Annotated in this window: 57 protein-coding genes and 1 tRNA gene (1 of these 58 cut by a window edge); 35 read left to right on the top strand and 23 right to left on the bottom strand. The window is 66.4% G+C overall.

The window, feature by feature from the left end:
• Positions 1-506 (top strand): L-threonylcarbamoyladenylate synthase (locus tag B2Y21_RS03455; protein ID WP_292056978.1); only part of this gene is annotated, 506 nt, incomplete at its 5' end.
• Here B2Y21_RS03455 and B2Y21_RS03460 read toward each other — a convergent pair.
• The 4 genes from B2Y21_RS03460 to B2Y21_RS03475 all read right to left on the bottom strand — a co-directional run bounded on the left by B2Y21_RS03460 (position 503) and on the right by B2Y21_RS03475 (position 4707).
• Positions 503-1531, bottom strand: a complete 1029-nt coding sequence (locus B2Y21_RS03460) for a patatin-like phospholipase family protein (protein ID WP_292056980.1) — start codon at positions 1529-1531, stop codon at positions 503-505. The genes B2Y21_RS03455 and B2Y21_RS03460 overlap by 4 nt on opposite strands.
• Positions 1532-1571: 40 nt before the next feature.
• Complete coding sequence (locus tag B2Y21_RS03465; RefSeq protein WP_292056982.1) at positions 1572-2369, bottom strand: 3-hydroxybutyrate dehydrogenase; 798 nt, start codon at positions 2367-2369, stop codon at positions 1572-1574.
• A gap of 65 nt (positions 2370-2434) precedes the next feature.
• The gene (gene yaaA / locus B2Y21_RS03470; RefSeq protein ID WP_292056984.1) at positions 2435-3208 is read right to left on the bottom strand and encodes a peroxide stress protein YaaA; all 774 of its coding nucleotides are present in this window, start codon (positions 3206-3208) and stop codon (positions 2435-2437) included.
• Between the two features lie 95 nt (positions 3209-3303).
• On the bottom strand, positions 3304-4707 hold the full coding sequence (locus B2Y21_RS03475; RefSeq protein ID WP_292056986.1) for an FAD-binding oxidoreductase: 1404 nt from the start codon (positions 4705-4707) through the stop codon (positions 3304-3306).
• Between the two features lie 77 nt (positions 4708-4784).
• Here B2Y21_RS03475 and B2Y21_RS03480 point away from each other — a divergent pair, with 77 nt between their 5' ends.
• On the top strand, positions 4785-5204 hold the full coding sequence (locus tag B2Y21_RS03480) for an NUDIX hydrolase (RefSeq protein WP_292056988.1): 420 nt from the start codon (positions 4785-4787) through the stop codon (positions 5202-5204).
• A 5-nt stretch (positions 5205-5209) separates the two neighbouring features.
• Here B2Y21_RS03480 and B2Y21_RS03485 read toward each other — a convergent pair whose 3' ends face one another.
• Complete coding sequence (locus B2Y21_RS03485) at positions 5210-6700, bottom strand: aldehyde dehydrogenase family protein (RefSeq protein ID WP_292056990.1); 1491 nt, start codon at positions 6698-6700, stop codon at positions 5210-5212.
• A gap of 322 nt (positions 6701-7022) precedes the next feature.
• Between B2Y21_RS03485 and B2Y21_RS03490 the strand changes: the two genes are divergently transcribed.
• Both B2Y21_RS03490 and B2Y21_RS03495 read left to right on the top strand, forming a co-directional pair.
• Entirely contained in the window at positions 7023-7991 is a 969-nt protein-coding gene (locus B2Y21_RS03490; protein WP_313045405.1) for an SPFH domain-containing protein, read from the top strand.
• 3 nt (positions 7992-7994) lie between these two features.
• The gene (locus B2Y21_RS03495; RefSeq protein WP_200167587.1) at positions 7995-8453 is read left to right on the top strand and encodes an NfeD family protein; all 459 of its coding nucleotides are present in this window, start codon (positions 7995-7997) and stop codon (positions 8451-8453) included.
• Here B2Y21_RS03495 and rnhA read toward each other — a convergent pair.
• Positions 8450-8902 (bottom strand): ribonuclease HI, encoded by a 453-nt coding sequence (gene rnhA, locus B2Y21_RS03500; protein WP_087139397.1) that lies wholly within the window; start codon positions 8900-8902, stop codon positions 8450-8452. The genes B2Y21_RS03495 and rnhA overlap by 4 nt on opposite strands.
• Before the next feature lie 113 nt (positions 8903-9015).
• Between rnhA and B2Y21_RS03505 the strand changes: the two genes are divergently transcribed.
• The 4 genes from B2Y21_RS03505 to B2Y21_RS03520 are packed head-to-tail and all read left to right on the top strand — an operon-like array spanning position 9016 to position 11436.
• Complete coding sequence (locus B2Y21_RS03505; RefSeq protein WP_003164813.1) at positions 9016-9231, top strand: twin-arginine translocase TatA/TatE family subunit; 216 nt, start codon at positions 9016-9018, stop codon at positions 9229-9231.
• Between the two features lie 23 nt (positions 9232-9254).
• Positions 9255-9851 (top strand): Sec-independent protein translocase protein TatB, encoded by a 597-nt coding sequence (gene tatB / locus B2Y21_RS03510; RefSeq protein ID WP_292056999.1) that lies wholly within the window; start codon positions 9255-9257, stop codon positions 9849-9851.
• Positions 9848-10735, top strand: a complete 888-nt coding sequence (tatC, locus tag B2Y21_RS03515) for a twin-arginine translocase subunit TatC (protein ID WP_125901258.1) — start codon at positions 9848-9850, stop codon at positions 10733-10735. The genes tatB and tatC overlap by 4 nt, the downstream gene beginning before the upstream one ends.
• Before the next feature lie 53 nt (positions 10736-10788).
• A complete protein-coding gene (locus B2Y21_RS03520) occupies positions 10789-11436 on the top strand; it encodes a CatB-related O-acetyltransferase (protein ID WP_292057003.1) in 648 nt (215 codons plus the stop codon).
• A 59-nt stretch (positions 11437-11495) separates the two neighbouring features.
• Here B2Y21_RS03520 and glnA read toward each other — a convergent pair whose 3' ends face one another.
• On the bottom strand, positions 11496-12905 hold the full coding sequence (gene glnA, locus B2Y21_RS03525; protein ID WP_292057006.1) for a type I glutamate--ammonia ligase: 1410 nt from the start codon (positions 12903-12905) through the stop codon (positions 11496-11498).
• A 59-nt stretch (positions 12906-12964) separates the two neighbouring features.
• Entirely contained in the window at positions 12965-13303 is a 339-nt protein-coding gene (locus tag B2Y21_RS03530; protein ID WP_046653933.1) for a P-II family nitrogen regulator, read from the bottom strand.
• Positions 13304-13421: 118 nt separating this feature from the next.
• Here B2Y21_RS03530 and B2Y21_RS03535 point away from each other — a divergent pair, with 118 nt between their 5' ends.
• Positions 13422-14249, top strand: coding sequence for an NAD(P)H-hydrate dehydratase (locus tag B2Y21_RS03535; RefSeq protein WP_313045402.1), 828 nt, complete (start codon positions 13422-13424; stop codon positions 14247-14249).
• A gap of 6 nt (positions 14250-14255) precedes the next feature.
• Here B2Y21_RS03535 and B2Y21_RS03540 read toward each other — a convergent pair.
• Together B2Y21_RS03540 and B2Y21_RS03545 are read right to left on the bottom strand one after the other, a co-directional pair.
• Positions 14256-14340, bottom strand: a tRNA-Leu gene (locus B2Y21_RS03540).
• Between the two features lie 141 nt (positions 14341-14481).
• Positions 14482-16140 (bottom strand): amino acid permease, encoded by a 1659-nt coding sequence (locus tag B2Y21_RS03545; protein WP_292057010.1) that lies wholly within the window; start codon positions 16138-16140, stop codon positions 14482-14484.
• A gap of 157 nt (positions 16141-16297) precedes the next feature.
• Here B2Y21_RS03545 and hrpB point away from each other — a divergent pair, with 157 nt between their 5' ends.
• The gene (hrpB, locus tag B2Y21_RS03550) at positions 16298-18733 is read left to right on the top strand and encodes an ATP-dependent helicase HrpB (protein ID WP_292057013.1); all 2436 of its coding nucleotides are present in this window, start codon (positions 16298-16300) and stop codon (positions 18731-18733) included.
• A 66-nt stretch (positions 18734-18799) separates the two neighbouring features.
• Positions 18800-20089, top strand: a complete 1290-nt coding sequence (locus tag B2Y21_RS03555; RefSeq protein WP_292057016.1) for an MFS transporter — start codon at positions 18800-18802, stop codon at positions 20087-20089.
• On the opposite strand, the gene B2Y21_RS03560 is transcribed toward B2Y21_RS03555, so the two are convergent.
• The gene (locus tag B2Y21_RS03560) at positions 20086-20634 is read right to left on the bottom strand and encodes a cytochrome b (RefSeq protein WP_292057017.1); all 549 of its coding nucleotides are present in this window, start codon (positions 20632-20634) and stop codon (positions 20086-20088) included. The genes B2Y21_RS03555 and B2Y21_RS03560 overlap by 4 nt on opposite strands.
• Before the next feature lie 61 nt (positions 20635-20695).
• On the opposite strand from B2Y21_RS03560, the gene B2Y21_RS03565 reads away from it, so the two are divergent.
• A complete protein-coding gene (locus B2Y21_RS03565) occupies positions 20696-21343 on the top strand; it encodes a hypothetical protein (protein ID WP_292057019.1) in 648 nt (215 codons plus the stop codon).
• On the opposite strand, the gene B2Y21_RS03570 is transcribed toward B2Y21_RS03565, so the two are convergent.
• From B2Y21_RS03570 to B2Y21_RS03580, 3 genes are read right to left on the bottom strand one after another with little or no spacing between them, the layout of a single operon-like run.
• Complete coding sequence (locus B2Y21_RS03570; RefSeq protein WP_292057020.1) at positions 21331-22143, bottom strand: TrmH family RNA methyltransferase; 813 nt, start codon at positions 22141-22143, stop codon at positions 21331-21333. The two genes, B2Y21_RS03565 and B2Y21_RS03570, sit on opposite strands and share 13 nt — an antisense overlap.
• Entirely contained in the window at positions 22143-23039 is an 897-nt protein-coding gene (locus B2Y21_RS03575) for a class I SAM-dependent methyltransferase (protein ID WP_292057023.1), read from the bottom strand. Before B2Y21_RS03575 ends, B2Y21_RS03570 begins: the two co-directional genes overlap by 1 nt.
• A gap of 16 nt (positions 23040-23055) precedes the next feature.
• Positions 23056-24465, bottom strand: coding sequence for a glycosyltransferase family 2 protein (locus tag B2Y21_RS03580; RefSeq protein ID WP_292057024.1), 1410 nt, complete (start codon positions 24463-24465; stop codon positions 23056-23058).
• A 136-nt stretch (positions 24466-24601) separates the two neighbouring features.
• Between B2Y21_RS03580 and B2Y21_RS03585 the strand changes: the two genes are divergently transcribed.
• From B2Y21_RS03585 to B2Y21_RS03600, 4 genes are read left to right on the top strand one after another with little or no spacing between them, the layout of a single operon-like run.
• Entirely contained in the window at positions 24602-25234 is a 633-nt protein-coding gene (locus B2Y21_RS03585; protein ID WP_292057025.1) for a TetR/AcrR family transcriptional regulator, read from the top strand.
• Positions 25231-26025 carry an ABC transporter substrate-binding protein gene (locus B2Y21_RS03590; protein WP_292057027.1) on the top strand — a complete coding sequence of 265 codons (795 nt, stop codon included), beginning with the start codon at positions 25231-25233 and terminating at the stop codon, positions 26023-26025. The genes B2Y21_RS03585 and B2Y21_RS03590 overlap by 4 nt, the downstream gene beginning before the upstream one ends.
• A complete protein-coding gene (locus tag B2Y21_RS03595; protein WP_292057029.1) occupies positions 26022-27011 on the top strand; it encodes a FecCD family ABC transporter permease in 990 nt (329 codons plus the stop codon). Before B2Y21_RS03590 ends, B2Y21_RS03595 begins: the two co-directional genes overlap by 4 nt.
• Positions 27008-27775 (top strand): ABC transporter ATP-binding protein, encoded by a 768-nt coding sequence (locus B2Y21_RS03600; RefSeq protein WP_292057032.1) that lies wholly within the window; start codon positions 27008-27010, stop codon positions 27773-27775. The genes B2Y21_RS03595 and B2Y21_RS03600 overlap by 4 nt, the downstream gene beginning before the upstream one ends.
• Here the strand turns inward: B2Y21_RS03600 and B2Y21_RS03605 are convergent.
• On the bottom strand, positions 27766-29796 hold the full coding sequence (locus B2Y21_RS03605) for a lytic transglycosylase domain-containing protein (protein WP_292057035.1): 2031 nt from the start codon (positions 29794-29796) through the stop codon (positions 27766-27768). The genes B2Y21_RS03600 and B2Y21_RS03605 overlap by 10 nt on opposite strands.
• Before the next feature lie 115 nt (positions 29797-29911).
• Between B2Y21_RS03605 and dapA the strand changes: the two genes are divergently transcribed.
• The 4 genes from dapA to prfB all read left to right on the top strand — a co-directional run bounded on the left by dapA (position 29912) and on the right by prfB (position 34946).
• Positions 29912-30796: a 4-hydroxy-tetrahydrodipicolinate synthase gene (gene dapA / locus B2Y21_RS03610; protein WP_292057038.1), complete on the top strand. Its 885-nt coding sequence runs from the start codon at positions 29912-29914 to the stop codon at positions 30794-30796.
• Positions 30796-31266, top strand: a complete 471-nt coding sequence (gene smpB, locus B2Y21_RS03615; protein WP_003164831.1) for an SsrA-binding protein SmpB — start codon at positions 30796-30798, stop codon at positions 31264-31266. Before dapA ends, smpB begins: the two co-directional genes overlap by 1 nt.
• 101 nt (positions 31267-31367) lie before the next feature.
• The gene (locus tag B2Y21_RS03620) at positions 31368-33758 is read left to right on the top strand and encodes a penicillin-binding protein 1A (protein ID WP_292057110.1); all 2391 of its coding nucleotides are present in this window, start codon (positions 31368-31370) and stop codon (positions 33756-33758) included.
• A gap of 74 nt (positions 33759-33832) precedes the next feature.
• Positions 33833-34946, top strand: a protein-coding gene (prfB, locus tag B2Y21_RS03625) for a peptide chain release factor 2 (RefSeq protein WP_292057044.1) whose coding sequence is annotated in 2 segments (ribosomal slippage) — positions 33833-33901 and positions 33903-34946 — 1113 coding nt in all. Because the reading frame shifts where the segments join, the coding sequence is not laid out codon by codon here.
• A gap of 76 nt (positions 34947-35022) precedes the next feature.
• Here the strand turns inward: prfB and B2Y21_RS03630 are convergent.
• The 3 genes from B2Y21_RS03630 to tyrS all read right to left on the bottom strand — a co-directional run bounded on the left by B2Y21_RS03630 (position 35023) and on the right by tyrS (position 37484).
• Positions 35023-35589, bottom strand: a complete 567-nt coding sequence (locus B2Y21_RS03630; protein WP_292057046.1) for a bactofilin family protein — start codon at positions 35587-35589, stop codon at positions 35023-35025.
• A gap of 133 nt (positions 35590-35722) precedes the next feature.
• A complete protein-coding gene (locus B2Y21_RS03635; protein ID WP_292057048.1) occupies positions 35723-36190 on the bottom strand; it encodes a peroxiredoxin in 468 nt (155 codons plus the stop codon).
• 13 nt (positions 36191-36203) lie between these two features.
• Positions 36204-37484 (bottom strand): tyrosine--tRNA ligase, encoded by a 1281-nt coding sequence (gene tyrS, locus B2Y21_RS03640; protein WP_292057050.1) that lies wholly within the window; start codon positions 37482-37484, stop codon positions 36204-36206.
• Positions 37485-37663: 179 nt separating this feature from the next.
• On the opposite strand from tyrS, the gene B2Y21_RS03645 reads away from it, so the two are divergent.
• From B2Y21_RS03645 to B2Y21_RS03655, 3 genes are all read left to right on the top strand, one after another.
• A complete protein-coding gene (locus B2Y21_RS03645) occupies positions 37664-38803 on the top strand; it encodes an anhydro-N-acetylmuramic acid kinase (RefSeq protein ID WP_292057052.1) in 1140 nt (379 codons plus the stop codon).
• Positions 38803-39759 (top strand): DMT family transporter, encoded by a 957-nt coding sequence (locus B2Y21_RS03650; RefSeq protein WP_292057055.1) that lies wholly within the window; start codon positions 38803-38805, stop codon positions 39757-39759. Before B2Y21_RS03645 ends, B2Y21_RS03650 begins: the two co-directional genes overlap by 1 nt.
• 111 nt (positions 39760-39870) lie before the next feature.
• Positions 39871-40851, top strand: a complete 981-nt coding sequence (locus tag B2Y21_RS03655; RefSeq protein WP_292057059.1) for a TerC family protein — start codon at positions 39871-39873, stop codon at positions 40849-40851.
• An 11-nt stretch (positions 40852-40862) separates the two neighbouring features.
• On the opposite strand, the gene B2Y21_RS03660 is transcribed toward B2Y21_RS03655, so the two are convergent.
• The gene (locus tag B2Y21_RS03660; protein ID WP_292057062.1) at positions 40863-41513 is read right to left on the bottom strand and encodes an alpha/beta hydrolase; all 651 of its coding nucleotides are present in this window, start codon (positions 41511-41513) and stop codon (positions 40863-40865) included.
• Between the two features lie 161 nt (positions 41514-41674).
• Here B2Y21_RS03660 and B2Y21_RS03665 point away from each other — a divergent pair, with 161 nt between their 5' ends.
• From B2Y21_RS03665 to B2Y21_RS03720, 12 genes are all read left to right on the top strand, one after another.
• Positions 41675-42145, top strand: coding sequence for an Rrf2 family transcriptional regulator (locus B2Y21_RS03665; RefSeq protein ID WP_292057067.1), 471 nt, complete (start codon positions 41675-41677; stop codon positions 42143-42145).
• Positions 42142-43278 (top strand): cysteine desulfurase family protein, encoded by a 1137-nt coding sequence (locus tag B2Y21_RS03670; protein WP_292057071.1) that lies wholly within the window; start codon positions 42142-42144, stop codon positions 43276-43278. The genes B2Y21_RS03665 and B2Y21_RS03670 overlap by 4 nt, the downstream gene beginning before the upstream one ends.
• 3 nt (positions 43279-43281) lie before the next feature.
• Positions 43282-44748: a Fe-S cluster assembly protein SufB gene (gene sufB / locus B2Y21_RS03675; RefSeq protein WP_128115869.1), complete on the top strand. Its 1467-nt coding sequence runs from the start codon at positions 43282-43284 to the stop codon at positions 44746-44748.
• A gap of 21 nt (positions 44749-44769) precedes the next feature.
• Entirely contained in the window at positions 44770-45519 is a 750-nt protein-coding gene (gene sufC, locus B2Y21_RS03680; RefSeq protein ID WP_292057074.1) for a Fe-S cluster assembly ATPase SufC, read from the top strand.
• The gene (gene sufD, locus B2Y21_RS03685; protein ID WP_292057077.1) at positions 45516-46538 is read left to right on the top strand and encodes a Fe-S cluster assembly protein SufD; all 1023 of its coding nucleotides are present in this window, start codon (positions 45516-45518) and stop codon (positions 46536-46538) included. The genes sufC and sufD overlap by 4 nt, the downstream gene beginning before the upstream one ends.
• Positions 46517-47770, top strand: coding sequence for an aminotransferase class V-fold PLP-dependent enzyme (locus B2Y21_RS03690; RefSeq protein WP_292057079.1), 1254 nt, complete (start codon positions 46517-46519; stop codon positions 47768-47770). Before sufD ends, B2Y21_RS03690 begins: the two co-directional genes overlap by 22 nt.
• A 5-nt stretch (positions 47771-47775) precedes the next feature.
• Positions 47776-48174: an SUF system Fe-S cluster assembly protein gene (locus B2Y21_RS03695; RefSeq protein WP_088411695.1), complete on the top strand. Its 399-nt coding sequence runs from the start codon at positions 47776-47778 to the stop codon at positions 48172-48174.
• 10 nt (positions 48175-48184) lie between these two features.
• The gene (locus B2Y21_RS03700) at positions 48185-48586 is read left to right on the top strand and encodes a HesB/IscA family protein (protein WP_040345340.1); all 402 of its coding nucleotides are present in this window, start codon (positions 48185-48187) and stop codon (positions 48584-48586) included.
• 1 nt (position 48587) lies between these two features.
• Positions 48588-49577 carry a methionine ABC transporter ATP-binding protein gene (locus B2Y21_RS03705; protein WP_292057085.1) on the top strand — a complete coding sequence of 330 codons (990 nt, stop codon included), beginning with the start codon at positions 48588-48590 and terminating at the stop codon, positions 49575-49577.
• The gene (locus B2Y21_RS03710; RefSeq protein WP_292057087.1) at positions 49577-50233 is read left to right on the top strand and encodes a methionine ABC transporter permease; all 657 of its coding nucleotides are present in this window, start codon (positions 49577-49579) and stop codon (positions 50231-50233) included. The genes B2Y21_RS03705 and B2Y21_RS03710 overlap by 1 nt, the downstream gene beginning before the upstream one ends.
• A 21-nt stretch (positions 50234-50254) precedes the next feature.
• On the top strand, positions 50255-51064 hold the full coding sequence (locus B2Y21_RS03715) for a MetQ/NlpA family ABC transporter substrate-binding protein (RefSeq protein ID WP_292057089.1): 810 nt from the start codon (positions 50255-50257) through the stop codon (positions 51062-51064).
• A 73-nt stretch (positions 51065-51137) separates the two neighbouring features.
• A complete protein-coding gene (locus B2Y21_RS03720; protein WP_134580926.1) occupies positions 51138-51350 on the top strand; it encodes a hypothetical protein in 213 nt (70 codons plus the stop codon).
• Positions 51351-51355: 5 nt separating this feature from the next.
• Here B2Y21_RS03720 and B2Y21_RS03725 read toward each other — a convergent pair whose 3' ends face one another.
• The 4 genes from B2Y21_RS03725 to dsbD form a co-directional block, all read right to left on the bottom strand.
• Positions 51356-52147 carry a lysophospholipid acyltransferase family protein gene (locus B2Y21_RS03725; protein WP_292057092.1) on the bottom strand — a complete coding sequence of 264 codons (792 nt, stop codon included), beginning with the start codon at positions 52145-52147 and terminating at the stop codon, positions 51356-51358.
• A 56-nt stretch (positions 52148-52203) separates the two neighbouring features.
• Entirely contained in the window at positions 52204-52884 is a 681-nt protein-coding gene (locus B2Y21_RS03730) for a DsbA family protein (RefSeq protein WP_292057094.1), read from the bottom strand.
• A 100-nt stretch (positions 52885-52984) separates the two neighbouring features.
• On the bottom strand, positions 52985-53809 hold the full coding sequence (locus B2Y21_RS03735; RefSeq protein ID WP_292057096.1) for a TlpA disulfide reductase family protein: 825 nt from the start codon (positions 53807-53809) through the stop codon (positions 52985-52987).
• Positions 53806-54811 carry the 3' portion of a protein-disulfide reductase DsbD gene (dsbD, locus tag B2Y21_RS03740; protein ID WP_292057098.1) on the bottom strand. Its footprint extends 947 nt past the window's final position, so the window shows 1006 of its 1953 coding nt (coding positions 948-1953); its start codon lies beyond the right edge, outside the window; it ends in the stop codon at positions 53806-53808. Before dsbD ends, B2Y21_RS03735 begins: the two co-directional genes overlap by 4 nt.

Raw genomic sequence — 54811 nt, forward strand, 5'->3', positions numbered from 1 at the left:
GGCGGCCCAGCCCGACGACCTTCGCCGACGCTATGGAAGAGACGGGTCACGCCGTTGGCGCGGCGGTCGATGGCGGTCCCTGCGCCGTGGGAGTCGAGAGCACCGTCGTCTCGGTGCTGGACGGTCAGATCGCCTTGCTGCGTCCCGGCTCCGTCACCCGCGAAGAGATCGAAGCTGTGGCCGGGCCGCTGGCCGAAGGCGGGCAGGGGCATCGCTCGCCCGGCCGCATGGCCCTGCACTATGCGCCCGATGCGCCGGTGCGGATTGAGGCGGACGAGGCGAAGGACGATGAAATCCTGCTGGGCTTCGGCGCGGGCGTCGGCGATCCGCGCTGGAGCCTCAGCCCGAGCAGCGACCTGCGTGAGGCGGCGGCCAATCTGTTTCGACTGCTGCGGGAGGCGGACCGCACCAAGCCTTCTGGGATCGCGGTGTCGCCCATTCCGGCCAAGGGGCTGGGCGAGGCGATCAACGACCGCCTGCGCCGCGCGGCCGGGTTCGTGGGCTAGAGAAACCGCGCCTTCACGTCCACGCTGGACGCCTTGCCAACCTTGGGCAGGCAGCTTTCAAGCCATGCCTCGGCCGCTGTCCGGCCGTGCTGCTTCAGCTTGTTCAGATAGGTCCACTCGGTGTCGAACTTGGAGTGCAGAGACTCCTCGCCCAGCCATTCGTCGGCCTCGATGACGTGGATGCGAATGCCGCGCCGACGGTCTTCGCCGGGCTTCAGCTTGCCCTCGGCGATCAGGTCCTGAACGAAGGCGACGGCCCGTAGCTCAGCGACCAGAGGGGCGTTGAAGACAATCTCGTTCAGCCGGTCGTTGATGTCGCCCGCCTCGCGCGGCGCTTCGTCACGCTGGAACGGGTTGAGCGGCAGCAGCAGGATATCGTCCGGCGTGTCCGTATAGAACAGCGGCCACAGCGCCGGATTGGCCAGATAGCCGCCGTCCCAATAGGNNGGCTCGCCCTCGATCTCGACCGCCTGAAACAGCTGGGGCAGACAGGCTGAGGCCAGCAGCACCTCGGGCGCCATTTCGTCTGACTTGAAGATGCGCGAACGGCCTGCGCGAACGGCTGTCGTCGAGACGAACATGCGGATGGAGGAGGCGCGCAGGGCCTCGAAATCCACCGCCGTCTCCAACACCCGGCGTAGCGGGTTCAGGTTGAACGGGTTGAAGGAATAGGGGCTCATCGACAGGGCCAGGGTCTGCCCCGCCTGCCACATCGGCGTGCCCTTCAGCCAGTCGGGCGTCAGGGCCTTGGACCAGACCGAACTGTCGCCGAAGACGTTGCGCCCGCCGGACTGGTTCACCTCGCGCCACAGGTGGTCGAGGGCTTCACGCCCGCCCTCGGCGCCTCCACGCTCCAGGCCGGTGATCAGGGCGGCGGCGTTCATCGCTCCGGCCGAGGCGGCGGTGACGGCGCGCACGTCCAGAGCATCGGCCTCAAGCAGCCTGTCCAGCACGCCCCATTGAAAGGCGCCGTGGGCTCCGCCGCCCTGTAGGGCCAGACAGACGGGTTTGCGCTTTGCCGCCATCAAACTCTCCGTCTTTCGGCCCCTGCGGCCAAGGTGAAACCTATTGAGCCGTCCAGCCGCCGTCGACGGAGAAGTGGGCGCCGTTGGCCGAGGCGCCGAGATCCGACGCCAGATAGAGGAAGATGCCCGCCAGTTCGTCGGTCGTGACGAAGCGCTTGGTCGGTTGCGAGCCGAGAATGATGTTCTTCATCACGTCTTCCTCGCTCATGTTTCGGGTGCGCGCCTGATCCTGAATCTGCTTGGCGACGATCGGCGTCTCGACGAAGCCGGGGCAGATGGCGTTGCAGGTGATGTTGTCCTGCGCCAGTTCCAGCGCCACCGTCTTGGTGAAGCCGATCACGCCGTGCTTGGCCGCGACATAGGCCGACTTGAACGGGCTGGCGACCAGGCCGTGGGCCGAGGCGATGTTGATGATCCGGCCGCGGCCCTGCGCCTTCATGATCGGGATCGCCGCCTTGGTGGCGTAGAAGGTCGAGGACAGGTTGATGGCGATGATCTTCTCCCACGCATCGGCGGGGAAGTTCTCGACCGCTTCGACGTGCTGGATGCCGGCGTTGTTGACCAGGATGTCCAGACGGCCCAGCTCGCGCTGCGCCGTGGCGATCATGTCCTCGATCTGATCCGGCTGGGTCATGTCGGCCGGGTGATAGAGGACGCGCACCCCGGTTTCAGCGGCCAGATCGGCGCGCGTCTTCTCGATGGCGTCGGCGTCGCCCAGACCGTTCAGCACCACATCGCCGCCGCACAGGGCGACCGCCCGCGCAAACGCCAGTCCAATGCCCGAGGTCGAGCCGGTGACGACCGCGACGCGGCCCTTGAGATCGTTCATCGCGAACATGACAGAAAGAACCCGTGGCTGATGATGCTGCAATGCAACCTAACCGCAGTCGTTCAATCTGGCGATCAGGATTTTCCTTCCCTGATGAATATCCAGTCCGTGTCCGTCGATAGGCTCTTGTCGAAGCGGTAGCCGTCGCGATCGAAGGCCTTCAGGTCTTCGACCTTTTCTAGCCTGTTCTCGATGGCGTAGCGGGCCATGCCGCCGCGCGCCTTCTTGGCGTAGAAGGAGATGATGCGGGCCTCGCCGTCCTTCTTCTCCTTGAAGTGCGGGGTCACGACCGGCAGCTTCAGCGCCCGCGCATCGACCGCGCCGAAATATTCGTGGCTGGCCAGGTTCACCAAGGTTTGTTCGGACAGCTTGTCGGCGTCTTCGTTCAGGCGCAGCGAGATGCGCTCGCCCCAGAAATCATAGAGGGTGGCGCCGCGCTTGGTCTTCAACCGGATGCCCATCTCCAGCCGATAGGGCTGAATCGCATCCAGCGGCCGCAGCAGGCCGTAGAAGCCCGAGAGAATACGCAGGTGGTCCTGAGCCCAAGTCAGGTCGTCGGTCGATAGGGTACGGGCCGACAGCCCTTCATAGACGTCGCCGGCGAAGGCGAAGACAGCCTGCAGCGCGCCCTCCGGCGTTTCGTTGTCGAAGGCCTGAAAGCGTTGATAGTTCAGCTCGGCCAGGGCGTCGGAAATGGACATTAGGCGGCGCAAATCTGCGCGGCTGAGTTCGCGCGTCACCTTGGCCAATTCGGCGGTTTCATCGGCGCATCGCCGTGGCGTCACGGGGGCGTCGGTGGCGGGCGGGTTGAAGTCCAGCTTTTTGGCCGGGGACAGGACGATCAGCAAGACGATCGACTCCCTATGCGTCTCAAGAGCGGGCCTCATAGGCCGCTTCGATGACGTTTTGAACCGCCTGAAACGTCACATACGGTCGCCTGTGCTCAGAAGAGGACCGCCGGATTCATGATCCTCTGCGGGTCTATGGCCTGGCGGATCGCCTGCATGGTCGCGATTTCCAAGGGGGTTTTATAGCGCCGCGCCTCGTCTGTTTTCAGCCGCCCCAGACCGTGTTCAGCCGAAATCGAGCCGTCGTAACGGGCCACAACGTCGTGGACGACTTCGGACCCCTCCATCCAGCGCGCGATGAAGGCGGGCACGTCTTCGCCCACGCCGGGGATCACATCATAGTGAAGATTGCCGTCGCCGACGTGGCCGAAGACCGACACCCGGCAGCCGGGATGGAATTTTTCAACCGCCGCCGTCGCCTCGTCGATGAAATCCGCGATTCGCGAGACGGGAACCGAGACGTCGTGCTTCCAGCCGCCGCCTTCGGGCTTGAGGGCTGCCGAATGCTCTTCGCGCAGGCGCCAGAATTCAGCCTTCTGGGCGTCGTTCTGGGCGATGGCGGCGTCGACGATCAGGCCTTCCTCGAAGGCGGCGGTCAGCAGACGCTCCATCGCAGCCTCGGCGCCGTCCGGCTCGCCCGATGCCAGCTCGATCAGCACATACCAGGGCGGCGTGGATTCCAGCGGTTCGCGCGTGTCGGGGATGTTCTTCAGCACCAGGCTCATGCCCAGCCGCTTCATCAGTTCGAACGCCTCGACCCCGCCGCCGGTCTCGGCCTTGGCGCGGGCCAGCAGCACGACGGCGTCATGATGGCTCTCCAGACCGACGATGGCCGTGGCGCGGCTGCGCATGATGGGGAAGAGCTTCAGCGTCGCCGCCGTGATGACGCCCAGAGTGCCCTCGGCGCCGATGAACATCTGCTTCAGGTCATAGCCGGTGTTGTCCTTGCGCAGCCGCTTCAGGCCGTTGAACACCTGACCGTCCGGCATGACCGCCTCGATGCCCAGCACCAGATCGCGCATCATGCCGTAGCGCAGGACAGCGGTGCCGCCGGCGTTGGTCGAAATCACCCCGCCGATGGTGGCCGATCCCTCGGCCGCGAGGCTGAGGGGGAAGAAGCGGTCCTTTTCCTTGGCCAGTTCCTGGGCCTCCAGCAGGGTCACGCCCGCCTCGACCGTCATGGCGTCGTCCAGCGGCGTCACGTCGCGTACGGTCCGCAGCTTGCGCGTGGACAGCAGAACCTCGCCATAGGGGATTTGGCCGCCGACCAGGCCTGTGCCGCCGCCCTGCGTCACCACGGCTGTGCCGTGTCGGGCGCAGATCTCGACGGCGCGGGCGACTTCCTCGGTCGTGCGCGGTTGCAGCAGCAGCGGCGTCTCGCCGGTCCAGCGGCCGCGCCATTCGGTCAGCCACGGCGCCATCTCGGCGGCGTCTTGCGTCCAGGCGCCGGGCAGGGCGGCCTTGAGTTCAGTGAGGGATTCTGGCGTCGGGAGGGTCATATCGGCCTTGTGGCAAAAGGCGCGCCGTGGTGGAAGCGCAAAACCTTGCCTTCTGGCGGTCAATTCAAGGGCAAAACATGATTCCGACGCCGGCCGTGGGCGTAGTGTGCCTGAAAGGCGACGAAGTGCTGCTGATCCGGCGCGGCACGCCGCCGCGTGTGGGCGAATGGAGCCTGCCCGGCGGGCGTCTGGAGCCGGGCGAACGCCTGGCCGACGCCGCCCTGCGCGAACTGCGTGAGGAGACGGGCGTCGAGGCCGAGTTGATCGGCTTGATCGACGTGGTGGACGGGCTTTTTCCCGAGGCGGGGCGGCACTATGTCCTGATCGACTATGCTGCGGTCTGGACGTCGGGCGAGCCGGTGGCGGGCGACGACGCCGTTGAGGCCGTGTTTCATCGGCTGGACAGCCTGGCGCCTCTGGGCATGTGGAGCGAAACCGTTCGCATCATCCGCGAGGCCGTCGAGGCGCGCCGAGCGAAGGCCGACGCGCCTCTCTGAGCGATCTAGAAGGGGTAGGGGCCCTTGGCGTGGCGGATGGTGACCCAGTGGTCGCGGGTCAGTTCGTGCATGATCCATTCGCCGCCGAAACGGCCCAGGCCGCTGTTCTTCTCGCCGCCGAAGGGGCCGGTACGAGTATCATCGACGCTGTGGTCGTTGACGTGCGTCATGCCGGCCTCAACGCGCAGGGCGAAGCGTACGCCGCGCTCTACATCGCGCGTGAAGACGGCGGACGACAGGCCGAACTCGGTCGCGTTGGCGACGCGCAGGGCTTCCTCCTCGTCCTGGACGCGGATGATTGGGGCGATCGGGCCGAAGATCTCCTCCTGGGCCAGGGCCATGTCGTTGGTCACGCCGACGAAGACGTGCGGCGGCAGGACTTGTCCCTCGGGCGCGCCGCCCAGAAGCTGACTGGCGCCCGCGGCCTTGGCCGCCTCGATCCGCGCCAGATGGCCGCGCATTTGCCGCTCGTTGATGATCGGACCGATGGCGACGCTAGGATCGTTGGGATCCCCGTATTTCAGGGTCTTCACATGGGCGGTGAAGCGATCGACGAACTCGTCGTGGATGCGGGCGTCGACGATGATCCGGTTGGAGCTCATGCAGATCTGCCCCTGGTGCAGGAAGCGGCCGACGACAGCTGAGCGCACCGCATGGTCCAGGTCCGCGTCGTCCAGCACCACCAGGGGAGCGTTTCCGCCCATTTCCAGCGCGACTCGCTTCAGTTGCGGCGCCTGCATGGCCAGGGCGCCGATGTGGCGGCCCACGCGCGTCGAGCCGGTGAAGGAGATCAGGCGCGGCACGGCGTGGTTGGTGAAGGCGTCGCCGATCTCGCTGATCGGGCCGATGACGATGTTCAGCAGGCCCGCCGGAAGGCCGGCTTCTTCAAGGATCTTGGCGATCAGCAGTCCGCCGGTGATCGGCGTGTCCTCGGCTGGTTTCACCACCACCGCATTGCCCAGCGCCAGGGCCGGTGCGATGGAGCGATGCGACAGATACATGGGGAAGTTCCAGGGGCTGATGACCCCGATCACCCCCAGCGCCTGGCGATAGGCGCGGCTCTCCTTGCCCGGCTCGTCGAGCGGCAGCAGCTTGCCCTCGGCGCGGTAGGGGAAGGAGGCGGCCTCCAGGGTGACGGCGTGAACGAACTGCCATTCCAGTTCAGCCTTGCCGCGCGTGCTGCCCGCCTCGCGCGTCAACCAGCCGAGGATTTCCTCGCGCCGGGCTTCCATGATGGCGGCGGCGCGGATCATGACCCCGGCGCGCTCTGCCGGCAGGCGGGTTTCCCAGTCCTTTTGAGCCTTGGCGGCGGCCCTATAGGCCTCGTCGAGATCCTGACCGTTCGCCATCACCGTCTCGGCCAGCACCGCGCCGGAGTAGGGATCTGTGTCGGTCTGAATTTCGCCTTGCCGCCCGTGACGCCAGGCGCCGTCGATGTATTGCCCGTCCCATCCCTGGTAGGCGGCGGGGGCGGTCCTTGCGGCTTCAGCAGTCATGTCGCTCTCCGACGGGCGCACGGGCCCGGTGTTCAGGAAGGCGCCGAGGGTCGCTCCGGAGAGGGCCTCATGGCGTTGGTTTCACCTCTGCGGCAACGCAACGCCGCCGATCGATGTTCCTGCGTGAACCTTGCCTTGTGGGAAGCTCCAGTGGTCAATTTGTCCGCCGGTCGTCGTGTCGGTTCAATCGGCTCGCCGCGTCATCACGCCTCGGCGATTTGGCCCATGAAAGAACCGGATTCGGTGGCGTGAGGCTCGTCCGGCGGTTAAGCTGCCGATCAAACTGGAGGGCCTTATGAGTTTTTCGCTGATTTTCTTTGTGATGTTCGCAGTCTTTGCGATCATCTTCCTGTTCAGCGTGATCAAGATCGTGCCGCAAGGTCGTGAATTCACGGTGGAACGGTTCGGCAAGTACACCAAGACCCTGACTCCAGGCATCCACATCTTGACCCCGTTCGTCGAGCGCGTGGGCCATCGCATGAACATGATGGAGCAGGTGCTGGACGTCCCGACCCAGGAGGTCATCACCAAGGACAACGCCATGGTGAAGGTCGACGGCATCGTCTTCATTCAGGTGATGGACGCCGCTCGTGCCGCCTATCGCGTCGATAACCTGCCTTACGCCATCGCCCAGTTGTGCATGACCAACCTGCGGACCGTGGTCGGCTCAATGGAACTGGACGAGGTGCTGTCGCAGCGCGACGCCATCAACACGCGCCTGCTGCACGTCATCGACGCCGCGACTGAGCCGTGGGGCATCAAGGCCAACCGTATCGAGATCAAGGATCTGACGCCGCCGGTGGACATCACCAACGCCATGGCCCGTCAGATGAAGGCCGAGCGCGAGCGCCGCGCCGTCATCACCGAGGCGGACGGCGAGAAGCAGGCCGCCATCGCCCGCGCCGAGGGCGCCAAGCAGGCGGCGATTCTGGAAGCTGAAGGCCGCAAGGAAGCCGCCTTCCGCGACGCCGAGGCCCGCGAGCGCGAAGCCGAGGCCGAGGCCAAGGCCACCGCCATGGTGTCGGAGGCCATCGCTCGCGGCGACGTCAACGCCATCAACTACTTTGTGGCCCAGAAGTATGTGGAGGCTTTCGCCGAGCTGGCCCGCAGCCCGCAGCAGAAGACGGTCATCGTGCCGTCGGAAATGGGCGCCCTGGTTGGCACCATCGCCGGGGTCGGCGAACTGGTCGGCCTGGCCAAGGAACAGCAACAGGGCCGCACGGACGCGCGTCAGGCCGCGCCGCGCGCCGCGCCGCGACGTTCGGGCGGCTCTGTGCCGACGACGGAGTAAGCCATGGACTGGTTCGTCTCCCTCTACGCCGCCCAGCCGTTCTGGCTTTGGCTGGCGGTTGGCGTGGTGCTGCTGGGGATAGAGGCGGCGGCCTCGACCGAATGGCTGCTGTGGCCGGCGGTGTCGGCGGGGCTGACGGCTCTGCTGTCCGCCCTGGCGCCGCAACTGGGCCTGCCGGTCGAGATCGGCGTCTTCGCGGCGCTGACGGTGGCCTCGACCATTCTGTCGCGTCGCCTGATCAAGCGGGTGAACCCTGAGGATCAGCCCGACATCAATGATCGCGACATTCGTCTGGTCGGCGAGCGGGCGCGTGTGGTCGAAGCCTTTGTCGGCGGGCGCGGCCGGGTTTTCGTGTCGGGATCGGAATGGCCCGCCGAAATCGAGGGCGCGTCGCCGCTGGCGGGCGAGAGCGTCGTCATCGAATCGGTGTCGGGCCCCTTGCTGAAGGTGCGGGCGCTCTAGCGTCCGCGCATCTCCGCCACGCCACGATTGGCCAGGCCGTCGGCGCGTTCGTTCAGGGCGTGGCCGGCGTGACCTTTCACCCAGTGCCATTTGACCTCGTGGCGGTTGCGGGCCTCGTCCAGGCGCCGCCACAGGTCTTCATTCTTGACCGGCTTCTTGTCTGCGGTCTTCCAGCCGCGCGCCTTCCAACCGCGCATCCATTCCGTCACGCCCTGCATGACGTATTTGCTGTCGGTGTGCAGATCGACGCGGCAAGGGCGTTTCAGCGCCTCCAGCGCCATGATCGCGGCCATCATTTCCATGCGGTTGTTGGTCGTCAGGGGCTCGCCGCCCCAGAGTTCCTTCTCGTGACCTCCGCCGGTTTGCAGGATCGCCCCCCAGCCGCCGGGGCCGGGATTGCCCTTGCAGGCGCCGTCGGTGTGGATGATGACGTGATCGTTGAGACTCATGGCCGCGATGCGTACAGCGTCCCTTGGCGCGTCGCCATCACTCAGCCTATATGACGCACAACAATCAGTCGGTGGGGCCGCGTCTCGGTGAGTCCCCTTGAGGAGGTATCGCCATGGGCTCCATGAGCATCTGGCATTGGGCCATCGTCGTCGTCGTCGTGCTGGTCCTGTTCGGCGGCCGCGGCAAGCTGTCCGGCATCATGGGCGACGCCGCCAAGGGCATTCGCGCCTTCAAGGACGGCCTGAAGGACGACACGGGCGCCAAGGACAAGGAAGCTCCGGGCGCCTTGCCGCGCACGGACGCCGAAAAAGAAGAACTGAACCGCTGATCCTCGCCGGAAGACGCTGAATCATGGGTGGTCTTGGCCCCGGAATCGGCGGGTTCGAAATCCTTGTCATCGGTCTGGTGGCCCTGCTTGTCGTAGGGCCCAAGGACTTGCCTATGCTCATGCGCAAGGTCGGCCAGTTCGTCGGCAAGGCGCGCGGCATGGCCAATGAGTTCCGCGCCAGCTTCGACGAGATGGCGCGCCAGTCCGAGTTGGACGACCTCCGCAAGGAGGTCGAGGCGTTGCGGTCGGGGCAGGGGATGTACGCCCTGGGCGCGGATGCGGACGAGGCCTTCAAGGACATCCGCAAGGAGCTGGAGGCGCCGATTGAGGCGCCGGCCTCCACGGCGCCTGTTGAGCCCGCGCCTGAAGCGCTTGCTCAGACTGTGGCCACGGGCGTTGACGAATGGCCGGATATGGCGCCGGCCGTCGCCGTTGCGCCTGAACCTGAGACGAAACCAGCCGCCAAGCCGCGAGCCAGGAAGGCGAGCGCCGCTTCTTCTGCCGATGGGGCGCTGAAGCCCAAGGCGCGCAAGCCGGCCGCAAAACCTGCTGCGAAGTCTGCGACGAAAGCCGACGCCTCTCGCCCCAAGGTCGCGCGCACCAAGAAGGTTGATCTATGAGCCGCGCTGATCACGATGAAGCCGAGATCGAGGCTTCGCGCGCGCCACTGATGGATCACCTGATCGAGCTGCGTTCGCGGCTGATGATCTGCGTGGTCGCCTTCATCATCGCCTTCATCGGCTGTTTCGCCTTTTCCGAGACCCTCTATCTGTTCCTGGTGAAACCCTATGTGGTCTCCGCCGCCTTCCACCAGACGGTGGGGGCCCACGGCCATGTGTCGCCGTTCAGCCTGATCCTGGGCACCGCCGGGTTGATCCCCGTGCCGGACGTGGACCACAACAGCGTGAAGCTGATCTACACCGCGCCGCTGGAGATTCTGTTCACCAAGATGAAGCTGGCGGGCTTGGGCGCTGTCATCGTGGCCTTCCCGGTGCTGGCCTGGCAGCTGTACCGCTTCGTCGCGCCGGGCCTGTATCGCAACGAGAAGGGCGCCTTCCTGCCGTTCCTGATCGCGGCGCCGGTGCTGTTCCTGCTGGGCGCGGCGCTGGTCTACTACGTCATGCTGCCGTTCGTGATGTGGTTCTCCCTGAGCCAGCAGATCATCGGCGAGGGCGTGGCGGCCGAACTGCTGCCCAAGGTGTCGGACTATCTGAACCTGGTGACGGCCCTGATCCTGGCCTTCGGCCTGTGCTTCCAGTTGCCGGTCGTGATGACCCTGCTGGGGCTGGCGGGCCTGATCAACAGTCAGATGATGGCCAAGGGCCGTCGTTACGCCATCGTCGCCGTGGTCGTGGTCGCCGCCGTGGTGACGCCGCCCGATCCGATCAGCCAGCTGATGCTGGCCGTGCCGATGGTCCTGCTCTACGAGGTCTCCATCTGGTGCGTCCGCATCATCGAACTGCGCCGCAAGAAGGCCGATACGGCCGACGGGCTGGCGGCTTGATCAATGGGGCAGTGAGGCGATCCGGACGCTGACAAGCATCTTGAGGTCGCTTCATGTCCCGTACCGCCCCGGACCGGCACTGGTCCAAGGTTGAACTGCTCCACGAGACGGTCGCCAATCCGAACATCCACATCAAGGGCCGGCGCAGCTATTACAGCAACGCCTGGACGGGCTCGTTCGAGGAAAGCGTGGTTCGCTACCTCTATGGCGATCCCTACAGCCTGAAGGCATGGAAGCCGCAGTGGCCGATCGACCAGTTGCACATCGGCGACTGCGTCTGCATCGGCGCCGAGGCCGTGATCCTGCTGGGGGGCAACCACACCCATCGCACGGACTGGTTCAGCCTCTATCCCTTCGCTGAGGTCATCCTGGACGCCTATCAGGGCAAGGGCGACACCGTGATCAAGGACGGGGCCTGGATCGGCATGCGCGCCATGATCATGCCGGGCGTCACGATCGGCGAGGGAGCCGTGGTCGCTTCCGGGGCCATCGTCACCAAGGATGTGGCGCCCTACGCCATCGTGGCGGGCAATCCGGCGGTTCCGATCCGCAAGCGGTTCTCTGACGCCGTGATCGAGGCTCTGCTGGCGCTCGACGTCTATGGTTGGCCTGAGAAGAAGTTCGAGGCCTTGCGTCCGCTTCTATGCGCTGACGATATCGAGGCCTTGGCGGCGGCGTCCGTTCGTTACGATCAGGCGTAAATGAAAAAGCCCCGGACGGCGAACCGTCCGGGGCTTTCCGTATCCAGCTGATCCGGGGATCAGCAGCTATAATACATGTCGAACTCGACCGGGTGCGGGTGCAGTTGCAGCCGGGCGACTTCTTCCTGCTTCAGCGTGATGTAGGCGTCGATGAAGTCGTCATCCATGACGCCGCCCTTCTTGAGGAAGGCGCGGTCGGCGTCCAGCGCCTCAAGGGCCTCCTTCAGCGAACCGGCGACTTCCGGGATCGAGTGACGCTCTTCCGGCGGCAGGTCGTACAGGTTCTTATCGGCGGCCGCGCCCGGATCGATGCGGTTTTCGATGCCGTCCAGGCCCGCCATCAGCAGAGCCACGAACGTCAGATAGGGGTTGCCCATCGGATCAGGGAAGCGGGCTTCCAGGCGCTTGGCCTTGGGCGAGGTGACGTGCGGGATGCGGATCGAGGCTGAGCGGTTGCTGGCCGAATAGGCCAGCTTCACCGGCGCCTCATAGCCCGGCACCAGACGCTTGTAGGAGTTGGTGGTCGAGTTGGCGAAGGCGTTGATGGCCTTGGCGTGCTTGATGACGCCGCCGATGTACCACAGGCATTCCTGCGACAAGCCCGCGTACTGATCGCCGGCGAACTGGGGCTTGCCGTCTTTCCAGATCGACATGTGGACGTGCATGCCCGAGCCGTTGTCGCCGAACATCGGCTTGGCCATGAAGGTCGCCGACTTGCCATAGGCGTGGGCCACGTTGTGGATCACGTACTTATACAGCTGCATCCGGTCGGCCATGGTCAGCAGGTCGCTGAACTTCAGGCCCAGCTCGTGCTGCGCCGGGGCGACCTCGTGGTGGTGCTTCTCGGGATCAAGGCCGAGATCCCGCATAACCGCCAGCATCTCGCCGCGCAGATCCTGGCCGGAATCGACCGGGTTGACCGGGAAGTAGCCGCCCTTGGTCGACGGACGGTGACCCAGGTTGCCCTCGGCGTATTCGGCGCCCGTGTTGGCCGGCAGTTCGCTGGAGTCGAAGCTGTAGCGGGTGTCGTGCGGCGCGGTGTTCCAGCGCACGTCGTCGAAGACGAAGAACTCGGCTTCCGGGCCGAAGAAGACGGTGTCGCCCACGCCCGACGACTGGACATAGGCCAGGGCCTTCTTAGCCATAGAGCGGCTGTCGCGGTTGTAGGGCTCGGCCGTGTCCGGGTTCAGCACGTCGCAGAACATGAACAGGGTGGTCTGCTGGTAGAAGGGGTCGATGAAGGCGCTCGACAGGTCCGGCTTCAGCAGCATGTCGGACTCATTGATGGCCTTCCAGCCCGCGATCGACGAGCCGTCGAACATGGTGCCTTCTTCCAGGAAGTCCTCGTCCACCATGCCGATGTCGAAGGTCACGTGGTGGACGCGGCCGCGCGTGTCGGTGAAGCGAAGGTCGACGTACTGGACGTCCTTGTCCTTGATCTCTTGCAGGATCTTGTTGGCGGCGCTCATGGGGGGAGGTCCTGTAGCTGGGGAATTGAAATCGGCCGCCCCGAGAGGCGGCCGTTAGGCTAGATGGCTTGGGCGCCGGTTTCGCCCGTGCGGATGCGGATGACGTCTTCAAGGGTGGTGATGAAGATCTTGCCATCCCCGATTTTGCCGGTGCGGGCGGCGTTCTGAATCGTCTCGACCACGGCCGGGGCCAGGTCATCGGCCACCACCACCTCGATCTTGATCTTGGGCAGGAAGTCGATGACGTACTCGGCGCCGCGATAGAGTTCTGAATGGCCCTTCTGGCGGCCGTATCCCTTGGCCTCCAGCACGGTCATGCCCTGCACTCCGATGTCCTGGAGAGCGTCTTTCACTTCATCCAGCTTGAACGGCTTGATGACGGCTTCAATCTTCTTCATGGCGGATCCCGAGCCGGCTCCTTTGTTGGTCCGACGCTCGGGTGGTAAAGGGACATTGCATTGCACAATATGGCAAGCGATTTTCGTCCGCTAAGGCCTTCCGTGAACGGAAATCCACATGAAGTTCGGTAACAGTCCGTCAGAGTGGCGTCATCTGCTCCCTCAGCCGGGACCGCAGAGCCACAAACACGCGCGCGGACGACTGGGCGTCGTTTCGGGCGGGGCGCTGTCGACCGGGGCGGCGCGCTTGTCGGCTCGGGCCGGGTTGAGGGGCGGCGCCGGCTTGGTCAAGGTGTTCTGCCCGCCAGATGCGGCGCCGGTCCTGGCCGTGGCGCTGGAGGCGGTGATGCTGGCGGCGTTCACCACGCCGGACCAGCTACAGGCCCTGGCGGATCCGATGGACGCCGTGGTGATCGGGCCCGCAGCGGGCTTGAGTGAAAGCACTGTTCTGAACCTGGCCGCTCTGGCGCGGACGGGGGCGGCTCTGGTGGTTGATGCGGACGCCCTGACCCTGTTTCGCGACAGGCCTGAGCAGTTGTTCGCTTGGCTGGACCGCGACGACGTTCTGACGCCGCACGAAGGTGAGTTCGAACGGCTCTTCCCCGATCTGTTGGTCGAGCTGGGACGAGAGGACGCGGCGCAGGAGGCTGCGCGGCGGACGGGCGCGATCATCGTGCTGAAAGGGGCCGCGACCGTCATCGCTGCGCCAGACGGCCGCGTGGCGGTCAATGGCGATGGCTCGCCCTGGCTGGCCACGGCGGGCAGCGGCGATGTTCTGGCAGGACTGATCGGCGGCCTGATCGCCCAGCACATGGATAGCTTTGATGCGGCCAGGGCGGCGGTGTGGATACACTCGGAAGCGGCGCGCCGGTTCGGGCCGGGGCTGATCGCCGAAGACCTGCCGCAGGGGCTTCCTGCGGTGCTGGCGGACCTTCTGAACGGTTGAAGAACGTGGTGCGGATGAGAGGACTCGAACCTCCACGCCTCGCGGCGCCAGAACCTAAATCTGGTGCGTCTACCAGTTCCGCCACATCCGCATAGGTTCGTCCGAGGCTGTAGGCGAGGGCGGCGGTTTCGGCAATCCCGTCTGGACATGAAAAAGGCCCCGGATTGCTCCGGGGCCTTCTCACTATTGGGCCTGCTGCGCTTTGACGCGGCTTGAGGCCGACTGATCGCGATCAGTCCTTCTTGTTGTCCACGCCGTGGCCCATGGCCTCGACCGCCGATTCCAGAGTCGTGTCCTCGGTGATGTCGATGCCCTTGGCCAGCTTCGAGTGGGCGAAGCCGTACAGGCCGTAGATCAGGGCGCCGACCAGGGCGTAGACGCCCAGGATGGTCAGCGGCAGCGGGTTGTCGTTCAGGGCATGCGTCACCATCGGGATGAAGTTGAACGACGCCAGCGTCAGACAGGCCAGGATGCCCAGCACCGCCGTGACGATGCCGCCCGGCACGCGGAACGGACGTTCCATTTCCGGGTGCTTGATGCGCAGGACGATGACCGACAGGCAGACGATGGCGAAGGCCGTCGCCGTGCCCAGCGACACCAGGTCGCCCAGGATCGAGATGGGCAGGAAGGACGCTGCGATGGCGATGACGATGCCCAGCAGGATGGTGCCGATCCACGGGGTGCGGAACTTCTGGTGCACCATGGCGAACGCCTTGGGCAGCAGGCCGTCGCGCGCCATGGTGTAGAAGATGCGCGTTTGGCCGTAGCACAGCACCAGCATGACCGAGGACAGGCCGGTGATGGCGCCGATCTTGATCAGGAAGGCGATCAGGTTGAGCTGACCGCTCGGTGCGCCGGCCAGCGGCACATTGGCCCATTCCAGGCCCATGCGGTCGATGGCGACGGCGATCGGCGCCGGCGAGGCCAGCTCGAGGTAGGGAACGACGCCGGTCATGACGGCGGCCACGACCATGTAGATCAGGGTGCAGACGAACAGGGCGCCCAGGATGCCGATCGGCACGTCCTTCGACGGGTTCTTGGCTTCGGCGGCGGCGGTCGAAACCGCTTCAAAGCCGACGTAGGCGAAGAAGATGATCGAGGCGCCGCGGAAGATGCCGCCGACGCCGAACTGGTCCCAGCTCTCGCCCTGCGGCGGGATGAAGGGATCCCAGTTGGCCGGGTTGATATACTGCAGACCCACGGCGATGAAGGTCAGCAGGACGATGATCTTGATGACGACGATGGCGTTGTTGATGTTCGCCGATTCCGACACGCCCAGCACCAGCAGGCCGCACACGGCGGCGATGCCGACGGCCGCGACCAGGTTGAAGGTGCCCGTCAGCGGGAAGCCAGCGTTCTCGCCCGAGGCGACATACTGGATCAGCGGAGTGGCCCACTGAGGCCCTTCGCCGCCTGGATAGGTTATTGTCGGGAACAGACTGGCGCTTACGCCGAAGTCATTCAGGATCGACACCACATAGCCGGACCAGCCGACCGCCACGGTCGAGGCCGCGACGCCGTATTCCAGCACCAGCAGCCAGCCCATGACCCAGGCGAAAACCTCGCCCAAGGTGCCGTAGGCGTAGGTATAGGCCGAGCCGGACACCGGCATGGTCGACGCCAGTTCGGCGTAGCACAGGCCCGCCAGGGCGCAGGCGATGCCGGCGATGACGAAGGAGAACATGATAGCCGGGCCGGCGTGGGCCGAGGCCACCTGACCCGTCAGAACGAAGATGCCGGCGCCGATGATGGCCCCGATGCCCAGGCTCATCAGATTCATCGGACCGAGGGTCCGTTTCAGCTCGCTCTTGGCGGCTTCTTTCTGAATCTGGGCGATGGATTTTTTAAGAAATAGCCGGTTTCCGGCTGGCTTTACGCCATCTGCAGACATGCAGGTGCGCCCCCAACTTATTGCGACGACCCCTCCCGGGTCGCCTTCTTGGGCGGGGACGCTAGCCATCTGAGGGCCTTGGCGCAACGCGGTTTACGAAGGATGACGTGCGGACGACGCTTTCGTGACCCCGGCTGAAGGCGCTACAGCCCGTGTCATGCTGCCGATTCACGCTGTTCTGGAACCACTGAAGGCCGCCCTGGCCCAGAGCTCTGCGGTCGTGCTGGCCGCACCGCCGGGCGCGGGCAAGACGACAGTCGTGCCCCTGGCCCTGCTGGACCAGCCCTGGCTGGGCGACGGCAAGGTGCTGGTGCTGGAGCCGCGACGACTGGCCGCGCGCGCTGCGGCCGACCGTATGGCCGCCACCCTGGGCCAAAAGGCGGGCGGAACCGTCGGCTATCGCACCCGACTGCAGAGCCGGATCGGCCCTGACACCCGAATCGAGGTCGTCACAGAGGGCGTCTTCACCCGCATGATTCTGGACGATCCGGCGCTGGAAGGCGTCGGCGCCGTCCTGTTCGACGAATTCCACGAACGCAGTCTCGACGCCGACCTGGGTCTGGCCCTGGCGAGGGATAGCCAGTCGGTGTTGCGCGACGACCTGCGTCTGCTGGTCATGTCGGCGACGCTCGACATCGCTGGCGTGTCGCGCCTGCTTGAGAATGCGCCCGTCATCGAGGCCGAAGGGCGCATGTTCCCGGTCGAGACCCGCTACCTGGGCCGCAACCCGGTTGAGCGGTTCGAGGACGCCATGGCCAAGGCCGTGATGCAGGCCCTGCATGACGAGACCGGCTCCATCCTGGCCTTCATGCCGGGACAGGGCGAGATCCACCGCACCGTTCAGCGTCTGAATGAGCGGTTGCGCGATCCGACGGTCGATGTCGTCGCCCTGTACGGCGCCCTGGACAAGGGCGAGCAGGATCGCGCCATCGAGCCTGCGGCGCCCGGCCGCCGCAAGGTGGTGCTGGCGACCTCCGTGGCCGAAACCAGTCTGACCATCGAGGGCGTGCGCGTCGTCATCGACGGCGGCTTGTCGCGCGTGCCGCGTTTCGAGCCGTCCAGCGGCCTGACACGGCTGGCGACGGTCAAGGTCAGCAAGTCCTCGGCCGAGCAGCGGCGGGGGCGCGCAGGCCGGGTCGAGCCCGGCGTCTGCTATCGCCTGTGGGATGAGGAACAGACGCGCGGTTTGGTCGCCCATCAGCGACCTGAAATCCAAGAAGCGGACCTCACCGCCTTCGCGCTTGATCTGGCGCGTTGGGGAGCGAAGTCGGTTGATGGGCTGGCCCTGCTGGACCCGCCGCCCGCCGGGGCGATGTCCGAGGCGCGCAAGGTTCTGACGCGGCTGGGCGCGCTCGACGCCAAGGGCGATCTGACGCCGCACGGTCGGCGGTTGACCCGCATTCCCCTGACGCCGCGCCTGGCGCACATGGTCGCGGTCGCCTCGGATCAGGGCGACGCCCTTGAAGGCGCGAAGATCGCGGCTGTGCTGAGCGAGCCCGGTCTGGGCGGCAGCAGCGTTGACCTGCACGATCGTCTGAAGGGGCTGGAGCGGGATCGCTCGCCGCGCGCTCGCGATGCGTTGAAGTTGGCCGAACGCTGGGCGCGAGCAGCGGGCGGCGGGCGGGACGCAGAGGCGGACGCAGGGCTGCTGCTGGCCGAGGCTTTCCCCGAACGCATCGCGCGCGCCAAGGGCAAGCCGGGCGAAATTCTGCTGGCCTCGGGGCGCGGCGCCTTTATCGAGCCGACGGATCATCTGGCGCGCGCGCCCTGGCTGGCGGTGGCCGAACTGGGCGGCGGCGATGCGCGTGACCGCATCCGTCTGGCGGCGGCGTTGGACTCGACAACGCTGGAAAGCGATCTGGCCCATCTGATCGAGGTCGAGGACCGCCTGGCGCGCGAGCCATCGGGCAAGACGGTGATCCGCCGCATCCGACGCATCGGCGCCCTGGTGCTGGATGAAAAGGTCGTCGGCGCGCCGGATCGGGCGACCATGACGGCGGCGCTGAAGTCGGAGATCGAGACCGGGGGGCTGGGCGCGCTGAAATGGGGGGAGCAGGCCGGGGCGCTGCGGGCGCGGCTGACCTTCCTGCGCGGGCTGGATGCGACATGGCCTGATGTTTCGGACGAGGGACTGCTGGCGGCGCGCGAGGACTGGCTGTGGCCTCTGTTGGACGGGGTGCGATCGCTGGCCGACATCGGCGACGGCAAGCTGGCCGAGGCCTTGCGCGGTCTGATCCCCTGGGATCTGCAACGCAAGCTGGATGATCTGGCGCCGACGCGCCTGGCCACGCCGCTGGGCAGTGCGGGCATCGACTACGGCGCCGAGGGCGGGCCGCGTGTCGAAATTCGGGTGCAGGAATTGTTTGGCGTGAAGTCTCATCCGACGGTGGGCGGCGGGCGTATCGCCTTGACGCTGTCCCTGTTGTCGCCCGCCCGAAGGCCGGTGCAGGTGACGAAAGACCTGCCGGGGTTTTGGACCGGATCATGGGCGGCGGTGCGCAGCGAGATGCGCGGCCGCTATCCGCGCCATCCCTGGCCGGAAGACCCGGCCAATGCGGCGCCGACCAGCCGGGCCAAGCCGCGCGGAACCTGATCCCTGCTGCTTGACGCCTCGCGTCGGCGCGCCGCAAAGATCGTGCGTCAACCGTAAGGATACAGCGTGACCGACGCCGCCGTTTCACCGCCTCCTGCTTCCAAGCGGCGCGTTCTGTTCGCCAGCCTGATCGGCACGACGATCGAGTTCTACGACTTCTACATCTACGCCACGGCGGCGGTGCTGGTCTTTCCGGACCTGTTCTTCCCCGGCGGTGACCGGATGACGGCCATGCTGGCCTCCTTCGCCACCTTCTCCATCGCCTTCTTCGCCCGGCCGATCGGGGCGGTTGTCTTCGGCCATTTCGGCGACCGGGTGGGGCGCAAGGCGACTCTGGTGGCGGCCCTGATGACCATGGGCCTGTCGACCATCGCCATCGGCTTGCTGCCGACCTGGCATTCGGTGGGCGTGATCGCGCCCCTGTTGCTGGCCCTGTGCCGGTTCGGTCAGGGGCTAGGCCTCGGCGGCGAGTGGGGCGGAGCGGTCCTGCTGGCGACCGAGAACGCGCCTCCAGGCAAGAAGGCCTGGTTCGGCATGTTCCCCCAGTTAGGCGCGCCGATCGGATTCATCCTGTCGACCCTGAGCTTCATCCTGCTGGGGCAGGTGATGAGCGAGGCTCAGTTCATGGCCTGGGGCTGGCGCATTCCCTTCATCGCCAGTTCGCTGCTGGTCATCGTCGGCCTGTGGATGCGGCTGAAGATCACCGAGACGCCCGAGTTCAAACGCGCCATCGACCGCGCCGAGCGGGTTCAGGCGCCAGCCCTGACGCTTGTAGCGCACCACAAGTTCGCCCTGCTGACCGGGACGCTGGCCGGACTGGCGACCTTTGTCCTCTTCTATCTGATGACGGTCTTCGCCTTGGGCTGGGGCACGACGAGCATGGGCTATACGCGGGAGCAGTTCCTGCCGATCCAGTTGCTGGGCGTCTGCTTCTTCGGCCTGTTCATTCCGCTGGCGGCTCTGGCGGCGGATCGGTGGGGGCAGGGCAGGACGCTGCTTGTGACAACCGTCGCCATCGCCCTGTTCGGCCTGGCCCTGGCGCCGCTGTTCGGCAGCGGCGGGATGGTCGGCGTGATCGCCTTCTTCATCATCGGCTTCAGCCTGATGGGCTGCACCTATGGACCGCTGGGCGCGGCGTTGGCGCGGCCCTTCCCGACGACGGTGCGCTACACCGGCGCGTCTATGACCTTCAACCTGGCCGGCATTCTGGGGGCTTCGTTGGCGCCTTATGCCGCGACGTGGCTGGCGGGGCGTTACGGTCTTCAGGCGGTCGGAATCTACCTCACAGTCGCGGCCCTGCTGACGATCCTGGCTTTGATCGGCATGGGCCGTATCCGAACCGAGGGCGAGGCCTAGTCCAGCATGCGACGGATCAGGCCGTCCTTGAGCATGAACTGGTGGTAGAGGGCGGCGACTACATGCAGGATGACCAATCCGACCAGCGCCCAGCCCGCGAAGAAGTGCACATACCACGCCCCGGCCCATAGGCTTTCGTCGTCAGACGCGGGCGAAAACACGGTTGGAACAGTGACGAGGCCGAACAGGTCCATCGGCTCTCGCATGTGCACCCAGACGATGTAGCCGCTGATCGGTAAGACGATGAGCGCCAGATAGGTCAGACAGTGCACTGTCGCCGCCAGGTGCTGTCGCCACGCCGGCTCGTCCGGCGGCGGCGGAGGCGCTGCGTGGGATAGCCGCCAAAGCAATCGCATCAGGATCAGTCCGGCCAACAACACGCCCAGCTGGAAGTGGCTGCGTCCATACATGAACTCAGCCTGCCGATCAGGTGCATGCTCCGTCAGCCAGCCCAGAATGAACTGGGCGAGGAGCATCACAGCCACGATCCAGTGCAGGCCCTGTGCGACGCGGTTCCAGGCGTGTGGAGGTGAGGCTTTGATCATGCGCTTCTCCTTCACCGTGAACCTGATATGTTTTGGTTCTCGATAGAAGGGCGCTCACGCCATGAGGCTGCGCAGAAGGACCTTTGTCGCCACGGCTCTGGCGAGTGCTTTCGCATCGTCAGCCGCCTGTTCGCGCGGGCATGTCAGGGCGCTGGATGGCGAGGCACGGCCGAACCTTTATGTTTGCGAGGGATGCGAGGCGACGGCTGAACGCGATCCCGATGGCTTGTCCTGGTCTATTGTCTTGGCGGGGCCGGATGAGCCGGGCGAGCGTATGCGTCTCTCGGGACGGGTTTATGCATCTGATGGCGTGACGCCGAGGCCGGGCGTCGTTATCTATGCCCATCACACCAATGCCGAAGGCCTGTACGCCAACGGGTCGAGCGAAACCGAATGGAGCCGCCGTCATGGTCGCCTGCGCGGTTGGGTGCGCACCAACGCCGACGGCGACTATGCGTTCGAGACCATCAAGCCTGCGCCCTATCCGGACCGGACAGGGCCGGCCCATGTGCATCTCTTCATTCAGGAAGTAGGCAGGCGGCCCTATTACATTGACGATGTCGTGTTCGACGGGGAGTTCCGCGTTGATGCGGCCTATCGGGCTGAGCAGGAATTGCGAGGCGAGTCCGGGATCGTGCGGCTGGGCGGCGACGCCGTGTCCGGGTGGACGGCGGTGCGGAACATTCGACTAGAAGCTCACCCCGGCTGAGCCGGGGCCGCGTCCGTCACCGCATAGACCATGATCCCGGTTGCGACGGCCAGGTTCAGGCTGTCGGCGCGGCCGCGCATGGGGATCTTGACGTTCAGATCGCAGGCGGCGGCCAGTTCGTCGGTCAGGCCCGCCTGTTCATTGCCCATCAGGATCAGCGCCGGATAGCGCACAGGACTGTCGCGATAGCCTTGTGTCGCGTCCAGACGGGTGCCGATGACGCTGCCCGGCCATGAGGCGCGCCAGGCCAGGAACTCTTCGCGCGACGCCTTGCTGATGGTCACGGCGAAGACCGAGCCCATGGTGGCGCGCACAGCCTCGACCGAAAACGGGTCGACGCAGTCGCCGATCAGGATGACGCCGCCGCAGCCGGCCGAGTCCGCGGTGCGGATGATGGTGCCCAGATTGCCCGGATCGCGCACCTGTTCCAGCGCCACCCAGCAGGGCTTGGCGTCGGGCTGGATCGCTTCCAGCGGCGTGTAGACTTGCTCGAATACGCCCAGCACCGTCTGGGGATTGTCGCGACGGCTGATCTTTTCCAGGATGGCGTGGGTGACGACGATGATCTGGCCGCCGCTTTTCAGCGTCTCGGCCTTGGCGCGGTCCAGCAGCGGGTGAGGCCGAGCATCCTGGCCGACCAGCAGCATGACCGGCGCGCGGCCCTGGTCCAGCGCCTCGCCGATGAACTTCAGCCCTTCGGCCAGAAAGCGGCCGGTGGCTTCGCGTTCCTTGCGCATGTGCAGGGCGCGGACGGCCTTGATCGTGTCGTTGGTCAGGGAGGTGATGAGGCGTTCGGTCATCAGGCGCTCCATCTGGCGAAGAAGGACAGGCCGATGGCGCGGGCGCTCTCGCCGTCTTCGGACAGGGCCAGCTCGCCCCAGTCGATGCGCCCGCCGCGATCATGCGTCGCCTCGGCCATCATGTGCGCCAGCGACAGGCCGGAAATCCGCGCTGCATAGGCGTTCAACAGAAGGAAGGAGGCGTAGTCGGATAGCAGGGCTGCGCAATCCTTCAGCAGGTCCGGCATATCCTCGAACAGGCGCCAGACCTCGCCGTTGGCGCCGCGTCCATATTTCGGCGGGTCGAGGATGACGCCGTCGTATTTGCTGCCGCGACGGACCTCTCGCGCCACGAATTTGCGGGCGTCCTCAACGATCCAGCGGATGGGGCGGTCGGCCAGACCCGACAGTTCGGCGTTCTCGCGGGCGTAAGCGACAGACTTCTTGGAGGCGTCAACGTGGGTGACATGGGCGCCTGCTGCGGAGCAGGCCAGGCTGGCCACGCCGGTATAGCCGAACAGGTTCAGGATCTTCGGCTGTTTCAGGGTGCGGACGCGGGCGTCCAGCCATTCCCAGTTGGCGGCCTGCTCGGGGAAAAAGGCCAGGTGCCGGAAGGGGGTGAAACGCCCCATGAAGCGCACATCGCGCCACTTCAGAGGAAAGGCGTCGATCGGTCCGTGCGCGTCGAAACGCCAGCGGCCGGAATCCTCTTCCTCCTGCTGGGGGTCGAACATGGCGTTGGCGTTTTCGAAGGCGGCCTCGTCATGCGCCTTCCAGAAGCACTGAGGTTCGGGCCGGACGACGGTGTAGCGGCCGTAGCGCTCTAGTTTGCGGCCGTCGCCGCTGTCCAGGAGAGCGTAGTCCGACCACCCGCGCGTGACGAGGGTTTCGGGTGAGGAGGAGAGAACCGGAGCCATGCGCGCTGATAGGCGCTCAGGCGGCCGCTCGTCCAGCGTCTGCACCGTTGATCATGACGATATCGGGTTCGGGTTCAGCCTGATGCGGGGTCTTGTCCCAGTGATGCGGTTCAAAGATCAGGCGGATGGCGGCGTGAGCGAACGCCAGGCTGAGCAAGCACCAATAGGCGAGGGAGGCCAGCATGTCGGCCAGACCATATGAGCCGCCCGCCTGTCGAGCGCCTCTGTGCTTCAGCAGCCAGGCGGCGATGACGCCGGAAACCAGGACAATACTGCCTTGCGGCGAAAAATGAGGCAGGCGTCCGGCGACGATAGAGGTCAGGGCCACGCTGAACACCCAGGCGGCGCAGATGGCATGTATGGCGGCGGACGCCACCCCAGCGCCGACCGTTGCGGCCAATGCCGCCCAACCTCGCCACCCCATCCCTTCTGTGTAGCGCGTATGAACAGCCAGCGTTTGCAGATATCCCTTCAGCCAGCGTGTGCGTTGCGGCAACCAGAGCGACAAGGGGCCAGGCGGCGGTTCATAGGTCGGCCTCGAGATGACGCCGAGCCGATAGCCGGCGCGCCAGATGCGAAAGCCCAGATCGGCGTCCTCGGTGACATTCCAGGCGTCCCAACCTCCCAGCGTTCGCAGGATCGGCACACGGAAATGATTGCTGGTTCCGCCGAGAGGAAAGGGCAGGCCCATACGGCTCATGGCCGGTAGGGTGACTTCGAACAAGGCGGCGTACTCGGCCGCGAACTGCCGGTCTAGAAAGGGGCTGACGCTGGCCTTGTTCCTGCGACGGATGCGTAGCGGCGCTTGAAGGCAGGCCAGGTCTTCGCCTGCGTGGATGAAGCGCGTCGCGGCCTCGCGCAGTTGCAGCGGGTCGGGGTCGTCTTCGGCATCATAGATAGTGATCAGGTCGCCGCTACAGCGCGCCAGGGCGTAGTTCAGAGCGCGCGGCTTGGTCTTCGGCGCGCCGGGCGGCGCGATCAACACCTGAAGCCAGTCGGGCCTGGGCAGGTCCAGCGCGGCCTTGATCGTCGCAACGTCGTCCGTCTCCAGCACGAGAAACCCTTCAAGACGATCTCTCGGGTAGTCGATGTCGGACAACCGCTCGATCAGCTGAGGTAGGACGGCCGTCTCCTGATACAGGGCTGACACAATGGTATAGCGAGGCCACGAATACGACGGGTCCAGGCCTATCGGCGTAGTGTCGGGCATGCGCTGGGCTCGGCTGTTCCAGAGTAGCAACAGCCTCCAGGCGGCCAAGCTCATGAAGCCGATCTGCAGGCTCAGGAGTACGACTGAGCCTGACACTGGGGCCACGGTCGTGGCGCCCAGAACGCCGGTGAGGGTGAGAGTGAGGCCCAGCGCCTGACGAGTTGTCAGCGTGGTGCGTGCTGACTTCAGAGCATCGCCGTCCGCGGGGGCGGCCATTCCTCTTCGCATCGTCGCCCTCCCAACTGGAGATCGACGTTATACGGGCGTCCCTGTAAAGCAATATATTTGGTCGGAGCCGGCTTTTGCGGTTATCACTGGCCACACACGGGAGTTCAGCTTGGGGAGCATTCGAGTGTCGCTCGCATCTGCCGCATCGTCGCGTTCGACACGGAAACCCAAGGGTGAAGGGCACGAGCGCCGTGCGGAAATCCTGGCGGCGGCCGAAGGTATCTTCGTCGAGCAGGGCTATGAGGGCGCCACCATTCGCAAGATCGCGGATGAGGTGGGCCTGTCGTCGACCGCCCTCTATATGCACTTTGCGGACAAGGGCGAGATTCTCAACGAGATCTGCCGCAACGCCTTTGACACCCTGGCCGAGCAACACCGACGTACCTTGGCGGAGGATGCGCCTCCCTTGGCGCGGCTGCGACGGATCGTCGAGAATTACATGGCGTTCGGTTTCGCCAATCCCAACGCCTATCGGCTGGCCTATCTGACTCCGCAGGTCCAGACGCGTCACGGCGCCGAGACCGTGGCGCAGCAGAGTGGCGCTGACCTGTTCCGCGCCTTTGTCAGCGTGGTCGAGGAGGCGGTCGATCAGGGCGCGCTGCGAGGCGATCCGCGCACGCTGGCGCAGGTCATCTGGGCCAGCGCCCATGGATTGGTCTCCATCATGACGACCAAGCCCTATTTCGATTGGGCGGATCGTGAAACCTTGGTCCGTACCCAGATGGACGCCTTGTTCGCGGGATTGACCGCCTCGTGAGGGCCGCGATCACGGCCGTCGTTTCGGCGATGGCGTGTTGGAGCGGCGTCGCGGCGGCCGAGCCCTTGCGGGTCATGGCCCTGGATCAATGCGCTGATCAGTTCGTCCTCGCCCTGGCGCCCGATGCCGAGCTGGGTTTGTCGCCGAGAGCGGATGATCCTGATTCCTGGCTGCGTGCTGACGCCCAAGGCCACCGGCGGGTGCGACCGACGTTGGAGGCCGCCGTCGGTTTTCGACCAGACGTCGCGGTGCGTTACTGGGGCGGCGACGCTCGCCTTCTGGCCGCTTTGGCGCGTGACGGCGTCCGCACGGTCACCCTATCCGACGCTACGGACATGGATGGGATTCGCGCCAACATTCATAGCGTAGCCCAAGCTCTGGGCCGTCCCGAGCGAGGCAAGGCTCTGGTGGGGCGCATGGAGACGCAGTTGGCCAAGGCTGAAGGCGCAGGTCGAGGGCGCAAGGCCGTCTATGTCACGGCCAGCGGCTTCACTTCCGGGCCCGGCTCCTTGATGGACGCTATCCTGCGCGCGGCTGGGTTTCGCAATGGAGTCGAACGGCCGGGTTATCAGCCTTTGGGGTTGGAGCGCGTTCTGCTGACGCCGCCCGCCCTGTTCGTGAAGGGTTTCTTCGACCTGGCGCGTTCGGATTGGCGCGGGGCGGGGCGGCATCCGGTGATGCAGCGCGCCATGCGAGGGCGGACGGCGGCTGAACTGCCCGGCGCGACGCTGACGTGCCCGGCCTGGTTCGCCGCAGACGCCGCCGCGCAACTGGCTGAGCAGGCGTCATGAACAGGTTTGCGACGCTGAACATCGGCTTGGCGGCGGCGATCATGTTGGCGATCGCGTTGGCGGTGACGCTGGGCGAGACCCGTTTCAACGCCGCCGAGTATGGGATGGCCCTGAACAATCCGGGCTCCGGACCTGGCGAGGTGCTGTGGCTCGTGCGCGCGCCCCGCGCGGTCTGCGCCCTATTCGTCGGCGCGGCTCTGGGGCTGGCGGGGGCGGTGATGCAGGGGCTGTTGCGCAACCCGTTGGCGGAGCCAGGCGTGCTGGGCGTGTCCGCAACCGCGGCCCTGGCCGCTGCGACGGCCATCGTGCTGGGGCTGGCGGCGATCCCCGGAGCGGTGGAGGTGTCGGCTCTGTTCGGCGCGACGGTCGGCGGCGGGCTGCTGATCGCCCTGGCCGCACGGGTGCGGACGCCCGAGGCGTTGATCCTGTTCGGCGTGGCGTTGTCCAGTTTCGCGGGCGCGTTGACGGCCCTGATCTTCAACCTGTCGCCGTCGCCGATCGCTTCAGCCGAGGTGATGAACTGGCTGCTGGGCTCGGTCGAGAACCGTAGCTGGATCGATGTCGCCTGGGTGGCGCCCGCCGTGCTGATCGCCGCCTTGCTGGCGCGGGGCGCGTCGCCGGGTTTGCGGATGCTGACCCTGGGCGAGGAAGCGGCGCGGGCGTCCGGCCTGTCGATGGGGCGAATGCGGGTGCTGGCGTTGGCGGCTGCCGCCGTTGCGGCGGGCGCTGCGGTGGCTGTGGCGGGCGTCATCGGCTTCGTCGGTCTGGCGGCGCCGCATCTGGTGCGGGCGGCGGTGCGCGGCGATCCGGGGCGACTGCTTATGCCATCAGCCCTCGCGGGCGGCTTGATGCTGGTCGCCGCCGATTTGGCGGCGCGGATGCTCCCGACGGATCAGGAACTGAAGCTGGGCGTTTTCACCGCCCTGGTCGGCGCACCGCTGTTCGCGCTGATCGCCTGGCGCGCGGCGCGGGAGTGGCGGCTGTGACCGTTCTGCTGGCGCTTGAGAATGCCCACGCCCGCGTTGGTGGGACAGAGGTTTTGAACGGGGCCTCCCTGTCGGTGCAGTCCGGCGAAGTGGTCGCCCTGTGCGGACCGAACGGGGCGGGCAAGTCGACAGCGGTGCGGGCGGCCTTGGGCCTGACGCCGCTGACGCAAGGCTCGGCTCGTCTGGGCGACGATGAGGCGCGGCGTCTTACTGAACGCCAGCGCGGCGAGCGTGCGGCCTATCTGCCGCAAGACCGTTCGATTGCGTGGAACCTGCCGGCGATCGAGCTGGCGGCGCTGGGCGCGCCCTTCCTGGCGGGCGCGGCGGCGCTGGACCGTGCGCGCGTTGCGCTGGACGAGGTCGGCGTCGGCCATCTGGCGGATCGCGGCGTGGCCGAGATGTCGGGCGGCGAGCGGGCGCGCGTCCTGCTGGCGCGAGCCCTGACGGTTCCCGCGCCTTTGCTGGTGGCGGACGAGCCGATCGCTGGTCTGGACCCCGACGCCCAGCTTCTGGTGCTTGAGCGGCTGCGGGCGCGCGCCGACGCTGGGCACGGCGTTCTGGTCAGCCTGCATGACCTGACTTTGGCCGCGCGCTTCGCCGATCGGGTCGTGGTGTTGGATCAAGGACGGACGGCGGCCGACGGCGCGCCGACCGAGGCCCTGTCGCCGCGCGTACTGAAGACGGTGTTTAATCTGGACGCCGTCTGGCTGGAGGCGTTGGACGGGCCGCTGCTGGCGGCCCGTCGTCTGTCGCCTCAGGGTTGATAAGGACGCGGGCCGGTGTTGGGCGGCGTGCCCCGCGCCAGGTCCGCTGAAGGCGTCAGCGGCGCCGAGCCGCCGTTCAGGCGGGCGCGATAGACCTGCATGTTCTCCATCACCCGCATCATGTAGTTGCGCGTCTCGGTGAAGGGGGCGCATTCGATGAAGTCGATGGGGTCGACTTGGGCCTGGCGTGGGTCGCCGCAGCGCGCGGTCCATTGCGGCGGTCGGGCTGGGCCGGCGTTGTAGCCGACGGCGGCCAGCAGCGGCGATCCGCCGAAGTTGTTCATCAGTTCGCCCAGGTGATAGCTGCCCAGGGTCATGTTGACCTCCGGATCCCACAGTTGTTCGGAGCTGAACGAGCGGCCCATGCGGCGGGCCACGCCCTGCGCCGTCGCGGGCAGAAGCTGCATCATGCCCCGCGCATCAGCATGCGAGCGGACCAGGGGATCGAAGCTGGATTCTTGACGGGTGATGGCCAGGGCGAACTCGTTCGGCGCCATGCCCGGAACCTGCTGCGGCAGGCGGATCGGATACATGCGCTCGGGCATGACGAAGCCGCGCTGGCTGGCCGCGCGCCCGACCATCATCGAGCCGAACTGATCGCCGTAGCCCTGCATCAGGTCGAACAGCTGCGATAGATCGTAGGGCGAGGGCAGGGTGTCATCCAGGTGATAGGCGAAGACCCGCATCAGGGTCTTCTCGCCGATCTGGCCCAGGATGCGAGTGGCGCGCACCACTTCATTGCCCTCGAAGCGGTTCACGTCTTCCGCCGACGGCGACGGCTCGCCCGGCAGGGTCAGGGTCGTTGCGCCCGCCTTTTCCGCCGCGAGTTGGCCGTAGAAGGTCTGCCAGTGCTCGGCGCCCGCCTGATACCACCGCTGAGCGCCCTCGCGATCGCCCCGCGCCTCGGCTGCACGGCCCAGCCAGTACAGGGCGCGGCCCTGGGTGATCGGGGTCGAGGAGGCGTTGCGCAGGACTTCAAAATGCTGGGCCGCCGTCGCCGGATCGTTCAGCTTGGTCAGGGCGACCCAGCCGGCGAAAAATTCGGCGTCGACCTTGCGCTCGCCCGAGGGGAAGCCGTGGCCGTTCATGGCGGCGTAGGCGGCGCGGGCGTTCCCTTGCTGCAGAGCGTCCAGGAAGTAGTTGCGGCGCTCGCTCCACAGGGTGTTCTGGCCGTCGGCGTGCGACGGCGCGGCGGGCAGGGCGGACAGCAGCGGGAAGGCCTCGGACTGACGCCCGGCCGAGCGCAACAGGCGCACCCGCTCCAGCACCACGGCCGGATCATTGGCCTGGGCGGGCGACAGACCGCTGACGATCACGTCGGGAGCATAGGCGGTGCGCAGCGCCATCACGGTGTTGGCGACAGCCTGGCGGTCAGCCGGGACCAGGGCGACCATGGCGCGCGTCGCCGGGCCGTGCGGTCCCAGCAGCAGCATGTTCAGCCGCGTCACGTGGTCGTCGCTGGTCAGCCAGCCGCTCCAGCGCGAATAAATCCGGCTTTGCTGGGCCTCTTCAAAGCTCTGGGTGCGCCACCAATCGCGAATCAGCGTCTGGGCCTCCTGACGGCGACCCGTTTGCTCCAGCGCGCCGGCCAGGGCGATGGCGCCCTGGACCGTGGTCGGTGCTGTTCCGTTGAAGAAGGCCAGGACGGCGTCCGGCGACTGTCCCGCCATGTCCAGCGCGCGCTCGCCCGCCGCACGGCGCGAATCGCCCCGCGGCCAGTTCGCCAGGTCGGTCTGGGCCAGCGCCAGGTCGCTGTAGGACATCTGCTTGTCCGAGGTGTCGACCAGCGCCCACTCGACCAGCTTGCGCGCGGCCGGGTCGGAAATGCGCGCCATGATGGACTGCGTGCCGACGACGTCGCGCGCCCGCGCGGCCGTCAGCCCCTGCTGCACCAGGGCGGCGTCCTGGCTGCTGATGATGCCGCCCTGACTGGCGGAATAGGGCGTCGGCGTGCTGTTCAGCACGTCCTGAGCCGGTGGAGTCAGAATCGCCAGGGCGGCGGCCACGGTCGTCGCGATCATCAGATATCTGATCCTCATTCATCTTTGGTTGCGGCCAAGCGGCGGGCAACCTACCCTTTGCCGATTAGTGACGGGCGGAACGCCGCCCATTTCTCCGCACAGGTATGTTGTTCCCATGACCGCCCCCTTGTTCAAGGGCGTGATCACCGCCCTGATCACACCTCTTCGTGACGGAAACGTGGACGAGGCCGCTTTCAAGCGCCTGTTGGAACGCCAGATCGCCGCTGGAGTTCACGGCGTCGTGCCGATGGGCACCACGGGCGAGAGCGCCACTCTGCACCTGGACGAGCATAAGCGCGTGGTCGAGCAATGCGTCGAGATCGCCGCCGGGCGTATCCGCGTCATCGCCGGCGCGGGTTCGTCCGCGACGGACAAGGCGATCGAACTGACCCGCTTCGCCAAGACGGTCGGCGCGGACGGGGCGCTGGTCGTCACTCCTTATTACAACCGCCCGTCGCAGGCCGGGATGCAGGCGCATTTCGAAGCTGTGGCCGACGCGGTGCAACTGCCGATCCTGCTCTACAACGTGCCGGGCCGTACGGGCGTGGACCTGGCGAACGAGACGGTTGCGGCCCTGTCGGCGCACCCGAACATCGTGGGCGTGAAGGACGCCAGCGGCGACGTGGCGCGGGCCAGCTGGATGCGCGCCAACATCGACGGCGCCTTCGACCTGATCTCGGGCGATGATTCCAGCTATCTGGGCTATGCCGCGCATGGCGGCGTGGGCGTCATCTCTGTGACCTCGAACGTCGCGCCCGAGGCCATGGTCGCTCTGCATGGCGCCATCCAGGCCGGCGACTTCGCCGCCGCCCGTTCGTGGCAGGAGCGCCTGATCGGCCTGCACAAGGCGCTGTTCCTCGATAACTCGCCGTCGCCGACCAAATACGCTCTGGCCAAGCTGGGCCTGTGCACGGAAGAGGTTCGTCTGCCGCTGTCGCTGACGGCCGACGCCGTGAAGCCCGCCATCGACAAGGCGCTGGCCGAGGCCGGGGTCGCCTGATGGCCGCAGACGCGCCCAAGCAGAAGACGATCGCCGAGAACCGGCGCGCGCGCTTCGACTATTTCCTCGAGGACCACATCGAGGCCGGGATCCAGTTGCTGGGCACCGAGATCAAGGCGCTGCGCGACGGTCGCGCCAACATCGCCGAGAGCTATGTCTCGCCCGAGGGACGCGAGATGGTGCTGATCAACGCCGACATCCCGCCCTACAAGATGGCGAACCGCTTCAATCACGAGCCGCGTCGCCATCGGAAGTTGCTGCTGCACCGCAAGCAGATCGACAAGCTGATCGGCGCCGTTCAGCGTGACGGCCGCACCATCGTGCCGGTGCGCCTGTATCTGAATGAGGCGGGCAAGGCGAAGCTGGAAATCGCTCTCGCGAAGGGCAAGAAGCTGCACGACAAGCGCGAGGCTTCGGCCGAACGCGACTGGCAGCGCGACAAGGCGCGCCTGTTGCGCGACAAGGGATAAGTGTAGTTCCGCTTTGCGCGCCGCGCGACGCGCGATAAACGACGGATCATGGGGCGCGTCTTGCGGAGTTCGTGGTGAAGATAGCCGAACGCTGGTTCGTCATGGCGGGCGTGGCCCTGCTGGGCGCCATCGCCGTGGCCGGTGTGGTGGTGGCGATCTACGCCGCCTGGGTCTTGCACGACATGCCGGACGCCTCCGAGCTGGCGGACTATCGCCCGGCGACGGCGACGCGCGTCTATGCCGAGGACGGCACCCTGATCGGCGAGTTCTCGGACCAGCGCCGAATCTACGTCACCTATGACCAGGTGCCGCAGACGGTCGTTCACGCCTTCCTGGCGGCCGAGGACCAGAACTTCTTCAGCCACGGCGGCATCGACGTGTCCGGCATCGGCCGGGCCATGTTCAAGAACGTCTTCAACGTGCTGTCCGGTCGTCGTCTTGAAGGCGGCTCGACCATCACCCAGCAGGTGGCCAAGAACGTCCTGCTGACCAGCGAGACCAGCCTGAACCGCAAGCTTAAGGAAGCGGTCCTCTCCAGCCGTCTGGAAGCGACGCTGAGCAAGGAACAGATCCTCGAGCTGTATCTGAACGAGATCTACCTGGGCTATCGCTCCTACGGCGTGGCCTCGGCGGCCTACAACTATTTCGGCAAGTCGCTGGATCAGCTGACGCCGGACGAAGCGGCCTTCCTGGCGGCCCTGCCCAAGGGGCCGACCAACTATCATCCCAAACGCTATCCCGAGGCCGCGCTGGGCCGCCGGAACTGGGTGCTGGGCGAGATGGCCGACAACAAGTGGCTGTCGGACGAGCAGTTGCAGACGGCCCTGGCCCGTCCCCTGAGCACCCGTTCAGCGCCGCGTCGCGCTGAATACGCCGACGCCGACTTCTTCGTGGAAGAGGCGCGCCGTCGCGCCATCGCCCTGTTCGGCCAGGAAGAGGTCAACCGCGGCGGCTATTACCTGCGCACCACCCTGGATCCGCAGCTGCAATCGGCGGCGCGCGACGCCCTGATGCGCGGGCTTGAGGACTATGACCGTCGTCACGGCTGGCGCGGCGCCTGGGGCACGACTGATTTCGCCGAAGGTTGGCAGGCCGAAGCCCAGAAGCGCACGACCCCGCCCGAGCGCCGTTCGTGGCAGGCCGCCGCCGTCGAGAACGTCAGCGGAAGCACGATCCGGGTCCGCACGGCCAAGGACGATCAGACGGGCACGCTGCGTGCGGCTGACGTGACCTGGTCCAACGCAGGGCGTCGCCCGCTGAAGCGCGGCGATCTGATCTTCGTCGAGCGGCAGGGCGGCCAGTTCGCCCTGAAGCAGGCGCCCGCCGTCAATGGCGCCCTGGTCGCTATCGAGCCGCAATCGGGCCGCGTCCTGGCGATGGTCGGCGGCTATTCCTACGCCCTGTCCAGCTTCAACCGCGCGACCCAGGCCCGCCGCCAGCCCGGTTCGGCCTATAAGCCCTTCGTCTATGCGGCGGCGCTGGAAGGCGACTTCACACCGGCCTCGATCGTTCTGGATGCGCCGATCAGCTTCCCCGGCGGTCCCGGCGGTCGCGCCTGGACGCCTCAGAATTACAGCCGCCAGTTCTACGGCCCGCAAAGCTTGCGTCGCGGCCTGGAGTTGTCGCGCAACGTCATGACCGTGCGTCTGGCCCAGGCGGTCGGCATGAAGAACGTCGTCGACCTGTCCAAGAAGATGGGCGTGGTGGACGACATGTCGCCGAACCTGGCCATGTCGCTGGGCGCCGGTGAAACGACGCCGTATCGCATCACGGCTGCCTACGCCGCCTTCGTCAACGGCGGGCGCCGGGTCGATCCCTATCTGATCGAACTGGTTCAGGACCGGAATGGCCAGACCATCCATCGCGCTGATCGCCGCCAGTGCCGTGATTGCGCGCGGGGCTTCAGCGGCCAGGAATCACCGCGCCTGCAGGATCGCGGAACCCAGGTGATCGACCCGATCACCGCCTATCAGATGAGCTCCATGCTGGAGGGCGTGATCCAGCGCGGCACCGGCGCCCGCGCCCGCAGCCTGGGCCGTTGGGTCGGGGGCAAGACCGGCACGACCAATGAATACCGTTCGGCCTGGTTCGTCGGATTCTCCAGCGACATCGTCGTCGGCGTCTTCGTCGGCTTCGACGACAACCGCTCGCTGGGCGGGGGCGAGGCAGGCGCCTCGACCGCCGTGCCGATCTTCATCGACTTCATGGAAGACGCCCTGAAGGAACGCCCGGCGCGTCCGTTCGTGAAGCCGAAAAACGCCATCTTCCGCACCGTGAACGGCATCGAGGAAGCCTTCCGTCCCGGCACCGAGCGCCAACTGCGTGAAGAGGCGCCGCGTCCGGCTGCGCCGGAAGGACCGCAGAACTACTACGACGTCATTCGTCGTGAGCAGGAGGTCAAGTCTCAGGCCCCGGCGCCGGCCGCGCCGCCGCCCGTGGCTCCGCCGCCGCCCAAGAAGCAGCCTGCTGAGGACTTGAGCGACCTCTACTGACGCTCTAGGTAAGCCCACCACCCGGCGCGCCTGTCACCAGGCGCGCCGTTTCACCCTATGTCGCGGAGATTGCGATGAGACCGGATGTCGAGGCCATGAAGGCCGACATCGAGCAGAGCGTCGCTCTGCTCAGGAGGCGACTTTGACTGGGATGTCGCTCTAAGAAAGCTCGATGAGCTGAACGCGCGGGTCGAGGATCCGACGCTGTGGGACAATCCCGAACAGGCCCAGGCCGTCAGCCGCGAACGCTCGCGTCTGGAAGCCCAGGTCAGCGCCGTCAAGGAAATGGAGCAGGGTCTCGAAGACGGGATCATGCTGGCCGACATGGCCGACGAGGAGGGCGACGAAGCCACCCTCGAAGATGCGCGCGAGCAGTTGAAGGCCATCAAGGAACGCGCCGCCCGCGCCGAGCTGGAAGCCCTGCTGTCCGGCGAGGCCGACGGCAACGACGCCTATCTGGAAATCAATTCCGGCGCCGGCGGCACCGAGTCCAACGACTGGGCCGGCATGCTGATGCGGATGTACAGCCGCTGGGCTCGCGCTCATGGCTATGAAGTCACGATCGAGGCTGAGGAACAGGGCGAACAGGCGGGCATCAAGTCGGCTACCCTGCAGATCGCCGGGCCGAACGCCTATGGCTGGTTGAAGTCGGAATCGGGCGTGCACCGCCTGGTCCGCATCAGCCCCTACGATGCGGCGGCCAAGCGCCACACCAGTTTCGCCTCCATCGGGGTGTCGCCGGTCGTGGACGACACGATCGAGATCGACATCAATCCGTCGGATGTGCGCACCGACACCTATCGCGCGTCCGGCGCCGGCGGTCAGCACATCAACAAGACGGACTCGGCCGTGCGTCTGACCCACATTCCAACCAACACGGTCGTGGCCTGTCAGGCCGGTCGTTCGCAGCACCAGAACCGCGAACAGGCCTGGAAGATGCTGCGGGCGCGTCTGTACGAGTTGGAGCTTCAAAAGCGTGAGGCCGCAGCTCAGGCTCTGGCCGACGCCAAGACTGACATCGGCTGGGGTCACCAGATCCGCTCCTACGTCCTGCAGCCGTATCAGATGGTGAAGGATCTGCGGACCGAGGTGGAAACCTCGGACACCCAGGGGGTTCTGGACGGCGACCTGGATCCGTTCATGGGCGCTGCGCTCGCGGCCCGCGTGGGCGAGACCCGCGAGGGCTGATCGACCCGCCGGATCGACGCATAAAAAAGGGCGGCCTTCGCGGGCCGCCCTTTCTCGTTTCTGGCCGCCGCGCTGATCAGGCGGCGGGCTTGGCTTCGACCTTGGCGTCCGTCTTGGCGGGCGCAGGCTTTTCGGCCGAGGCGGGGGCTTCCAGCATGTTGGCGCCGGGCGTATCGCGCTTGGCCTGGGTGCAGCGGCCTTGGAACCAGGCGCCTTGCTCGATCGAAAGCTGCTCCTGGGTGATGTCGCCCTCGACGCGCGAGGTCGCGAACAGCTTGACCTGCTTGGCGACGATGGCGCCCGAGACGCGACCGCGCACCTCCAAGATGTCGGCGTGGACCGTGCCCTCGACCGCGCCGCCTTCGCCGATCACGACGCGCACCACGCGGATGTCGCCCTTCAGCGAGCCGTCGACCTGAAGCTCGCCCGCGCCGGAGATGTTGCCTTCGTATTTCACGCCGGCCGACAGGGTCGACAGGCTGGACGACCGTGCGGCGGCGGGACGCGCCGGTTCAGGCGTCCGCACGGGCGCAGCAGCGATCGGAGCGGCGGGTGCGGGCGTCGGCTTGGCTGGTTCCGGCGGCGTCGGAATGCCCAGGCCGCTCGAAGTATTGTTGTCGAGGGGTTTGTTCTTGTTGAACATCTATACTCTCCGCATCACGCCGGAACGACCGGCGTTTGGTCAATGTCAGCCCCTGAGGATACAATCCCTGACAATACTTAGGGGGGGCTGAGGCGGAGAGGTCAAGCGGGGCCTTCCGAACCCCGCTCGCCGATCAGAGCGCTTCGACGGCGGCGAGCACCTCTTCGGCGTGGCCCTTCACCTTGACGTTCCGCCAGGCGCGGCGGACCACGCCCTGGCCGTCGATCAGGAAGGTGGCGCGCTCGATGCCCATATATTCACGGCCGTAGAGCTTCTTCAGCACCCACACGCCCCAGCTTTCCGTGACCACGCCGTCCTCGTCCGAGCCCAGCACGACCTTGAGGTCATGCTTGGCCTTGAAGCGGTCCAGCTTCTTCACCGTATCGCGCGACACGCCGATCACCACGGCGTTCGCCGCCGAGAACCGGTCGATCAAGGCCGAGAAGTCCTGTCCCTCGGTCGTACAGCCAGGCGTGTCGGCCTTGGGGTAGAAGTAGAGGACGACGTTCTTGCCCTTCAGCCCGCCCAGCGACACGCGCCCGCCGCCGTCAGTCGCCAGGTCGAAAGCGGGGGCGGGAGTGTTTTCGGTGATGTCGGTCATAGGTCTTTCTCCCTTACACCGGTCGCACCAGCACCAGCTTCTTCTTGCCGGCGCCGAGCTTCAGCACGCCGTCTGCGTTCAGGTCGGCCTCTTCGATCTGGCGGGCGCCGTCGTTGACGACCTCGTCGTTCAGGCGAAGGCCGCCGCCCTGGGCCAGACGGCGCGCCTCGCCGTTGGAGGCGCTGAGGCCCGCCTTGGTCGTGACGGCGGCGATCATGGCGCCGATCACCTCGTCACGCGGCAGTTCGACCGTCGGCAGGTCGGCCGACAACTGACCCTTCTCGAATGCGGCTTCGGCGGCGGCGCGGGCGGCCTGTGCGGCCTCGACGCCGTGCAGCATGGAGGTGGCGGCGTCGGCCAGGGCCTTCTTGGCGTCGTTGATCTCGGCGCCTTCCAGCGCCTCATAGCGCTCGATCTGATCCAGCGGCAGGTCGGTGAACAGGCGCATGAAGCGGCCCACGTCGCCGTCCTCGGTGTTGCGCCAGTACTGCCAGTAGTCGAACGGCGACAGGGCGTCGGCGTTCAGCCACACGGCGCCGCCGACCGTCTTGCCCATCTTCTGGCCCGAGGCGGTGGACAGCAGCGGCGTGGTCAGGCCGAAGGCGGCCTTGTGATCCACCTTGCGGGTCAGTTCGACGCCGTTGATGATGTTGCCCCACTGGTCCGAGCCGCCCATCTGCAGGGCGCAGCCATAGCGGCGGTTCAACTCCAGGAAGTCCGTCGCCTGCATCAGCATGTAGTTGAACTCGAGGAAGGTCAGCGGCTGTTCGCGATCCAGGCGCAGCTTGACCGAGTCGAAGCTCAGCATGCGGTTGATGGTGAAGTGCGTACCGTAGTCGCGCAGGAACTGCAGGTAGCCGAGTTGCGACAGCCACTCGTCGTTATCCAGCATGACGGCGTCGGTCGGGCCGTCGCCGAAGGTCAGGAACTTCTCGAACACGCCTTTGATGCCGGCGATGTTCTCGGCGATCTTTTCCTCGGTCAGCAGAGGGCGTTGGGTGTCCTTGAAGCTGGGGTCGCCGACCTTGGTCGTGCCGCCGCCCATCAGGACGATCGGCTTGTGCCCGGCCTGCTGAAGACGGCGCAGCAGCATGATTTGGATCAGGTGGCCGACGTGCAGCGACGGCGCCGTCGCGTCAAAGCCAATATAGCCCGTGACCACGCCCGCCGCCGCCGCCTCGTCCAGCTCGACCGGGTGGGTGATCTGGTGGATATAGCCGCGCGCCTTCATCAGGCGCAGGAAGTCCGACTTGAAGGCGGTTTCGGAAACGGTTTGGGTCGTGGGCTCGGTCATGGTCGGGTCCGTAACATCAGAACCGGCGGCCGTCTTCCGAGGAATAATGCCGCCGAGGGAAGGGCGGCAAGGATCGCGGCCGCTCTCTAGTAGAGGCCGTAGTAATAGGCGGCGAAAAGGGCCGGTTGCGCGATCATGGGCGCTAGCTACGTCGCGCTCGACGTGGCAGTCAAGCCGCCATGACGACCTCCTCGAAAAAGACCCTCCGCGTGCTCGGCTTCATGACCGGCACCTCGCTGGACGCTGTGGATATGGCGGTGATCGAGACGGACGGCCACGACATCCTGTCTTTCGGCCCTGCCGGCGAGATGAAGCTGGACGGTGAGACCCGCGCCATCGTCGAGGACGCCATCGAGGACGCCTTCGACTGGGAACGCGACGAGGAAGAGCCGGAAAGCTTCGAGGACGCGCGCATGGCGGTGGCTGACGCGCACCTGGCCGCCGCGCTCGGCTTCATGGCGGTGAACGGGGTGAGGTCCAGCGCGCTGGATCTGGTCGGCGTCCACGGCCAGACGGTGCTGCACGAGGCGCCGACGCCCGACGCGCCGGGTCGCACCGTCCAACTGATCGACGCCGTCAGCGTGGCCGAGGGGCTGGGCGTGCCCGTCGCCTACGACTTCCGCAGCGCTGACGTGGCGGCGGGCGGGCAGGGCGCGCCTCTGGCCCCCGTCTATCACGCGGCGCTGGTCCGCAAGGCGGGTCTGAAGGGGCCGGTCGCTGTGTTGAACCTCGGCGGCGTGGGCAACATCACCCTGATCCGCGCAGACGGCGGGCTGGAGGCCTTCGACACCGGCCCGGCCAACGGCATGGTCGATCTGCTGGTCCAGTCGCGCATGAAGAAGCGGATGGACGAGGGCGGCCGTCTGGCGGCGGCGGGAACGGTCGACCCGGCCGTACTGGACGCCTATCTGGCCCACCCCTATTTCGCGGCGACCGGGCCGAAGTCGCTGGATCGGTTCGATTTCTCGCTGGACCCGGTGGCGGAACTGTCGCTGGAAGACGCCGCCGCGACCCTGACCGCCTTCGCGGCTCAGGCCGTGGCCCTGGGCGTCGCCCGCTGTTTGGAACAACCAAAAGAGGTCGTCGTCTGTGGCGGCGGTCGCCACAACCCTGTGCTGCTGGCCGCCATTCGCGAGCGTGTCGGCGTTCCTGTCTCGACGGCCGAGGACAAGGGCTGGCGTGGCGACTCCATCGAGGCCGAGGCCTTCGCTTTTCTGGCGGCGCGCTGCCGTCTGGGCCTACCGATCAGCTTCCCCGGCACGACAGGCGTTCCGACGCCCATGACCGGCGGCCGGATCGTCGAGCCGGGAGCGGAATAGTGGCGGCGTCCTCGCGTTTCTGGGGCGTCGCCAGCGGTGTGGCGGCGGGCGCTCTGTGGGGGCTGGTCTTCCTGGCGCCCAAGGTCGTGCCGGAGGCCTCGCCCCTACTTCTGACGGCGGGGCGCTATCTCGCCTATGGCCTGATCGCCGTCCTGCTGATCGCGCCGCGCTGGCGGCGGGTGACGGCGGCCCTGACGCGCAAGGCGTGGGGCGCTCTGGTCTGGCTGAGCCTGGCGGGAAACCTGGTCTACTTCGCCTTCCTGGTGGTCGGGGTGCACTACGCTGGCGTCGCGGCCTCGGCCCTGATCGTCGGCATGGTGCCTGTGGTGGTGGCCTTGTGGGGGCTGCGGGACAAGGAGTCGCCGCCGTTGTCGCGTGTCGCGCCGCCCATCGCCGTGGCGGCCCTGGCCGTCGGCCTGATCGGCTGGGAGTCGCTCAGCCAGGGCGGCGGCGCGGCGGCGCAAAGCGGAACCGCCACCCTGATCGGCCTGGGTTGCGCCGTGGCGGCCCTGCTGTCCTGGACCGCCTTCGCCGTCGGCAACAGTCGCTGGATGGGGCGCCTGCCTGACGTCACCCCGCACGAGTGGTCGCTGCTGACCGGCGTGGTCACAGGAGGGCTGGCGCTGCTGCTGGTCATCCCGTCGCTGTTCATGTTGGACGGCATGACGAACGACGCTTGGGTGCGCCTGATCGGCGTCAGCGCGGCCGTTGCGATCTTCGCCTCGGTCATCGGCAACGCCTTCTGGAACCAAGCCAGCCGCCTGTTGCCGCTGACCATGCTGGGGCAGATGATCGTCTCCGAGACCCTGTTCGCCTTCATCTACGGCTTCATCTGGGAGCAGCGTGGCCCGACCGTGATCGAGATCGTGGCCATGATCCTGATGATCGTCAGCGTCGTCTGGTGCGTTCGCGCCCACCGCCCGGCGGCTATGGCGGCGGCGGAAGGCGACCATTAGGCAAGCAACGCTTGCCGTCTCTAGGCGTTGAAAAAGAGCGGACCGGGCCCCTCTGGCGACCCTTCATCGCGATGTCGGCCGCGTCGTTGAAAACGGCTCGCGAAGGCGTCGATGGAACTGTTGCTGTTGGAGTGGTTGGGCAAGCCCGTCTGGATGTGGGCGGGCTTTCTGACGATCGTCATCGCCTTGCTGGCGCTGGACCTGGGGCTGTTCAACCGGCGCGATCATGAGATCGGCGTGCGCGAGAGCCTGGGGCTATCGGCCTTCTACATCGCCGTGGCGCTGGCCTTTGGAGCGTGGCTGTGGTCGTGGCTGGGAGCCGATAGCGCGGTCGAATACCTGACCGCCTATGCCGTCGAAAAAAGCCTGGCGATGGACAATGTCTTCGTCATCGCCCTCATTTTCAGCGCCTTTTCAGTGCCGCGCCTCTACCAGCATCGTGTGCTGTTCTGGGGCGTGCTGGGCGTCATCGTCCTGAGGGCGATCATGATCGGCGGCGGGGCGGTGTTGGTCGCTCGCTATCATTGGGTGCTGTATCTGTTCGCCGGCTTCCTGATCCTCACTGGCATACGGATGTTCTTTGCGCGCGGCGAGGAAACGGACATCGCTGACAATGCGCTGCTGAAGTGGTTCCGGCGGCGGATGCGGGTGACGAACGACTTGCACGGTCACGCCTTCTTCGTCCGCACTCAGAGCCGCCGCTCCGGCGAGATGAAGTTGCACGTCACGCCGCTGTTTCTGGCCTTGGTGACGATCGAGATCGCCGACGTGATCTTCGCCGTGGACTCCGTCCCGGCGGTCTTCGCCATCACGACGGACGCCTATGTTGTCTACACGTCCAACATCTTCGCCATATTGGGGCTGAGGGCGCTCTATTTCGCCCTGGCGGCGGTGATCCACCGCTTCGCCTATCTGAAGCAGGCGCTGGCTGTCCTGCTGGTCTTCATCGGCGCCAAGGTGTTCGCCGCGCCGCTGCTGGGGATCGAGAAGGTGCCGCCGGCCGTCTCCCTGTCGGTGACGGCCGCGATCCTGGCGGCGGGGGTGGTCTGGTCCCTGTGGCGGACCCGCGCAGAGGCTGGGCCTCCGCGCTGATTTTCAGGACGTCAGGCCGGATTTTCAGCCAGGCGCTTGTCCAGATAGGCGCCGACGCGGCGTTCGACAGCGCCGATGTGGTCTTGCCAGAAGTGGGTCGCGCCTTCTTCCAGCTCATAGTCGATGACGATGCCCTTCTGGGTGCGCAGCTTGTTGACCACGCGCTCGACCTCGGCGGGCGGCACCACGGTGTCGGCGGTGCCGTGCAGGAACAGGCCCGAGGCCGGGCAGGGGGCCAGGAAGCTGAAGTCATAGATGTTCGAAGGGGGCGAGACCGAGATGAAGCCATCCGTCTCGGGCCGGCGCATCAGCAACTGCATGCCGATGTAGGCGCCGAACTGATAGCCGGCGACCCAGGTCTGGGTGGCGGCGGGGTTGTTGGCCTGCAGCCAGTCCAGCGCCGTGGCCGCATCGGCCAGTTCGCCGATGCCGCTGTCAAACTCGCCCTGGGACTTGCCCACGCCGCGCGAGTTGTAGCGCAAGGTGGCGAACCCGCGCTGGACGAACAGCTGGTGCATCGTCAGGGCGACCGGGTTGTTCATATGCCCGCCCGCCTTGGGGTGCGGATGCAGGATCAGGGCGATCGGCGCGTCGGGACGCTTGCCGGGCGAATAGCGGCCTTCGATGCGGCCAGAGGCGCCGGGCAGGATGACTTCAGGCATGGATCGCGGTCCCTACAATCAATAGAGGTTTCGCCGGACGGATAATACTTGACCGAGGAGGTAGGACTTTCTAAGTCCCCGGTGCATGACGCACTCGCCAGCGAGGCCGGGGGTCTTAGCATGGCCGCCCCGAAAAGCGTTAGAATTTTGAGGTTATTGGGATGCGCCTGTCGACAAAGGGACGTTACGCCGTGATGGCGATGGCCGATCTGGCGAAAAACGGCTCGGGCCGCGCCGTGTCCCTGGCTGAAATCGCCACCCGTCAGGAAATCTCGCTCAGCTATCTGGAACAGCTCTTCGCGCGGCTGCGCAAGGGCGGTTTGGTGAAGAGCGTTCGCGGACCTGGCGGCGGATATCGTCTGGCTAAGGAGCCGGGAGAAACGGTTGTGGCCGATATTGTCCTGGCCGTAGATGAGCCGATCCGCGCCACCCGTTGCGCCGCTCACGGTACGCCGCGCGGCTGTATGACGGGCGGCGCGCGCTGCATCACCCATGATCTGTGGGAAGACCTGGGCGCCGAGATCCATCGTTATCTCGCCGGGGTCAGCCTGGCCGATGTGATCGAAAAGCGCACCAGCCGCGCGCGCATGGGTCAGAAGGATGCGACGTCGTCCATGGAGGCCGCCGCGTGAGCGTCTATCTGGATTACAACGCCTCGGGTCTGGTGCGCCCTGAAGTTCAGGTGCTCATGGCCAAGGCCTTGGCCGACAACGGCAACCCTTCAGCCGTGCACGCGGCCGGTCGCCGCGCCCGTGCGCGTATCGAGACGGCGCGCGCCCAGGTGGCCGATCTGGTCGGCGCCGATCCGACGGCGATCATCTTCTCTTCTGGCGGGACCGAGTCCAACGCCCAGGCGATCCACAGCGCCCTGGCCGCCGGTTGCGAACGGCTGATCGTCGGCGCGACCGAGCACCCTTGCGTGGCTGAGGCCGCCGCCGTCAGCGGTGTTCCGGTCGAGGTTCTGCCGGTCGATGCGGACGGCGTGGTCGATCTGGCCTGGCTGGCTGAGGCGCTGGGGCGCCCAGGCCGCGCGGTCGTCGCCATTCATCACGCCAACAACGAAAGCGGTGTGATCCAGCCGATCGCCGAGGCGGCGGCTCTGGTTCGCGCGGCGGGCGGTTGGCTGCACGTCGACGCCATTCAGTCGGCGGGCAAGATCCCGGTGACGATGCGCGCGCTTGGGGCCGACAGTCTGACCCTGTCGGCGCATAAACTGGGCGGACCGCAAGGCGTGGGCGCGCTGGTATTGAAGGACGGCGTATCCGCCATCCGCATCCTGCACGGCGCCGGTCAGGAGCGCGGCCTGCGCGCGGGAACCGAGAACGTGCCGGGCATCGCCGGCTTCGGCGTCGCCGCCGACTGCGCCGCGCGCGATCTGGGCGCCGCCATGGCTCATGTCGCTTGGCGCGACGCGGCCGAGGCCAGAGTCAAGGCGGCGGGCGCGACCGTCATCGGCGGGGCGGTTGAGCGCCTGCCGAACACCCTGTTCATGGCGGTGGAGGGCTGGGACAGCCCGCAGCAACTGATCACTCTTGATCTGGTCGGGGTCATGGTCTCGGCCGGTTCGGCCTGCTCGTCCGGCAAGGTCAAGCCGTCCAAGGCGATCAGCGCCATGGGCCTGCATCACCTGGCGACCGGGGGCGTGCGCGTCTCCGGCGGTTGGGGCACGACCGAGGCGGACTGGGCCCGGTTCGCCGACGCCTGGGTCGCGGCCTGGGACAAGCACAGGGCGCGCCTGCAAGAGCGCGCAAAGGAAGTCGCGTAACTTATGGCTATCGTTCAAGAAACAATCGACACGGTCGCGGAGCTGGAGCGGTACAAGTACGGCTTCACCACTGACGTCGAGCAGGAGTTCGCCCCCAAAGGCCTGAACCCGGACATCATCCGCTTCATCTCCGAGAAGAAGGGCGAGCCGGAGTGGATGCTGGAATGGCGTCTGGCCGCCTATGAGCGCTGGCTGGCGATGGAAGAGCCGACCTGGGCTGCGGTGAAGTACGAGCCTGTCGACTATCAGGATCTCTACTACTACGCCGCGCCGGTGAAGAAGGAGGGACCGAAGTCGCTGGACGAGGTCGATCCCGAACTGCTGGAGGTCTATGCCAAGCTGGGCATCCCGCTGAAGGAGCAGGAAGTCCTGGCCGGCGTCCAGGGTGCGCCCAAGGTCGCGGTCGACGCCGTGTTCGACAGCGTCTCGGTCGTCACCACCTTCAAGGAGGAACTGGCCAAGGCGGGCGTGATTTTCATGCCGATTTCCGAGGCCTTGCGTGAATATCCTGATCTGGTGCGCCAGTACCTTGGCACCGTCGTGCCGGTCAGCGACAACTATTTCGCGGCCCTGAACAGCGCGGTCTTTTCCGACGGCAGCTTCGTCTACATTCCGCCGGGCGTGCGCTGCCCGATGGAACTGTCGACCTATTTCCGCATCAACGCCAGCCAGACCGGCCAGTTCGAGCGCACCCTGATCATCGCCGACAAGGGCTCCTACGTCTCCTATCTGGAAGGCTGCACCGCGCCGATGCGCGATGAAAACCAGCTCCACGCAGCGGTCGTGGAGATCATCGCTCTGGACGACGCTGAGGTGAAATACTCGACCGTCCAGAACTGGTACCCCGGCGACGCCGAGGGCAAGGGCGGCATCTATAACTTCGTCACCAAGCGCGCTGACTGCCGTGGCGATCGCTCGAAGGTCAGCTGGACGCAGGTTGAAACGGGCTCGGCCGTCACCTGGAAATACCCGTCCTGCATCCTGAAGGGCGAGGAAAGCTCGGGTGAATTCTATTCCATCGCCATCACCAACGGCCATCAGCAGGCCGACACCGGCACCAAGATGCTGCATCTGGGCAAGAACAGCCGCAGCCGCATCATCGCCAAGACGGTCTCGGCGGGTAAGTCGGACTCGACCTATCGCGGCCTGGTGTCGATCCATCCCAAGGCGACCGGCGTGCGCAACTTCACCCAGTGCGACAGCCTGCTGATCGGCAAGGAGTGCGGCGCTCACACCATCCCCTATATCGAGGTCCGCAACGGCTCGGCTCAGCTGGAGCACGAAGCGACCACGACCCGCCTGTCCGAGGACCAGCTCTTCTACGCCCAGCAGCGCGGCCTGTCGGAAGAGGAGGCTGTGGCCCTGCTGGTCAACGGCTTCGTCCGCGACGTCCTGCAGGAACTGCCGATGGAGTTCGCCGTCGAGGCCCAGAAGCTGGTGGCGATCAGCCTCGAAGGCTCGGTCGGCTGAGTGAGTTGAAGAAGAAAAACAATGCTTAAGATCAATAATCTCCACGTCTCGGTCGCCGACAAGCCGATCCTCAAGGGTCTGACGCTCGACGTGCCTGCGGGCGAAGTCCATGCGGTCATGGGGCCGAACGGGGCGGGCAAGTCGACCTTGGGCTACAGCCTGTCGGGCCGTCCCGGCTATGAGGTGACGGACGGTTCCGCCTCGTGGAACGATGCCGACCTGCTGGACATCGACCCGGCCGAGCGGGCGGCGGCAGGCCTGTTCCTGTCGTTCCAGTATCCGATCGAAATCCCCGGCGTGCCGGCCATGACCTTCATCCGCACGGCGCTGAACGCCCAGAAGCGCGCGCGTGGCGAGGAAGAGGTCTCGGCCCCCGCATTCCTGAAGCTGGTCAAGGCGGCGTCGCAGTCGCTGAAGATGGACTTCGACATGCTGAAGCGGCCGCTGAACGTCGGCTTCTCCGGCGGTGAGAAGAAGCGGATGGAGATCCTGCAGATGGCCCTGCTGGAGCCGTCGCTGCTGATCCTCGACGAGACGGACTCCGGCCTCGACATTGACGCCCTGCGCATCGTCGCCGACGGCGTGAACGCCATGCGCAGCCCGGAACGGTCGATGCTGGTGATCACCCACTATCAGCGCCTGCTGGACTACATCAAACCGGACCGCGTGCACGTTCTGGCGGGCGGCCGCATCGTCGCCTCGGGCGGACCGGAACTGGCGCATGAGCTGGAGGCGGAGGGCTACGACAAGTTCCTGCCGGAGGCGGCATGAAGGCGCTGGCTAGGCTGGACCTCACCGACGCTGCGACCTTCCCGTCGCGGCGGGTCGAGGAATGGAAATACAGTGATCTGAAGCGCTTTCTTCGTGAAGCACCTAAACCTTCGGGCACAGCGGTCATCGGCGCGCCGGGGCCGTTCTATGATCTGGGCGGCGACGCCGTCGTCTTCGCCAACGGCCGCCCGGTCGGGGTGAAGGACTATATCGCCTCGGGCGAACAGACGCTGCGTCTGCGCTTTATTTCGGATGCGACCGGCACGGGCCATACGGCGGCAGCGCGCATCGTCGCCCGCCCCGGCGCGCGCCTGCTGCTGCTGGAGACGCATGAGGGCAAGGGCTCGGCCTATGTCGCCCACAACAAGGTGGAAATCGACGTCGCCGCCGACGCTGAGGTCATCCGCGTCGTCCTGACCGACGAGCCTGCCGACGCCATTTCGGTGGCCGAGGCCGAGGTTCGGCTGGAGGCGGGCGGCCGCTATCGTCAGACCGTCGTCACCACCGGCGCCAAACTGCAACGCCATGAGACCCGCCTGCGCCACGGCGCCGAGGGCGCCGATGCGCGTGTGGACGGCCTCTATCTACTGAACGGGACGCGTCATTCCGACCAGACTACGGTGATCGACCACGTCGCCCCCAACGGCACGACCAGCCAGTTGATCAAGGGCGTGGTCCGAGACGAGGCGCGCGGCGTCTTCCAGGGCAAGATCCTGGTCCAGAAGGGCGCGGACGACACCGACGCCCGCATGGGCCACCACGGCTTGATCGCTTCGGATCGCGGCGAGATCGACGTGAAGCCTGAACTGATCATCTACGCCGATGAGGTGCAGTGCGCCCACGGCGCGACCGTCGGGACGCTGGATGAAAGCGCCCTGTTCTACATGCAGCAGCGCGGCATTTCGGCCGATGAGGCCCGCGCCCTGTTGACCCACGCCTTCCTGATCGAGGTCGTCGACCGCATCGAGGATGAAGGCGCCAGAGAGGTGGTGCGGGAATGGCTGACGGCTCGCCTGTGACCCATGCTTCCGTGACGGGGTTCGACCCCTATGCCGCCCGCGCGCAGTTCCCGATCCTGTCGCGTCAGGTGAATGGCAAACCGCTGATCTATCTGGACACTGCCGCCTCGGCGCAGAAGCCGCGCGCCGTCATCGACGCCCTGGTCGCGTCGATGGAGGGCAGCTACGCCAACGTCCACCGGGGTCTGCACACCCTGTCGAACGAGGCGACCGAGGCCTATGAGCGCGCGCGCGAGATCGTCGCTCGCTTTCTGAACGCGCCCTCGGCCGACAACATCATCTGGACCAAGGGCGGGACCGAGGCGATCAATCTGGTCGCCAACGGCGTCGGCCTGTCGATCCAGCCGGGCGACGAGATCATCGTCACCGAGATGGAGCACCACTCCAACATCGTGCCCTGGCACTTCTTGCGCGAACGGCGCGGGGCGGTGCTGAAATGGGCGCCGATCAAGGACGACGGCTCGCTGGACATGGAGGCCTTCGCCGCCCTGCTGGGGCCGAAGACCAAGCTGGTCGCCGTCACCCACATGTCGAACGTGCTGGGGACCATCAATCCGGTCGCCGAGATCACCCACCTGGCCCATGCGGCCGGGGCGCGGGTACTGGTCGACGGCTGCCAGGGCGCAGTCCACGCGGCGCCGGACGTTCAGGCCATCGGCTGCGACTACTATGTCCTGACCGGGCACAAGCTGTTCGCGCCCACGGGCATCGGCGTCCTGTACGGCACGGCCGAGGCGCTGGAGGCCCTGCCGCCCTATCAGGGCGGCGGCGAGATGATCGTCACGGTCGAGAAGGAAGGCGTGACCTACGCCAAGCCGCCGCACCGTTTTGAGGCCGGCACGCCGCCGATCCTTGAGGCCATTGGCATGGGCGCAGCGGTCGAATGGCTGTCGCAATATGATCCGGCGGCGATTCAGGCGCATGAGATGGCTCTGTATCACCATGCCGTCGAGCGCCTGCGGGGCCACAACTGGCTGCAGATACTGGGCGAGGCGGAAGGGAAGGGCGCCATCCTGACCTTCACGGTCGAAGGCGCGCACGCCCATGACGTGGCCCAGATCATGGACCGTTACGGCGTCGCCGTCCGCGCCGGACTGCACTGCGCCGAGCCTCTGGCGAAAAGACTGGGCGTCAGTGCAAGCGCGCGCGCCTCCTTCGCCCTATATAACACCATGGAGGATACAGACGCCTTCGTGGACGCGCTGATCAAGGCGCGGAACTTCTTCGTGTGACGAGTATGGACGCCAAGACCGACAACGCGATCAGCGACAGCGACGCCTTCGCCGCCAGCTGGGACGAGCCGCAGAAAAGCGCCCTGTCTCAGGCTGAGCTGGACAAGCTGACGGACGACCTGATCGAGGCGCTGAAGACGGTGTACGACCCGGAAATCCCGGTCGACATCTATGAGCTGGGCCTGATCTACAAGGTCGACGTGTCCGACGACCGCGACGTGCTGGTCGAGATGACGCTGACGGCGCCGGGTTGTCCGGTGGCGGGCGAGATGCCCGGCTGGGTCGAGACGGCGGTGGCCAAGGTCGAGGGCGTGCGCAGCGCCAAAGCCAATCTAGTGTTCGATCCGCCGTGGGATTCTTCCAAGATGAGCGACGAGGCCAAGCTGGCCCTGAACATGTTCTGAGGATGCAGCCATGACCGAGCTTCAGACTGCAACGACCCGGCCTCGGCGACCCCGGCCCAAGGCGGTGACCCTGACGGACGCCGCCGCCGCGCGCGTGCGCGAAATCATGGACAACGCTGAAAAGGACTACGTCGGGCTGCGCGTCGGCGTGAAGAACAGCGGCTGCGCCGGGCAGGAATACACCTTCGCCTATGCCGAAGAAGCCTTGCCCCTGGACGAGGTGGTCGAGGACAAGGGCGTCACCATCCTGATCGAGCCCAAGGCGGTCCTGTTCCTGATCGGCACCGAAATCGACTATGAGGTGACGAAGCTGGCCTCGAAGTTCGTCTTCCGCAATCCGAACGAGACGGACGCCTGCGGTTGCGGCGAGAGCGTCACCATCATTCCCGCCGCTGCTCTGGACGCCGACTGACATGATCCGACTGGAGGGGGTGACCCGGCGCTATCGCAGCGCGGCGGGCGACCGCACGGCGCTGGACGCCGTCGATCTGCATGTCGCGCGCGGCGAGGTGTTCGGCGTGGTGGGCCGTTCGGGAGCGGGCAAGTCCACCCTGATCCGCGCCATCAACCGACTGGAGACGCCCGACGCGGGCAAGGTCTTCGTCGACGGGCAGGAAATCACCGCCCTGAACGCCGCCGAACTGCGTACGGCGCGGCGCGGCATCGGCATGATCTTCCAGCACTTCAATCTGCTGAACGCCAAGACGATCGAGGACAACGTCGCCTTCCCCTTGCGGCTGGAAGGGCGGCCTGAGGCCGAGGTGAAGGCGCGCACGGCGGAACTGTTGGCCCAGTTGGGTCTGGCCGATCACGCCAAGAAGCATCCGTCCCAGTTGTCGGGCGGTCAGAAGCAGCGCGTCGGCATCGCCCGCGCCCTGGCCTGCGGTCCCGGCGTCCTGCTGTGCGACGAGGCGACCAGCGCCCTCGACCCCGAGACGACCGAGGATATCCTGACCTTGCTGGACGGGCTGAACCGCGATCTCGGCCTGACTATCGTCCTGATCACTCACCAGATGGAGGTGGTGCGCCGCGTCTGCGATCGCGTGGCGGTGCTGAAGGACGGCCGGATCGTGGAGCAGGGCGCGACGGCCGACGTCTTCCTGCATCCGCAACATGCCGTGACCCGCGCCATGCTGGCCGAGGGCGAGGAGGCGGTCGACGCCTCGGTCGCGCCCGCCGGGGCGCGCATGGCCCGCCTGACTTTCCGCGGACCCTCGACCTATGAGCCGGAACTGAGCCGCGTGGCGCGCACGGCGGGCGTGGATTACTCGATCCTGTCGGGCCGCATCAGCCGCATCCGGGGCGAGCCCTATGGCCAGATGACGGTGGCCTTCACCGGCGGGGACGCCGAGGCGGCTCTGGCGCAACTGGCCGCGCGCGGCGTCGTGGTGGAGGCGGTCTGATGTTCGCCAATGTGGACTGGGCCGATATCGGCAAGGCGACGATCGACACCCTGCTGATGCTGGGCGGATCGATGGTGCTGACCGTAATCCTGGGCGTGCCGCTGGGCGTGCTGCTGTATCTGTCGGGCAAGGGGCGGCTGGCGGCCAATCCGATGCTGAACGCCGTGCTGTCCTTCGTGGTCAATGTGCTGCGCTCGGTGCCCTTCATCATCCTGCTGATCGTCATGCTGCCGGTGACGGTGCTGCTGGTCGGCACCTCTCTCGGCGTGGCTGGGGCCATTCCGCCGCTGGTCGTCGGGGCCGCGCCCTTCTATGCGCGTCTGGTCGAGACGGCCCTGCGCGAGGTGGACAAGGGCGTGGTCGAGGCGACGCAGGCCATGGGCGGCTCGACTTTCCAGATCGTGACGCGCGCCCTGTTGCCCGAGGCCATGCCGGGCATCATCGCCGGCGCGACCGTCACCGCCATCGCCCTGGTCAGCTACACGGCCATGGCAGGCGTGGTAGGGGCGGGCGGTCTGGGCGACCTGGCCATCCGCTTCGGTTATCAGCGGTTCCAGACCGACGTCATGGCCGTGACCGTAGTTCTGCTGCTGATCCTCGTACAAATTCTGCAGATGATCGGCGACCGTCTGGTCGCTAAGGTCTCGCACCGCTGATTTTCTAAAAGAGCCTGCCCCATGATCCGCCGTTCGCTGCTGCTGTCCGTCGCCGCTGTCCTGACGCTCGCCGCCTGCGGTCAGGGCGCGGACAAGAAGGCGGGCGTCGAGGGCGCGCCCCTGCTGGTCGGCGCCACCGCCGTGCCGCACGCTGAAATCCTGGAGCAGGTGAAGCCGATCCTGGCCGCCGAAGGCGTTCCGATCGAGATCAAGGTCTTCAACGACTACGTTCAGCCGAACGTGCAACTGGCTGAAAAACGGCTGGATGTGAACTATTTCCAGACCAAGCCTTATCTTGACGAGTTCAACGCGGCGCGCGGCACGAACCTGATCACCGTGGCCGGAATTCACGTCGAGCCGCTGGGCCTGTATTCGCGCAAGCACAAGACGCTGGCCGATCTGCCGAACGGCGCCCAGGTGGTTCTGCCCAACGATGCGTCGAACACCGGCCGCGCCCTGCTGCTGCTGCAGGCGGCGGGCCTGATCACCCTGACGGATCCGCAGAACCCGCTGCAGACCGTGCGCGACATCGCGACCAATCCCAAGGGACTGAAGTTCCAGGAGGTCGAGGCCGCCACCATCCCGCGCATCTTGCCGCAGGTGGACGGCGCGGTGATCAACACCAACTACGCCCTCGACGCCGGGCTGAAGCCCAAGACCGACGCGCTTCAGTTGGAAGGCGCCGACAGTCCCTATGTGAACTATCTGGTCGCCCGCCCGGACAATCAGAACGACCCGCGCATCCAGGCCCTGGCCAAGGCCCTGCGCGGTCAGGCGATCAAGGACTTCATCGCCTCGAAGTATGAAGGCGCTGTGATCCCGGCGGCTTGACAGGCTGTATTGTCGTAACGTTGTTTTGTAAATAAGCCTCACTCTTTATCCGGGAGGCCGCATTGTGACGTCTATGAAGCGCAGCGTTGTTCTTGTTTTTGCAGCCATTGGGGCCGCCATTGGTCCGCTTGTCGTTCTGAGGGACGCGCTATTCAGCTCTGAGACCGACTGGAGCGGGCACTGGTGGATCGTCGCTGCGCTGACCGCAGCGGCGGTGTGCTCAGTGATTGGCGGGCTGGTTGGCTTGGCCGTGAAGATGATCCTGGCTCGCATTCAGCCTCAATAGACGCCTCACGCCGCAGTGGATTGCTGCGGTTCAAGCGTTTTGCTCATTTCGTTCGGGTGCAGCACCAGGATAGCCGGCGTGACCGGCTGTCCTGTCGCTTCGGCGATCAGTTCGGCTGTCCGACCTTCCACAGCGGCTTCCAGTCGCGCCAGGAACTCGGCTTTGGGCAGCCCGGTCGGGATGGGCTCGAGGAATTCCAGCGTCGCCGTGCCGGGGTTCTTGCGGAACTCTTCGAGCGGCCAGAACAGGCCCAGGTTGGTCGCCAGCGGCACGACCGGCATGTCGAAATCGCGATACATGTGCCAGACGCCCGAGCGGTAACGGTACTTCTCGCCAACCTTGGCCAGATGCCCTTCCGGATAGATCAGGATCTTGCGGCCCTCGCGATTGGCGTCGGCGGCGCGTTCCTTCAGGGCGGCGCGGGCGGCGTGACCGCCGCAGTTGTTGACGACGATGGCGCCCAGCTTCTTCAGCACCGTTCCCAAGAGGGGGAACTTCTCCAGATGGTCGCCGGTGACGAAGGCCACGTCGTCGAACTGGTCATAGGTGGCGAAGCCGTCGCCCCAGCTCTGGTGTTTGGAGGCGATGATGAAGGCGCCCTGCGGCAGGCGTTCCTTGCCGCGCGTCTCGATGCGGATGCCCGCGAACAGGCTCATCGCCTGCACCATGCGCCGGACGTAGCGGCGGATGATCCAGCTTGTGGCCTTGCGGCCGGGCGCCAGGGCCGCAAAGGCGGCGGCCAGGCCATAAGTGATGGAAAGCGCCCAATAGGCGATGTTGAACAGCAGGCTTCGCATCTGGCGACTATGCCAGCCTGCCGTTCAGAGGCGAGCGTAAAGTGAATCCTGTCAGATCAACGCAGTGGTTGACCCGCACGGATACGGGCGATGACGGCTTCCAGTTGCGCCTGAGGCATGCCGCCGGGGATCAGGTTGCCGTTGATGATGAAGGCGGGGGTTCCGCTCAGGGCCAGGGCGGAGGCTTCGCGAGTGTTGCGCAGAATCACCGCGTCGATCTCTTCGCGGTGCGTGGCCAGGTCGCGATCCAGCTGGTTCATGTCGACCCCGGCCGCGCGTGCGAGGCTGCGCGCCTGCTGGTCGGTCTCGATACGCCCCTTGGTTCCCATGAAGGCCTTGTGCACCTCATGGTACTTGCCCTGGTAGTTGGCGGCCATCGCCAGGCGAGCCACGTTGTCGGACACGGCGCCGAAGATGGGCCATTCCTTGTAGAGGATGCGCACCTTGGGATCGGCCTTCATCAGGCCTTCCAGCTCCGGGATCATCATTTTGCAGTAGGGACAGTTGTAGTCCATGAAGCCGATGATGATGATGTCGGCGTTCTCGGCGCCGATGAACGGCGTCGCCGGATCGCGCAGCAGGTCGCTGAAGCCGACCTCCGCCACCATGGGCAGATCCTGAGCGCCTGACGCCCCAGCCGCCGCGACGGTCGCCGGAGCATTGCCGGCGTCGGCCGGACCGCACGCGGCCAGGGTCAGGGCGACGGCGAGCTTCATTGCGAGGGCGGGGTTCTTCATCGGGTCAGGCTTTCCTGCTTCGTTCGGCGCGCGGATGCACGTCCAGGCGGGGAGAGGCCGCGCCAAGGCGACGGTGATGCTTCTTGGTCGAGGCGCCCGCTTAAGTCACGCTTAAGGCGCCGGGCGAGGCCTTATTCAGGCGGGCGATCTCGGCGGCGATCTGTTCAGGCGCGATCTCGCCCATGTGCGCCTTCGCCAGGCTGCCGTCCGCATGAAGGAAGAGCGTCACCGGAATGCCGACCGTGCGATAGTGGCGCGGCAGGGTCATGCCGGTGTCGAGCAGGACGTGCCGTAGGGATAGGCCTTCGCGCGCCAGGTAATCGCCGACCGTCTCCCGGCTCTCGCCCTGATTGATGAACAGGAAACGGATGTCGGGGTGAGACTGCTCGGCCTGCGCCAGGGCCGGCATTTCTCTGCGGCACGGCGGGCACCAGGTCGCCCAGATGTTGATGACGGTGGGCTGATTGACGGACTGGGCCAGATCGATCGGCGAGCCTTCCAACTGGACCAGGGTCAGTTCGGCGGGAGGCAAGGGCTCGGTGGCCGAAGCCAGTTGATGCGTCGTGACCCAGACCAGCGCAGCCGCCGCCACGGGAGCGATGGCCCAGGCGCGTTCCTGCCGGGTCTTCAGAAGCAGGAAGGTGGCCAGCGCGACGAAGGGCAGAACCCACAGCCAGGCGAATCCGCCCTGCCACACGGCGAAGGCGCGCATGGGATCGCCGCTGAAATACGCCCAGTTGGCGACGACATGAGCCAGGCGGGCGACGGCGACGCCGCCTATGGCGACAACCGTGCTCCACAGGTTGAAGCGGCCGCTGATCCGGCTGACCAGGATGCTGGAGCCGATCATGAAGACGACGACGCCGGCGATGATGGCGAAACGCTCGCCGGACAGGACCAGGGGGCCGAGCGACAGGCTGTTCATTCGGCGGCTCCTGCACGTTCCAGCGAGGCCAGGACAGCGCGGGCCGAGACTTCGCCGACCAGGCGGCTGTCGGCGGCTTCCTTCGAGGTTCTGGACAGGAAGATCATGGTCGGCGGCCCGACGACGCCATAGCGGTCGAGCAGATCGCGCACCTCGGGCGTGCTTTGGGTCACGTCGACTTCGATCAGGTCGATGGCGCCGAGTTGGGCCAGGATTTCGCCATTCTGGAAAACCTCGCGCTCCATGACACGACAACTGACGCACCATTCCGCGGTGAAATAGACGAGGGAGGGCCGGGATTTGGCGGCGGCCTGGGCGACGGCGATCTCCAACGCAGCGTTATCGACGACCACCGCCGCCGGAACGGCTGCGAACGAGGAGGCGCCGTTGGCCGCGACCGATGGGCGAGCCAGCGGGGCCAGAGGACGCCAGGGACTGACAGCGTCGAGGCTCACGCCGATCAGCAGCAGTACGCCCCAGACGGCGGCGATCAGACCAGCCGCTCGCGCGACGCTGTTCAGGACGCCCGGCGCCGCCGGACGAAACAGGCCGAGAGCCGCTGCCGCCGCGAAACACAGGGCCGCGCCCAGCGCCAGGGTCGCGACAGGCGGCAGGATGCGGCTGGCCAGCCACCAGGCCATGCCCAGGAAGATGAAGCCGAAGACGATCTTCACGCGGTTCATCCACGCCCCGGCCCTGGGCAGGAAGCGCGCGCCTGCGGCCCCGAAGATGATCAGCGGCACGCCCTTGCCCAACCCGAGGAAGAACAGAGCGGCGGCGCCGAGAATCACATCTCCGGTCTGGGCGATATAGAGCAGGGCTCCGGCCAAGGGGGCGGTGACGCAAGGACCGGCGATGAGCGCCGAGAGAAAGCCCAGGCCAGACGCCGAGGCCACGGATCGGCGACCCGTTCCGGCGTCGCGCGACAGGCGGCTGGTCCAGGCTGAGGGCAGCTGAAGTTCGAATGCGCCGAACATCGAGACGGCCAGGATGACGAAGAGG

The organism is Brevundimonas sp. UBA5936 (assembly GCA_002430835.1).
Classification (GTDB): domain Bacteria; phylum Pseudomonadota; class Alphaproteobacteria; order Caulobacterales; family Caulobacteraceae; genus Brevundimonas.

Excerpts from the sequence above, each read along its gene's own strand:
- B2Y21_RS03465 (WP_292056982.1), bottom strand. The coding sequence starts at position 2,369 with ATGTTCGCGATGAACGATCTCAAGGGCCGCGTCGCGGTCGTCACCGGC.
- B2Y21_RS03475 (WP_292056986.1), bottom strand. The coding sequence starts at position 4,707 with ATGACCCTCCCGACGCCAGAATCCCTCACTGAACTCAAGGCCGCCCTG.
- B2Y21_RS03480 (WP_292056988.1), top strand. The coding sequence starts at position 4,785 with ATGATTCCGACGCCGGCCGTGGGCGTAGTGTGCCTGAAAGGCGACGAA.
- B2Y21_RS03485 (WP_292056990.1), bottom strand. The coding sequence starts at position 6,700 with ATGACTGCTGAAGCCGCAAGGACCGCCCCCGCCGCCTACCAGGGATGG.
- B2Y21_RS03490 (WP_313045405.1), top strand. The coding sequence starts at position 7,023 with ATGTTCGCAGTCTTTGCGATCATCTTCCTGTTCAGCGTGATCAAGATC.
- B2Y21_RS03495 (WP_200167587.1), top strand. The coding sequence starts at position 7,995 with ATGGACTGGTTCGTCTCCCTCTACGCCGCCCAGCCGTTCTGGCTTTGG.
- rnhA (WP_087139397.1), bottom strand. The coding sequence starts at position 8,902 with ATGAGTCTCAACGATCACGTCATCATCCACACCGACGGCGCCTGCAAG.
- B2Y21_RS03505 (WP_003164813.1), top strand. The coding sequence starts at position 9,016 with ATGGGCTCCATGAGCATCTGGCATTGGGCCATCGTCGTCGTCGTCGTG.
- tatB (WP_292056999.1), top strand. The coding sequence starts at position 9,255 with ATGGGTGGTCTTGGCCCCGGAATCGGCGGGTTCGAAATCCTTGTCATC.
- tatC (WP_125901258.1), top strand. The coding sequence starts at position 9,848 with ATGAGCCGCGCTGATCACGATGAAGCCGAGATCGAGGCTTCGCGCGCG.
- B2Y21_RS03520 (WP_292057003.1), top strand. The coding sequence starts at position 10,789 with ATGTCCCGTACCGCCCCGGACCGGCACTGGTCCAAGGTTGAACTGCTC.
- glnA (WP_292057006.1), bottom strand. The coding sequence starts at position 12,905 with ATGAGCGCCGCCAACAAGATCCTGCAAGAGATCAAGGACAAGGACGTC.
- B2Y21_RS03530 (WP_046653933.1), bottom strand. The coding sequence starts at position 13,303 with ATGAAGAAGATTGAAGCCGTCATCAAGCCGTTCAAGCTGGATGAAGTG.
- B2Y21_RS03535 (WP_313045402.1), top strand. The coding sequence starts at position 13,422 with ATGAAGTTCGGTAACAGTCCGTCAGAGTGGCGTCATCTGCTCCCTCAG.
- B2Y21_RS03545 (WP_292057010.1), bottom strand. The coding sequence starts at position 16,140 with ATGTCTGCAGATGGCGTAAAGCCAGCCGGAAACCGGCTATTTCTTAAA.
- hrpB (WP_292057013.1), top strand. The coding sequence starts at position 16,298 with ATGCTGCCGATTCACGCTGTTCTGGAACCACTGAAGGCCGCCCTGGCC.
- B2Y21_RS03560 (WP_292057017.1), bottom strand. The coding sequence starts at position 20,634 with ATGATCAAAGCCTCACCTCCACACGCCTGGAACCGCGTCGCACAGGGC.
- B2Y21_RS03565 (WP_292057019.1), top strand. The coding sequence starts at position 20,696 with ATGAGGCTGCGCAGAAGGACCTTTGTCGCCACGGCTCTGGCGAGTGCT.
- B2Y21_RS03570 (WP_292057020.1), bottom strand. The coding sequence starts at position 22,143 with ATGACCGAACGCCTCATCACCTCCCTGACCAACGACACGATCAAGGCC.
- B2Y21_RS03575 (WP_292057023.1), bottom strand. The coding sequence starts at position 23,039 with ATGGCTCCGGTTCTCTCCTCCTCACCCGAAACCCTCGTCACGCGCGGG.
- B2Y21_RS03580 (WP_292057024.1), bottom strand. The coding sequence starts at position 24,465 with ATGGCCGCCCCCGCGGACGGCGATGCTCTGAAGTCAGCACGCACCACG.
- B2Y21_RS03595 (WP_292057029.1), top strand. The coding sequence starts at position 26,022 with ATGAACAGGTTTGCGACGCTGAACATCGGCTTGGCGGCGGCGATCATG.
- B2Y21_RS03605 (WP_292057035.1), bottom strand. The coding sequence starts at position 29,796 with ATGATCGCGACGACCGTGGCCGCCGCCCTGGCGATTCTGACTCCACCG.
- dapA (WP_292057038.1), top strand. The coding sequence starts at position 29,912 with ATGACCGCCCCCTTGTTCAAGGGCGTGATCACCGCCCTGATCACACCT.
- smpB (WP_003164831.1), top strand. The coding sequence starts at position 30,796 with ATGGCCGCAGACGCGCCCAAGCAGAAGACGATCGCCGAGAACCGGCGC.
- B2Y21_RS03620 (WP_292057110.1), top strand. The coding sequence starts at position 31,368 with ATGGCGGGCGTGGCCCTGCTGGGCGCCATCGCCGTGGCCGGTGTGGTG.
- B2Y21_RS03630 (WP_292057046.1), bottom strand. The coding sequence starts at position 35,589 with ATGTTCAACAAGAACAAACCCCTCGACAACAATACTTCGAGCGGCCTG.
- B2Y21_RS03635 (WP_292057048.1), bottom strand. The coding sequence starts at position 36,190 with ATGACCGACATCACCGAAAACACTCCCGCCCCCGCTTTCGACCTGGCG.
- tyrS (WP_292057050.1), bottom strand. The coding sequence starts at position 37,484 with ATGACCGAGCCCACGACCCAAACCGTTTCCGAAACCGCCTTCAAGTCG.
- B2Y21_RS03645 (WP_292057052.1), top strand. The coding sequence starts at position 37,664 with ATGACGACCTCCTCGAAAAAGACCCTCCGCGTGCTCGGCTTCATGACC.
- B2Y21_RS03655 (WP_292057059.1), top strand. The coding sequence starts at position 39,871 with ATGGAACTGTTGCTGTTGGAGTGGTTGGGCAAGCCCGTCTGGATGTGG.
- B2Y21_RS03660 (WP_292057062.1), bottom strand. The coding sequence starts at position 41,513 with ATGCCTGAAGTCATCCTGCCCGGCGCCTCTGGCCGCATCGAAGGCCGC.
- B2Y21_RS03665 (WP_292057067.1), top strand. The coding sequence starts at position 41,675 with ATGCGCCTGTCGACAAAGGGACGTTACGCCGTGATGGCGATGGCCGAT.
- sufB (WP_128115869.1), top strand. The coding sequence starts at position 43,282 with ATGGCTATCGTTCAAGAAACAATCGACACGGTCGCGGAGCTGGAGCGG.
- sufC (WP_292057074.1), top strand. The coding sequence starts at position 44,770 with ATGCTTAAGATCAATAATCTCCACGTCTCGGTCGCCGACAAGCCGATC.
- sufD (WP_292057077.1), top strand. The coding sequence starts at position 45,516 with ATGAAGGCGCTGGCTAGGCTGGACCTCACCGACGCTGCGACCTTCCCG.
- B2Y21_RS03690 (WP_292057079.1), top strand. The coding sequence starts at position 46,517 with ATGGCTGACGGCTCGCCTGTGACCCATGCTTCCGTGACGGGGTTCGAC.
- B2Y21_RS03695 (WP_088411695.1), top strand. The coding sequence starts at position 47,776 with ATGGACGCCAAGACCGACAACGCGATCAGCGACAGCGACGCCTTCGCC.
- B2Y21_RS03700 (WP_040345340.1), top strand. The coding sequence starts at position 48,185 with ATGACCGAGCTTCAGACTGCAACGACCCGGCCTCGGCGACCCCGGCCC.
- B2Y21_RS03705 (WP_292057085.1), top strand. The coding sequence starts at position 48,588 with ATGATCCGACTGGAGGGGGTGACCCGGCGCTATCGCAGCGCGGCGGGC.
- B2Y21_RS03710 (WP_292057087.1), top strand. The coding sequence starts at position 49,577 with ATGTTCGCCAATGTGGACTGGGCCGATATCGGCAAGGCGACGATCGAC.
- B2Y21_RS03715 (WP_292057089.1), top strand. The coding sequence starts at position 50,255 with ATGATCCGCCGTTCGCTGCTGCTGTCCGTCGCCGCTGTCCTGACGCTC.
- B2Y21_RS03720 (WP_134580926.1), top strand. The coding sequence starts at position 51,138 with ATGAAGCGCAGCGTTGTTCTTGTTTTTGCAGCCATTGGGGCCGCCATT.
- B2Y21_RS03725 (WP_292057092.1), bottom strand. The coding sequence starts at position 52,147 with ATGCGAAGCCTGCTGTTCAACATCGCCTATTGGGCGCTTTCCATCACT.
- B2Y21_RS03730 (WP_292057094.1), bottom strand. The coding sequence starts at position 52,884 with ATGAAGAACCCCGCCCTCGCAATGAAGCTCGCCGTCGCCCTGACCCTG.
- B2Y21_RS03735 (WP_292057096.1), bottom strand. The coding sequence starts at position 53,809 with ATGAACAGCCTGTCGCTCGGCCCCCTGGTCCTGTCCGGCGAGCGTTTC.